Source organism: Synechococcus sp. PCC 7336, assembly GCF_000332275.1.
In the GTDB taxonomy this organism is placed as follows: domain Bacteria; phylum Cyanobacteriota; class Cyanobacteriia; order Thermostichales; family PCC-7336; genus PCC-7336.
Genome location: NZ_CM001776.1, coordinates 4845212 through 4902882, shown reverse-complemented (window position 1 = coordinate 4902882; position 57671 = coordinate 4845212). Strand labels below are relative to the sequence as shown.

11 protein-coding genes (1 of these 11 cut by a window edge) are annotated in these 57671 nt (G+C 58.8%); all 11 read left to right on the top strand.

The genetic code is table 11. The features are described from left to right. The first annotated feature begins 875 nt into the window (after window positions 1-875). Window positions 876-10850, top strand: coding sequence for a type I polyketide synthase (locus tag SYN7336_RS27445; RefSeq protein ID WP_017328303.1), 9975 nt, complete (start codon window positions 876-878; stop codon window positions 10848-10850). Window positions 10851-10864: 14 nt separating this feature from the next. Then, entirely contained in the window at window positions 10865-15601 is a 4737-nt protein-coding gene (locus SYN7336_RS23005; protein ID WP_156820293.1) for a type I polyketide synthase, read from the top strand. Window positions 15602-15615: 14 nt separating this feature from the next. Beyond that, on the top strand, window positions 15616-16686 hold the full coding sequence (locus tag SYN7336_RS23000; RefSeq protein ID WP_017328301.1) for a MupA/Atu3671 family FMN-dependent luciferase-like monooxygenase: 1071 nt from the start codon (window positions 15616-15618) through the stop codon (window positions 16684-16686). Between the two features lie 72 nt (window positions 16687-16758). Beyond that, window positions 16759-26232 carry a non-ribosomal peptide synthetase gene (locus SYN7336_RS28455; RefSeq protein ID WP_017328300.1) on the top strand — a complete coding sequence of 3158 codons (9474 nt, stop codon included), beginning with the start codon at window positions 16759-16761 and terminating at the stop codon, window positions 26230-26232. Beyond that, window positions 26225-30907, top strand: a complete 4683-nt coding sequence (locus SYN7336_RS22990; protein WP_017328299.1) for a type I polyketide synthase — start codon at window positions 26225-26227, stop codon at window positions 30905-30907. The genes SYN7336_RS28455 and SYN7336_RS22990 overlap by 8 nt, the downstream gene beginning before the upstream one ends. Window positions 30908-30980: 73 nt before the next feature. After that, window positions 30981-36515 (top strand): non-ribosomal peptide synthetase, encoded by a 5535-nt coding sequence (locus tag SYN7336_RS28450; RefSeq protein ID WP_051039865.1) that lies wholly within the window; start codon window positions 30981-30983, stop codon window positions 36513-36515. Then, complete coding sequence (locus SYN7336_RS22980) at window positions 36515-37582, top strand: TauD/TfdA family dioxygenase (RefSeq protein ID WP_017328297.1); 1068 nt, start codon at window positions 36515-36517, stop codon at window positions 37580-37582. The genes SYN7336_RS28450 and SYN7336_RS22980 overlap by 1 nt, the downstream gene beginning before the upstream one ends. Continuing rightward, complete coding sequence (locus SYN7336_RS27430; protein WP_017328296.1) at window positions 37582-46374, top strand: non-ribosomal peptide synthetase; 8793 nt, start codon at window positions 37582-37584, stop codon at window positions 46372-46374. Before SYN7336_RS22980 ends, SYN7336_RS27430 begins: the two co-directional genes overlap by 1 nt. Window positions 46375-46448: 74 nt before the next feature. Further along, window positions 46449-49664, top strand: a complete 3216-nt coding sequence (locus SYN7336_RS22970; RefSeq protein WP_017328295.1) for a non-ribosomal peptide synthetase — start codon at window positions 46449-46451, stop codon at window positions 49662-49664. Window positions 49665-49712: 48 nt separating this feature from the next. Next, entirely contained in the window at window positions 49713-54443 is a 4731-nt protein-coding gene (locus SYN7336_RS27425; protein ID WP_083885859.1) for a type I polyketide synthase, read from the top strand. A 35-nt stretch (window positions 54444-54478) separates the two neighbouring features. Further along, window positions 54479-57671: the 5' portion of a non-ribosomal peptide synthetase gene (locus tag SYN7336_RS27415; RefSeq protein ID WP_017328293.1), read on the top strand. It continues 2756 nt past the right edge of the window; the window shows 3193 of its 5949 coding nt (coding positions 1-3193); the start codon lies at window positions 54479-54481; its stop codon lies beyond the right edge, outside the window.

Below are 57671 nucleotides of genomic sequence, written 5' to 3'. Positions count from 1 at the left end.
ATGGCCCGGCCCCTCACCCCCGGCCCCTCTCCCTAGGGAGAGGGGAGCAACAGCCTGAAACCCGCAATCTACCGTTCTGTTTCCCTTCCCCCAGAATTACGGCTGACGCCACGCTTCGCGAGGGGGGGGAAGGGGTTAGGGGATGGGGGCCAGACACCTGTCGAACTGACGTTGTAAAGATGCTTGTAGGGGATAGCTTGCAGATAACCAATACTGTGAATTAACCCTTAAATAAAAGTCAATGTCAAGAAAGGGAGGAAATATTGTCCTTTTTTGCTAACAGTCTCCCCAATGTGACGCAAGGCCGCACCTGCGCGAACAGCTTGCCTACCTGTCTAGCCCTTTCCCTGCTTGACTTTGAGGGTTTTCTCTCTTTTCTGCTTGAAAGCCGCAGCCAATCCGACCAAAAAATTCTGCGATTCTATTGCAACTAATTTCTATTTAGGTGCTAGTATGGCCTACGTTAGGAACTCAAGACCTCACATGAGAGTGTCGAGCGAGCTGTGGCGGCTTGCTCGTGCTTAAAAGGACCGAACAGTAGCAAGCCGGATCTGACGTCTTTGCTGCTTCGGGACGAACGACTCTTTAGCGCGTACCAGCTTCCTTGGCGCGCACCAGCTTCATGTTTAGTTGGCTAGCTAGCGGTTCGACGCTCGCACAGCTCAATCATTGCTGTGTTGGCGCGGGGGAGTGCTGTCTCGAATTGCAGGCATGCCTTTTGTCGGACTGGCCGATATCAGCTCAATGGTCTCAGGCGACTGAGTTCGTTCATCGAGGCAGAGATGTTTCTACACGGATGTAGCTAAGTTTTGTCGGTTAATCATATCGATACTGACAAGCACTCATGGCAATTATGAGGCAAAGGTGGAAGGCACATGGTCGAACCCCAAAACACCCCCCCGCCTGCAACAGCGTTAAATTGTTCGACAGTCACGTCGTTGCTGCGAGAGAGGGCAAATCATCAAGCCGATATCGTGGCTTTTCGATTCCTGCTCGATGGTGAATCGGAATCCGAGCATGTGACTTACGGGGAGCTCGATCGCCGCTCCCGAGCAATTGCCGCACAGCTTCAGGCTAAGAACGTGCGGGGGGAGCGAGTTCTCTTGCTCTATCCCTCCGGCCCGGACTACATCGCAGCGTTTTTTGGCTGCTTGTACGCTGGGGCGATCGCCGTACCCGCCTATCCGCCGCGCAACCGCCGCCACTATCCCAGAATTCAAGCAATTTTGCAGGATTCTCAAGCCAAGCTGGCACTGACGAATTCGGCAACATTGCCGCAGGTGCAGTCATTATTGCGAGCGGAAACCAGGCCCAATTGCTGGCAGTGGATGGTAACGGATGGGCTGCAATTGGGGGCAGAAGAGGGTTGGGTCGACCCTGCATGCGAATCCTCTAGCTTGGCATTTCTGCAATACACATCTGGTTCGACCGGAGCGCCTAAAGGCGTTATGGTCAGCCATGCCAATCTCCTCCACAATGCCGCTGCGATTCAGCACTACTTTGCAAACAATGACCGAGCGGTTATAGCCTCGTGGCTGCCTCCCTATCACGATATGGGGTTGATTGGCGGGATCTTGCAACCCATTTATCTCGGCATCTCAATGGTGCTGATGCCTCCAGAAGTATTCCTACAAAAGCCATTGAGGTGGCTGAAAGCGATTTCAAATTATCGAGTTAGCACGAGCGGCGGCCCTAATTTTGCCTACGATCATTGCATTCGACGGATTTCGGCAGAGCAAGCAGCCGAGCTCGATCTGAGCTGTTGGGAAGTGGCGTTCAACGGTGCCGAACCCATTCGTTCCGACACGATCGATCGCTTCGCTCGCAAGTTTGCTCCGGCAGGCTTTCGGAGGGAAGCTTTTTATCCCTGCTATGGCCTTGCAGAAGCAACCTTGTTTGTGACCGGAAGCCGTCGCATGCAGTCTCCTGCGACGCAAGTCGTCGAGGGCGAAGCGCTCTCGCAGGGGCAAGTGGTTTTTGCGCAGGAGCGAGCTGGCGAAACAAGCTTGCTGAGTTGCGGTCGGCCGGCACTTCGATTGACCGTCAAAATTGTCGATCCCGAAACCAGGACTTGCTGCGAAGTCGATCGGATCGGCGAGATTTGGGTGGCCGGACCGAATGTTGCCGAGGGATATTGGCAACAGTTCGAGCAGACTCAAGCCACCTTTGACGCTCATTTAGCGGATACGGGCGAGGGGCCATTTTTACGCACTGGCGATTTGGGGTTCTTGCATCGGGGAGAGCTGTTTGTCACGGGGCGACTGAAAACCACGATTGTGATTCGAGGTCGGAATTACTATCCCCACGATATTGAATCATTGGTGCAGGCCAGTCATGCAGCATTTCGGTTGGGGTGCGGGGCCGCATTGGGTACGAGTGGCCCGGATGGGGAACAGTTAGTTGTCGTTCAAGAAGTCGAACGGACTGCTTTGCGATCGCTCGATGCGGAGACAGCGATCTCCGCTGCTCGACAGGCGATCGCCGAAACCTTCGACCTTGCTTTAGCTGCCATCGTTCTGCTCAAACCCGGCTCGATCCCCAAAACCTCTAGCGGCAAAATTCAGCATCATCTTTGCCGCGAGTACTTTTTAAGCGATCGACTAGAACCGATTGCGCAGTGGCAATGCTCCAGTAAGGAGGACGTTAATGGCTCAGTTGCAGCCCATCCGGTCGATATAGAGCAACTCTCGAACACTCATGGTTCCCAGTCGAGTCAGGCTCGCTCGAAACAGAGTATCCAAACCTGGATCGTCGAACGGGTGGCTCGACAGGTGGGAGAATCAGCTCGCTCCATTTCAGTCGATACCCCTCTAGCTCACTATGGCTCGAGTTCGGTAGACGCGGTGATGTTGTCGGGGGAACTGAGTGAATGGCTGGATGTGGAGTTATCTCCCACCTTGGCCTATAACTACCCAACGATTGCCAGCTTGTCAGACTATTTGGCGGATATCGTTTGCGGCGGGTCGCCGCAGCAGCAAGTACAGCAGACTTTCAGTTTCGAGGCGGGGGACTCGCATCAAAAGGCGATCGCCATTATTGGTCTGGGCTGCCGCTTTCCCGGTGCCAATAGCCCAGAAGCATTTTGGCAGCTATTGCAAGAGGGGCGATCGGCCATTGCCTCTGCTGCGAACGAACGCTGGAGGATTGGGGATCGCGTCTTGGCAGAGCTCGATCCTAAAACCCGAGAGGCCATTCAGTGGGGTGGTTTTCTCGATAGTGTGGACGAATTCGATCCTCAGTTTTTTGGCATCTCCCCCCGCGAGGCGGCGGCAATGGACCCCCAGCAACGCCTGTTGATGGAGGTGACTTGGGAGGCTTTAGAAAATGCCGGTCGAGTGCCAACTGCGCTGGCGGGCAGCAAAACCGGCGTATTTATCGGCATTAGCAATGGCGATTACGCCCATCTGAACCCAGGCAACTGCGGCCCCTATGTCGGGACTGGCAATGCTTTCAGCATTGCGGCAAACCGCCTGTCCTATCACTTGGATCTACGCGGCCCCAGCTTGGCGATCGATACCGCTTGCTCTTCGTCGCTAGTGGCCGTTCATCAGGCGTCTCAAAGTTTGCGATCGGGGGAAAGCGATCTGGCGATCGCGGGGGGCGTCAGCCTGATGCTGACACCGAACCTCACCATTGCCTTTGCGAGAGCCGGAATGCTGGCAGCGGACGGGCGCTGTAAAACGTTTGATGCCGAGGCGGATGGCTACGTTCGCGGCGAAGGCTGTGGGGTGGTTATCCTCAAGCGCTTGCAGGATGCCGTACGAGATGGCGATCCGATTGTCGCGACGCTGCGGGGCTCGGCGATCGTGCAAGACGGACGCAGTAATGGTTTGACCGCACCGAACGGTCTTTCTCAAGCGGCGACGATCCGCCAAGCTCTCAACAATGCCGCTATCGACCCCAAGCTGATTGACTATGTAGAAGCCCACGGCACCGGCACCTCTCTGGGCGATCCAATTGAGATGGAAGCGCTGCAAGCCGTTTTGGGAACAGGGCGCGAGCAAGCGATCCCCTGTTGGGTGGGGTCGGTCAAGACCAACATCGGCCATCTCGAAGCTGCTGCTGGGGTTGCCGGTTTGATTAAGGTTGCTCTGTCGTTGCAACAAAGCGAAATTCCTGCCAGTCTGCACCTCGAACAGCTCAATCCGGCGATCGCCTCGGGAATTTCATCGCTCGCGATCGCTAGCACTGCCCGACAGTGGCGCAAAAACGGTCGATGTCGGCTAGCAGGGGTGAGTTCCTTTGGTTTTGGGGGCACCAACTGCCACGCGATCTTGGCAGAGGCTCCAGAGCGAGCTGTCCGCAAAGCCGAACGCGATCGCCCCCAACATCTGCTAGCGCTATCGGCGAAGTCCGAAGCAGCGTTGAAACAATTAGCTCGGCATTATGCAGACACTTTAGCGGCACAGAAAAAGCTTCAGATTGCCGATGTTTGCCATACGGCTAATGCTGGCAGAGCGCACTTCGAGTGCAGGTTGGCGCTGATTGTCAACTCAACTAGCCAGTTGCGCGAACAATTGCAAGCCTTCGAACGCGGCGGTGAGTTTAGGGGATGGATTGGGCTAGACGGTACGCGAGACGCGAATCCTGCCAAGATTGCTTTTCTGTTTGGCGGTCAGGGATCTCAGTATGTCGGCATGGGGCGGCAGTTGTACGAGACCCAGCCTGTATTTCGCCAAACCCTCGATCGCTGTGCAGAAATATTAGAGACCGTTCTCGAACGCCCGTTGTTGTCGGTGCTTTATCCTCCTGCAGGCGAGATCTCGGCGATTGACAAGACAGCGAACGCGCAGCCTGCATTATTTGCACTGGAATATTCTTTGGCCCAACTGTGGCGCTCTTGGGGGGTCCAGCCGGATGTCTTGCTGGGGCATAGCGTTGGAGAATATGTCGCAGCCTGTGTGGCGGGGGTGTTTAGTTTAGAAGCTGGGCTGCGGTTGATTGCCGAGCGGGCCTGTTTGATGCAGTCACTGCCATCAGCCGGTGTTATGGCTGCTGTGGCTGCTGCCCCAGATCGAGTCCGCGATGCGATGCAATCGGCGCATTTCGAGGATGATGGCGACACGATCGCGATCGCCACCCTCAACGGACCGACGAATACCGTTGTTTCTGGAACCAAAGGGGCTGTTGCGAAAGTCCTCAAAATTTTGACCGAGGGCGAGATTCGGACGAAGTACCTGAACGTCTCGCATGGGTTTCATTCGCCCTTGATGGAGCCAATGCTATCGGCATTTGAAAGGGTTGCGAGCGAAGTTGAGTTTGCGCCTGCTCAAATCGAGCTGATTTCAAATGTCACGGGAAGGGCGATCGGCGATGAGATTGCCACGCCCGGTTATTGGTGCCGCCACATTCGTCAGCCGGTTCAGTTCGCTAAAGGCATAGAGGCCATCCAGCAGCGTGGCTGCGAAATACTCATCGATCTCAGCCCCAATCCTTTACTGATAGCGATGGGACGCCAGTGTTGGGCGAACCAGCCGGAAAGTCCGGCTTTTCCAACAGCATTGTGGTTACCTAGCCTGCGCCAGGAGCGGGAGGATTGGGAGATGCTCTCGAACAGTGTGGCTCAACTATACGTTCGAGGTCTCGATATCGATTGGCAAGGCTTTGACCGAGGCTACCAGCGGCAGCACCTACAATTACCGACCTATCCATTCCAGCGCCAGCAGTATTGGCTGTCCGCTCTGACAGGCACTCATTTCAGTGGGATTCAAGCCAACGGGATGCTGGCGAGTGGGATGCGAGACCAGCGGAGGGAGACGGGGCATCCGTTACTCGGACAGCAGCTCAATCTAGCTGGCTCGCCTTCGATCCATTTTGAAGCTCAAATGGGTCCGCACGCTCCGGTCTATTTCAACCATCACCGCGTGTTTGAGACCCCTGTGGTCCCGCTTGCTGTCTGGCTAGAAATGGTTCTGGCGGCAGGGCGGCAACAGCTCGGCGATCGCTTGACGATTGCAGCATTGCGAGTTGCTCGACCGCTGCTTTTAGCGAGCGAGGCCCTAACAACAATTCAGGTTGTTCTCACTCCCTCAGATGACCGCGACTGGTTAGTTGAAATATTGAGTTTGAGCGCTAATTCAACCGAACTCGATCGCAATAGCAGTTCTGCGGCAACCTCTCGCTGGAGTCTGCATGCCTCGGGGAAGATTGTGGCTGAAAGCCATTCTGCAGAACGGCCGATACTCGACCCAATTGAGTTGCGAACTCAATGCTCGGACGCTCTCTCGGTAGAGGACTTGTATCGCCAATTTGCAGGGCGGGGTATCGCATACGGTCCCGAGTTCAGAGCTGTCAAAGCGGCGTGGCGCTGCGATGGCGCTGCGTTGGTACAGATCGAACTATCCGAGTCGCTGCTAGGCGATCGCGATCGCTATTCGCTCCATCCTGTTTTGCTAGACGCAGGCTTCCAGGCGGTTGGGGCAGCTTTGGGAGCTAGTTGTTCGGATCTCTATTTACCAATTGCTGTCGAGCAGGTTCGATGTTTCAATTCTGCAGCCACGGATGTGTGGAGCCACGCTCAGTTAGACCGAGATGCTCGAAATCGTGGGGAGCAAATTGTTGCCGATGTCACGTTATTTGATGGAGCGGGAGCGGCGATCGCCCAAATTGTAGGGTTGACGTTAAAGCGAGCCAGCCGCGAGAAACTCTTGGGATTAGAACCTGATGCTTGGCAAGATTGGTTCTACGAAATTGAGTGGCAACTGAAGGGGCGATTGGGGGGCAGGCAACCTACAGACTACATGCCTGCCCCCTCTCAAATTGGCGATCGCCTGCAACGGCAATGGGCAACGATGCTGGCCGAACCAGAGATGCTGCAGTACTTGGCTGCTTGCCCGCAACTGGAAGCACTGTGTACGGCCTACATCCCTCAAGCTTTCCGACAGATGGGGTGGTCTCTAAGCAGCGGTGAAAGATTTAGCGAACGGGAGGCGATCGAGCGGACGGGAACGGTTGCGCAACACCATGCCCTCTTGCGCCGCTTGCTCGACATCTTGACAGAAGAAAACATCTTGCAACGGGAGTCTTCAGGCTGGTCTGTCCTGCGATCGCCCGAGGCGATCGACTGTTCGGCGCTCGCGCAGCAATTGGCCGAGCAGTATCCAGAAATTCAGGCGGAGCTGACTTTGGCGAGCCGCTGCGGGCAGAACCTCGCAGCAGTGTTGCAAGGCAAGTGCGACCCCTTGCAAGAGCTGCTCGCGCCCGATGGCGATCTGTCTTTGTTAACTCAGCTCTACCGCGACTCGCCGGGTGCAATGGCCGTCAATCATTTGGTGTTGCAGGCGGTGACGGAGGCGATCGATCGCCTGCCGAGCGATCGGGCTATTCGGATTTTGGAGGTGGGGGCCGGAACGGGCGCAACAACGGCCAATCTCTTACCCCACTTACCCGAGAGCCAACTGGAGTACACCTTTACTGACATATCCACCGCCTTCCTCACCCAAGCACAAGCCCAGTTCGGCGAGCGCGATTGCATGCACTATCGCCTCCTCGATCTCGAAGCCGCTCCTAGCGAGCAAGGGTTCGAACTCCAGCAATACGACATCGCGATCGCGGCCAATGTCTTGCACGCAACGGCCGATCTGCGACAGAGCCTCGCACATATCCGGCAGCTCTTGGCTCCTGGAGGGCTGTTAATTCTGTTAGAAGGAACTCGCCCCGCCCGCTGGCTCGATCTCGTATTCGGTTTAACCGAAGGTTGGTGGCGATTTAGCGATCGCGATTTGCGTCCCAATTCCCCCTTACTCTCCACTTCTCAATGGCAGTCACTGCTCGACAGTTGTGGGTTTGAGGAGGCCATTGGGGCGACCTCTGCTCTGGGCGAAGACTCTACCTCCTCTCAGCAAGATGCGATCGTGGCCCGAGCGGTCGAGCAATCTGCGGCGGTGGAGGTGGTGGAACAGCAGCGATGGCTGGTGATGGGCGATCGGCGGGGATATGCCCGGGAACTCGTCCGTTGCTGGGTGGCCGACGGTGCGGTTGTGAGCTGGGTGGAGGCGGGAGATGCTTTTGTCGCCCAGGCCGACGGCAATTTCCAGATCGATTGCGCTCAGTCAAGCCACTATCATCAACTGCTTGCCGAAATGCAGCAATTGGGTCAGCCCCTCGCCGGTGTCGTCAATTTGTGGGGCCTCGATACCACTGCTGCGGACGGCCTCGCACCGACTCAGTTGAGTGCTGATTTGGAATTAACCTGCGGCAGTGTCCTCAACCTCGTGCAGGCACTGGTTCGAGCTCAGCTACCCGATCCTCCCAGGTTGTGGCTCGTCACTCGCGGTGCCGTATCGGCTGGAGGGACTGGCGATGGCATCTCTCAATCCTCCCTTTGGGGCATGGCACGGACCCTCGTGCGAGAACACCCCGAGTTGAACTGCTCGCGGGTGGATTTAGATCCGGCACTGGATTTGAAGAGGCCGGATGGCTGGCGATCGCTATTTGAAGAATTGGTGGCTGGCGATCGCGAGCAAGAAATTGCCTTGCGGGCAGGACAGCGGTTGGTGGCGCGCTTGACCCGCTGCAATCGCCCAGAAGAGAGCCGCCAGCGATTGCAATTACCCGACAATCTCCCCTTTCAATTACAGACCGCCCGCCCGGGTCTGTTGGACACACTTGAATTTCAGCCCTGCGAGCGGCGATCGCCGGGGGCAGGCGAAGTGGAACTGCGGGTACGAGCCACCGGCTTGAATTTTCGAGATGTCTTGCAGGCGATGGGGCTCCTCGAAAGTCGCTATGCGGAGCAATTGGGCATCGCAGCAAACCCGTTACCGTTTGGGTTTGAGTGCTCGGGCGAAATTGTCGCCCTCGGTTCTGACGTGAGGGGTTGGTCGCTGGGAGATGCCGCGATCGCTGCAGTCACCCCCGGCAGTTTCAGCCGCTACGTCACCGTTCCCTTCAGCACCGTCGTTCGCAAGCCAACTTCCCTCAGCTTTGAAGCAGCGGCAACGATACCGACAGCGTTTTTGACGGCCTATTACGGCTTGTCCCGTCTGGCCAAAGTTAAGGCAGGCGATCGCGTTCTCATTCACGCCGCCGCAGGCGGTGTCGGTATGGCCGCCGTTCAACTGGCCCGTCATTTGGGGGCCGAGGTGTTCGGCACTGCCAGTCCGGCGAAATGGCAGTCTTTGCGTGCCGCTGGGGTTCGACATATTGCGAACTCGCGCTCGCTGGATTTTGCCGATGAATTTCTGGCTGCCACCGACGGTCGAGGGGTCGATGTCGTACTCAATTGTCTGAGCGGAGCCTTTATCCCGAAAAGCTTGGGGTTGCTGAAGCATGGCGGGCGCTTCGTCGAGCTAGGCAAGCGCGATGTGCTTTCAGCGCAACAGGTGGCGGAGAGCTACAGCCAGATCGACTATGCTGCTTTCGACTTAGGTGAATTGGCGATCGCTTCGCCGCAAACGATTGCTGCAATGCTGGCTGAATTCATGCCGCTGTTTGAAGCCGGAACTCTGACCCCACTGCCCCAAACGACGTTCGCAATCGAAGAGGCGATCGCGGCTTTTCGCTACATGCAGCAGGCGCGTCACGTCGGCAAGATTGTTTTGACGCAAAGCCCAGATCGAAATGGAGCGCGGGTCGATGGAGTGGGGGTAGTTCCAGCCAGCCCCATTCAATTCCGCTCCGACGCCACTTATGCGATCGCTGGCGGCCTGGGAGATTTAGGGCTGCTGACTGCCAAATGGATGGTGGAACGGGGGGCCAAGACTTTGGTGCTGGTGGGTCGCAGCGAGGCTTCCAGTCTCGTTCAACCGCGTTTGGAAGCGTTGCAAGCTGCTGGAGCGACAGTGGTTACTGCCCGAGCGGACGTTGCCCAACGCGACCCCTTAGAAACTGTCTTCCGCAATATCGCAGCCACGCTCCCGCCATTGAAAGGAATCATTCACGCGGCAGGGTTACTTGACGACGGGGTTTTAACTCACTTGTCTTGGGAGCAATTCGATCGCGTTTTGGCCCCGAAAGTTCTCGGTGCTTGGAATCTACACCAGCTCTCGCTGGGGCTTTCGCTGGACATGTTTGTTCTGTTCTCTTCTGCCGCCTCACTGTTGGGTTCGCCCGCCCAAGCCAACCACGCTGCCGCTAACGCATTCTTAGATTCACTGGCTCACTACCGGCGATCGCAGGGGTTGGCGGGTATCAGCATCAATTGGGGTATTTGGTCCGATATTGGGGCGGCGGCCAAACGCAATGCAGGCGATCGCGCTAGTTTTGCCGGGTTGGGAACCCTTTCCCCCGAGGCCGGACTGCAAGCTTTCGAGCAAGCTTTAGTCCGAAATCCCCCTCAAGTGGGTGTCGTGCCCATTGACTGGTCGCAGATGGGCGCTCGGGCGATCGATGCCTCTCCTTTTTTGAGGCGTTTCTCGGGTAAAGCTCGCCCGAGCGGCAATGCAGTCACTGGCAAGTTTCTCAAACAGCTCGACGCCACCCCCGCCAGCGAGCGACGCTCTCTCCTGGCAAATTTCATCCGCACTCAAATTGCCGCAGTTTTGGGGTTCGACTCTGCCGAAGACTTTGATTCCCGTCAGGGGCTGATGGACTTGGGCATGGATTCTCTCACCTCACTAGAACTGAAGCACCGCATCGAAGCGGGTTTGGACTGTCAGTTACGACCGACTGTTGCTTTTGACTACCCCACGATTGCGGAACTCGAAGACTACCTGGCCACGACAGTCTTGCAACTGGATAGGGCATCTCCAGCCCCCGTGGAGCTGGAGGCCGAGATCGATGGCGATCGCGCCGACTCCACGAGTTCCCCGCCGAACGAGAAAGATCTGCTGTCACTGCTGGCTAGCGTTCGAGACATGTCCGACAGTGACATCCGCAATCAATTGGCCGATCGACGGCTGCATCGCTGAATGGGAGTTTGACCTTGACTGATTTTGTACAGCACCTGACAACACTGTCTCCCTTGAAGTTGGCCTTTGCCGCTCGGCAAGCGAAAGCCCAACTGGAACTCTTCAAGGCAGAACCCATTGCAGTGATTGGTCTGAGCTGCCGATTTCCAGGTGCTGAGAATCCCGAGGCATTCTGGAACCTGCTTGAAAGCGGTGTCGATGCGATTTCGGCAATACCTGGCGATCGCTGGGATGTCGATCGCTACTACGATGTCGACCCGGGTGCAGCGGGCAAAACCTACTGTCGCCACGGCGGTTTTCTCGATCGCATCGACACCTTCGACCCAGAGTTTTTCGGCATTTCCCCCCGAGAAGCAATCAGCCTCGATCCGCAGCAGCGACTGCTTTTAGAGGTGAGCTGGGAGGCACTGGAGCGAGCCCACCACGCTCCGGGGGATCTATTCGATAGCCGCACTGGCGTGTTTGTGGGCATGAGTAGCTCGGACTACGCCACTGCCCTCGGCAAAGCCGTCAGCCCCCGCGAGATCGACGGCTATTTCGGCACCGGCACGGCGTTTAGTGTGGCTGCCGGCAGGCTGTCCTATTTATTGGGGCTGACGGGACCGAGTTTGGTGGTGGATACCGCCTGTTCCTCCTCTCTTGTGGCCGTGCATCTGGCTTGCCAAAGTTTGCGCTGGCAAGAATGCGATTTGGCCCTGGCTGGGGGGGTGAATGTCCTGCTGCAGCCGGAGGGGCACATCAACTTCGCCAAAGCAAACATGCTGGCTGCCGACGGTCGCTGCAAAACCTTCGATGCGGCAGCCAATGGGTTCAGCCGCAGTGAAGGATGCGGCACGATTGTGCTCAAACGGCTCTCGGATGCCACAGCGGATGGCGATCGCATTTTGGCCCTGATTCGCGGCTCGGCCATCAATCAGGACGGGCGCAGTAGCAGCTTGACGGCTCCGAACGGTCCTTCCCAGCAAGCGGTGATTCGGCAAGCCTTGCGCAGCGGCGGCGTCAGCCCCGACCAAATTGACTACATTGAAGCCCACGGTACGGGGACGGAGTTAGGCGACCCGATTGAGGTGGACGCACTGGGGGCGGTGTTCGGAACTCAATCCGAGCGCGATCGCCCGTTAGTGCTGGGGTCTGTCAAAACCAATATCGGCCACTTGGAATCTGCAGCGGGTATTGCAGGGACGATCAAAACCATCCTGTCACTGCAGCAGCAGGCCATTCCCCCCCACCTCCATTTCAACACCCCTAACCCTCACATTGCTTGGGACGAACTGCCCTTCGAAGTGACCGCTCGCCCTTGGCCCAGAAACGAGCGGCGGCGCTTGGCAGGCGTGAGCTCATTTGGCTTCAGCGGCACCAATGCCCACCTAGTGTTGGAAGAAGCACCGCTGCTGCCCGAGCGCGAGCCAGCCACTGCAGAACGTCCCCTCCACCTGCTGGCTCTATCGGCAAAAACAGCTGCTGCCCTCGACACCACGGTCGATCGCTATCGGCAGTTGCTCGCAGACTCTCCCGCGCAGTTGGATCTCGCTAATGTTTGTTTTAGTGCCAATGTCGGTCGCTCTCACTTTGGCCATCGTCTGGCTGTGACGGCCAACTCTCTGGAAACGCTGCAAGCGCAACTGAGTGCTTGGCAAAAGAGCGCAGCGACGGGAGGACTGTTTACCGGTCGGGTGGCAGGCGATCGCCCGCCGAAGATTGCCTTCCTGTTTTCCGGGCAAGGGGCACAGTACAGCGGCATGGGCCGCCAGCTCTATGCAACCCAACCGACCTTCCGCGCGGCCCTCGATCGCTGCGACAAGCTGTTGCAGCCTTATTTAGAGCGATCGCTGCTGGCGATTCTCTACCCCGAGGCGGCAGCGGATAAGGCAGCAATTCATCAAACAGCATTGACGCAGCCTGCTCTATTTGCGCTGGAATATGCCCTGGCACAACTGTGGCAATCCTGGGGTATTCAGCCAGATGTAGTCTTGGGTCACAGCATTGGCGAATATGTTGCGGCTTGTCTGGCGGGGGTTTTTAGCTTGGCCGATGGTTTGAAGTTGGTGGCCGAGCGCGGTCGCTTGATGCAGGCCCTACCCAGCAATGGCAAAATGGCGGCGATTCTGACCGATCGCGATCGCGTTGCAGCTGCTCTGGCTGGCCTTGATGGAGTCGAGATTGCGGCGGTGAATGGGCCGCAGAATACGGTCATTTCGGGGGGCGATGCGGCGGTGGATGCGGCGATCGCGGCGATACAAGCAAAACAGTTTGTCGAAGTTCGACAGCTCGATGTTTTGCATGCCTTTCACTCCCCTTTAATGGAGCCGATGCTGGCGGAGTTCGAGCGCGTTGCCCTCGAAGTCACCTATGCAGCCCCCAAACTTGGCTTAATCTCGAATATTACGGGCGATTATGCCGGAAACGAAGTCGCGAATGCGGCCTACTGGTGCCGCCACATTCGCCAGCCCGTCCAATTTGCCCCCAGCCTAGAAACACTCAAGCAACGGAATTACCAAGTTTTTGTCGAAATTGGCCCCAAGCCAACGCTGTGCAATCTCGGTCGCACTTGCCTGCCCGATCGAGGCACGACCTGGCTGCCCAGCCTCCATCCCAAGCGAGAGGATTGGTCGCAATTGCTAGAGAGTTTGGCCCAACTCTACGCCTGCGGTGGAGCGGTGGATTGGCGGGGGTTCGATCGCGATTGTGCTCGTCAGTGGGTCGACCTGCCCACCTATCCATTCGAGCAGCGGCGCTGCTGGTTCGGCACGGAGTCCGAGCGGCAACGGACCCTCGCAAGACAAACCCATTCGAGCCAGTGGTACTATTTACCCTCCTGGCGGCGATCGCCCCTGGCTCGCTCGCGCTCTCCACATCTCTCGCAAACCTATCTCGTCCTGCTGGACGGATGCGGCATTGGGGCAGATTTGTGCGCGCGGCTGGCCGAACGGGGACATACAGCGATCGCCGTTCGACCCGGAGAAGCATTTTCTCGCACTGAAGACGGTACCTATCAGATTTCTCCGACTGCCGATAGCGATTGGCAACAACTTTGGAAGACGCTGGCCGAACGGGGGGAAACCCCTCAGCAGATCGTCCACTTGTGGAGCGTGACACTTCCCCAAAGCCCGCGCGAAGACAGGGCAGCGGAGTTAATCTCCGCCTTCGAGCAGAGTCAGGCTTTGGGATATAGCAGCTTGTTATGTTTGGCGCGATCGCTGGGCAGCCAGTCAGAACCAGCCAGTATCTACGCCATTTCAAACAACCTGCAAGACGTGACGGGGACGGAAACCTTATGCCCCGAAGTCGCAACGCTCCTCGCTCCCTGTAAAGTCCTCCTGCAGGAATATCCGCATCTCAACTGCCGCTCGGTGGATGTGCAGCTAGAGACTGTGGTGCCTCTTCCCAGACTTGCCCAACAACTCTGTGTCGAGGTGACAGCAGAGACTGGCGATCGCACGGTTGCCTATCGGGGACGGCACCGCTGGGTGCAGACCTACGAACCTGCAAGCTGGGAGGCTCCCGATATAGAGTCTTTGCCGTTAAAGCCAGGCGGAACCTATGCCATTATCGGGGACGCCATCGGAGGGTTGGGATTTCCTTGGGGGAGATATCTATCGCTGCGGGCGGGAGCCAAGCTGGCCTTCATCGGTCCCTACATGCGATCGCGCTCCGAGTGGGATAGGGCCTTAGCGGAAGGGGAAGGCGGCGATCGCGTCAGCCAGCACGTTCGCCAACTGCGAGAACTCGAAAGCTCTGGCGTTAACTGTGTGGCGATTCGAGCAGATTTGGCGGATGCTGCGCAGCTCGAAGCAGCGATCGCCGAGGCGGAAGCAGAGCTCGGCCCAATCTCTGCAGTTGCTTATACCTCGCCGTTTGGCAGCGATCGTACCGCCCATCCGATTGCCGCGATCGGGGCGGCGCAGAACGAGATCCATTTCTATTCCAAGGTGAAAGGGCTGTACTGCTTAGCCGAAGCCCTAGAGGATAAGTCACTCGATTTCGTTTTGGTGCAGTCATCTCTCTCGACAGTGGTGGGCGGTTTGGGATTTGCTGCCTACACGGCAGCCCATACGTTTGCCGATACCTTCACCTGCCACCTCAACCGCAGCAGCCCCTACCCCTGGCTCAGCATCAACTGGGAAGCCTGGGCAGAGGAAGGAGAGAGTCTATTGCAAACCAGCACTGTGGGATCTTTATTGGCCGAGCTCGCCCTCAGCACCGAGGATGTTTGGACCGCCACCGATCGCCTGCTGGCCCACCCGGATGCGACCCGAGTGGTTGTCTCCACCGCCGACCTCTCCGCCCGCATCGAACAGTCTTTTACACCTCCACCGCCTCCCGCCAGCCCAGCCGAGGCTGTAGCAGAAGAAGCTCGCACCAGTAAGGGCCACAGCCGTCCCAACCTCGACACCAACTACGTCGCCCCGCGTAACGACATCGAAGCAACGATCGTGGCGGTGTGGGAAGAGTTTTTGCCCGTTTATCCCATTGGCGTGTTCGACAACTTCTTCGAACTCGGAGGCAATTCGCTGCCTGCCATTCAAATCATTTCCCGACTGCGGGAGCACTTCCAGGTAGAAGTGCCGATTCGAGCGCTGTTGGTGGAAGCTCCAACAATTGCTGGAGTGGCCGAGGCGATCGCCGCCGCCAGCGAGCAACAGGCCGGAAATCTCGCAGCCATTACCGATCTGTTGGGAGAGATCGAGACTCTGGCCCCTGCCCGAGCAGAAGCACAACTGCACCAAGACATCACTGCCCCAAACGACTGAGAGGGAAATACCCGATGGATTTCAGCTTGTTTTTCTTTGATGGCGAAGGTTCCATACCGAAGCCGAATCAATATCGCTTGCTGCTCGAAAGCGCCCAATATGCAGATCGCAATGGCTTTGTGGCGGTATGGACTCCCGAGCGTCATTTCCACGCCTTTGGCGGCCTCTATCCCAACCCCGCCCTCACCAGTGCAGCCCTAGCGCCAGTGACCGAACGGATTAAGCTGCGGGCGGGCAGTTTGGTTGCCCCCCTACACCATCCCGTCCGCATTGCTGAAGATTGGTCCGTCATCGACAACCTCTCCCACGGTCGAGCAGAAATCGCCTTTGCCAGTGGCTGGACGATGGATGAATTTGTCCTGTCGCGCAGACCCCACGCCAGCCGTCGCGAGCTGCTGTGGGAAACCCTGGCGACGGCGAGCAAACTGTGGGAGGGGCAAGAGGTGGAGTTCCTGGATGCTACCGGCAAAGCAGTCTCCGTCAAAACCTTGCCGCGTCCGATCCAGCCCCAGCTACCGTTTTGGATTACTGCTCAATCTGAAGACACCTTCATCAAAGCTGCTGAGGCAGGAGCGAATGTTCTCACTTCGCTACTGAACGTCAGCCTCGACGATCTGCACAACAAAGTTGCCCGATACCGCCAAGTGCTAGCCGAGAAGGGGTTCGACCCCAGCCAGCGCAAGGTCGCCGTCATGCTCCATACCTTTTTGGGAGAGAACCCAAAAGCCGTTGCGGAAGAAATTCGCGGTCCCTTTTGCGAATATCTCAGCACCCACTATCACCTGCTGGACAGTTTGGCCAAAAGCATGGGTCTGGCGGTGAGCCTATCCGAGTTCTCGCAGGATGACATCGATACATTGCTTGAATTTGGCTATCGCAGTTTCATCAACGGTCGTTCCCTGATCGGCTCTCCAGAATCCTGTTTGCCTTTGGTGCGGCAGCTCGGGGATGCCGGAGTCTCGGAAATTGCCTGTCTGGTGGATTTCAATCCCAGCTTCGAATCTGCGATGCATGGCCTGCCCTACTTAAAAGCGCTTAAAGATGCCTGCAACGACTGCGCTCCTGCCCTAGCCCCCGTGCCCTAAAGATAAACCTGCCTGCCTAGCTAGCCATTCCAGTTTCTCTGCCACCCTATCGGCCTTAAATTCTCGATCGCCATGACAGCCCCCGTTCCCAACAATCTCAGTCAGCGCATTGCCGCCCTCTCGCCCGAGCAGCGAGCCCTATTCGAGCAGCGCTTGCAGCAGCAGGGGCTGAAGTTGGAGATCTCTCCTGCCCAGCAAACGATTCCACGCCGCCCCCCCTCTGCGGGACCGCTGCCAGTTTCGTTCGCTCAGCAGCGCCTCTGGTTTCTCAACCAATTGGAAACGGATAGCCCCTTCTACAACATTCCGATGGGCTTGCGGATGAAAGGCCCGCTAAAGGTCGAAGCGCTGAGACGCAGTTTTGCCGAGATTGTCCGCCGGCAGGACATTTTGCGCACCACATTTATCAGCGATCGCGGTCAGCCGCTGCAGGTAATTCGCGAGACGATGCCGCTTGCAGTCCCGCTCGTCGATCTGCAAGCTTTGCCCGAGGGCGATCGCCAAGCGGAGGCCGAACGGCTCACAGCCACAGAAATTCGCCTCCCTTACGATTTAGAGCGCGGTCCCTTGCTGCGGGCGACGATTCTGCGAGCGGACATCGAGGATCACACATTGCTGCTGTCTATCCATCACACCGTTGCCGATGGCTGGTCGCGCGGGGTCTTGCTGCGGGAGTTGGCGGATCTCTATGCCGCGTTTGTGGCGGGCAAACCTTCCCCCTTGCCAGAGCTCGCGATTCAGTATGCCGATTTTGCCCTCTGGCAGCGAGATTGGCTCGAACAGGAGCAACAGGCCGCCCAACTCAAGTTTTGGCAAACCCAACTGGAGGGATTGACCGAACTCGCCTTACCGAAAGATCGGCAGCGTCTAGGTCAGCAAACCTATTGCGGGGCCAAGCTACTGCGGGTGTTGTCGCCCGAGCTGCTGGACTCGGTCAAACAATTGAGTCAGAAAGAAGGCACGACATTATTTATGACGCTGCTGTCGGTGTTTGAGGTGCTGTTGCATCGCTACACGGCGCAGACAGATATTGCAGTGGGATCTCCCACTGCCAATCGCAACTGGAAGGAAGTCGAGCCGCTGATTGGCTTTTTCGTCAATGCCCTCGTATTGAGGACCGACCTATCGGGAGATCCGACGTTTCGGGATGTGTTGCACGCCGTACAGACGGTCACTCTAGATGCGTTTTCCCATCGCGATATCCCGTTCGAACAGCTAGTCGAGCAGCTCCAGCCCGATCGCAGCCTCAGCTACAATCCCCTCTTCCAGGTGGCCTTCCAGTTCCAAGACGCCACCTACGAAGCACAAAACTCGCTGCTCCCTTCCCTGAATTTTCCCCACCTCAGCCTGGAGCGCTTGGAGATCGATCAAGGCACGTCCATTTTCGATCTGACCGTCAACATGGGCGAGATTGCTGAAGGTTTGGGGGTGCTGATCGAGTACAGCACCGACTTGTTCGATCGCTGGCGGATCGAGCAGATGCTGGAGCATTTCCAGGTGTTGCTGCAGGGGGCGATCGCGGCACCCGACACCCGCATTTCCCGGCTCCCGCTCGTGACTGAGGCGGACTATCAACAGGTGGCGATCGCTTGGAACGAGACGGCCTGCCCCATTCCCACCCCTCAATGTCTCCACGAGCTAGTGGCCGACCGCGCCCGCACTCAACCGGCTGCACTGGCGATCGCCGACGGCAGCCAGCAGCTCACTTACCGAGAACTCGACGAACGCGCCAACCAACTCGCCCACTTTCTACAACAGCGGGGGGTCGGTCCCGACATTCCGGTAGGAGTTTGTCTCAATCGCTCTGTAAACATGGCGATCGCCCTGCTGGGGGTGCTGAAAGCGGGGGGGGCTTATCTGCCGCTCGATCCGGCCTATCCCGCACAGCGGCTCGCCTACATGCTTGAAGATGCGCGCGTCGGTCTGGTTCTGACCCAAATGCCGCTGTTGCAGCAATTCGATCGACCCGGTCTGGAGCGGATTGACCTCGATCGCGACGGGGCCGAGATATTTCACTATCCCGTTGAGGCCCCCTCAACCCCTGTCACGAGCCAAAATCTGGCCTATGTCATTTATACTTCGGGCTCGACTGGCTACCCCAAAGGGGTGGCGGTTTCCCATGGCAGCCTCTCGAATTTAGTGCATTGGCACCTGCGCGTTTATGATGTCACTCCGCAAGATCGCGCTTCGCAAATTGCCAGTCTTGCCTTTGACGCCTCCGTTTGGGAAATTTGGCCCTACTTGGCGGCGGGAGCCAGCTTGCACTTGCCTGCTGACGATATCCGTCTATCCCCGCTCCAATTGGTGAAGTGGCTCGATCGGGAGCGCATTACGCTGGCCTTTCTGCCCACTCCATTGGCTGAGGCAGCTTTAGTTGAGGCTTGGCCGCAGACGATGCAGTTGCGGGCTCTGCTGACGGGGGGCGATAAGCTAACCCGCCGTCCCTGCGAGGAGATGTCTTGTCTGCTGACCAACCACTACGGTCCCACCGAAAACACTGTGGTGACCACTTGGACCCGCATTGCCCCCAGTGCAAATGCAATGGTGCCCCCCTCCATCGGTCGGCCCATCGATAATGTCCGAGTTTACGTACTCGATGCCTGGATGCAGCCCGTGCCGATTGGCGTGCCGGGGGAATTGTTCGTGGGGGGCGCTAGCTTGGCGAGGGGATATCTCCATCAACCGGCTAAAACTGCCGAGCGCTTTATCCCCGATCCGTTTAGTGACGTTCCGGGTCAACGACTGTATCGCAGTGGCGATCGCGTCCGTGCGCGCCCCGATGGCAAGCTCGAATTCCTCGGGCGGGTGGATGCTCAGGTGAAATTACGGGGCTTTCGGATCGAGCCGGGTGAAATTGAAGCGATGCTCGATCGCCACCCTGCTGTCGGCGAAGCGATCGTTCTAGCGAAAGTGCGGCAGACTGGCGATGCCCGCTTGGTGGCTTACATCAAACCCAGCGATGGCTCTGCATGGCCCTCACCCCCAGCCCCTCTCCCCGGGGAGAGGGGGGCAAGAGGGTCAGTTGAAGCCTCAATTTCGGTTCCCCTTTCCCCAGAATTACGGCTGACGCCACGCTTCGCGAGGGGGGAAGGGGTTAGGGGATGGGGGCCAGACACCTGTACTGACGTGGAGCAAGTGAGTTCCTGGCAGCAGCTATACGACGAAACCTACGCCCAGAAGACTGACGGACAGGTAGGCACGTTTAATATTGCGGGTTGGAACAGCAGCTATACAGGATTGCCGCTGCCTGCAGAGGCGATGCGGGAATGGGTGGACAACACGGTCGATCGCATTCTTGCTCTGAAGCCACAGCGAGTTTTGGAGCTGGGCTGCGGTACCGGTTTGCTGCTGTTCCAAATTGCCCCCCAATGCGAGCAATATTGGGCGACAGATTTTTCTGAAGTGGCTCTTAACTCTATCCGCACTCAACTGGGGCAGCCCGATCGCCATCTGCCGCAAGTCACTCTAGAGCAACGGCAAGCCAATCACTTCGAAGGCATCCCCGCAGCCAGCTTCGATACGGCGATCCTCAATTCCGTCATCCAGTATTTCCCGAGTGCCGATTACTTGCTGGAGACGATCGCCGGCGCTTTACACGCACTTGCTCCGGGGGGCTCGATTTTCATCGGGGATGTGCGCAACCTGGCTCTGCTCAACTCCTTCCACACGGCGATCGCCTTGCACCGGGCTGAGGCTGACTTGGCGATCGCGCAGCTACAAACCCGCATTCGCGACGACATGATGCGGGAAAACGAACTGCTCGTGCAGCCTACGTTCTTTCGCGCCCTCCAGCAAACATTCCCCCAAATTACCCAGATTCGCGTCCAGCCCAAACTGGGCCAGCATGCGAACGAACTGACTCAGTACCGCTACGACGTTGTCCTGCAGGTGGGAACGGCACCGGCAGGGGATGGTTCTGCCGATCGCCTCACTTGGCAGGACTGGCGCTCGGCCTCGCTGGATTTAGCCACTCTCGGCCAAACACTGGAGCGATCGCAGCCAGAAATCGTTACTCTGAGCAATATTCCCAACAGCCGCACCAGCGCGATTCAGTGGGCGATCGAGGCGTTGGCAGGAGAAGAACCCCCTGCCACTGCGGGGGAACTGCGATCGCGCCTGCAGCAACTCCCCGTCACGGGCATCGATCCGCAGCAGTTGTGGGATGTGGGCGCGAATCTGGGTTACACCGTCGAATTCAGTTGGCTCGGCGATCGCCCCGACGGCAGTTTTGACGCGATTTTGCGACATCGTCAGGCCCGCAGCCAGCATCGCTTCTCGCTCGAATTCCCGGTTGCTGAAGGGGCAGAGCTGTCCTTGCAGCCATTGACCAACAATCCGTTGCAAGCCAGACATTCTGCCGAGCTGGTGCCGCAATTACGGGGCTATTTGCAGGAGCGCTTGCCGGACTACATGGTGCCGACAGCGTTTGTGGTCATGGAGGAGATGCCCCTCAGCCCCAATGGCAAAGTCGATCGCCGCGCCCTGACCGATCCCGATAGCCTCAGGGGGCCAGCGGGGGCGGAGTTCGTCGCTCCGAGGACGCCTTCGGAGGTGGCGATCGCTGCGATTTGGAGCCAACTGCTGGGGGTCGAGAGAATTGGCTGCGAAGATAATTTCTTCGATCTGGGCGGCCATTCTCTTCTGGTGACGCAAGTCATGTCCCGCTTGCAGCAGGATCTGCAAGTGGAGTTGCCCCTGCGATCGCTGTTTGAAGCCACTACGGTGGCGGAGTTGGCCGCGATCGTGGATCGAGCTAAAGGTCGCCCGCCGCAAACAACGCTCCCCGCCATCGCCCCAACCCCTCGACCCCCTGCGATTCCCCTTTCGTTTGCTCAGCAGCGGCTCTGGTTTGTCAGCCAGCTATTGCCGGATAGCCCTGCCTACAACATGCCCGCCTTTGTCACCCTCAAAGGCTCGCTAGATCTGACAGCACTGCGGCGCAGTTTGAACGAAATTGTCCGCCGCCACGAAACCCTAAGAACGAATATTCGCGCAGAGAACGGCACGCCATCGCAGGCGATCGCCTGCGAGCTGACCGTTGAGGTCCCGATTGTCGATTTACAAGCTGTCGCGGCTGAGGAACGCGGCGATCGGGCCGAGCAATGGCTGCTTGCAGAAGCCAAACAACCCTTCAACATCGCCACCGATCCGCTCCTGCGGGTGACGTTAGTGAAATTGGCGGCGCAGGACCACATTCTGGCGGCCACCATGCACCACATTGTCTCGGATGGGTGGTCGGCAGGTGTTTTGGTGCGGGAGCTGGTCGCCCTCTATCGCGCCTATGCCGCCGGACAGCCCTCGCCTTTGCCGGAGCTCCCAATTCAGTACGCAGACTTTGCCATTTGGCAGCGGCAGTGGCTGCAGGGCACTGTGCTGGAGGAGCTGCTGTCCTACTGGAAAGCGCAACTGGCGGATATGCCGGACATCCTGGAGCTTCCCACCGATCGCCCCCGTCCGCCCCTCCAAACGTTTAACGGGGCTAAAGCAGCGATTGCGCTCGAAGCCGAGTTGACGCGATCGCTGCTAGGGCTGGCTCGCCAGACCGATGCCACTCTGTTCATGGCATTGCTGGCAGGCTTTCAACTGACGATTTATGCCTACGCTCGGCAGGAGAAATTCCTCTTGGGATCTCCCATTGCCAACCGCAATCGCCCGGAAATCGAAGGGCTAGTCGGTTTTTTTGTCAATACTTTAGTGCTACCCGCCGATCTCTCGGGAGACCCCACTTTCGAGCAGTTGCTGGAACGAGTACGGGGTTGCTGTTTGGGGGCATATATCCATCAGGATTTACCGTTTGAAAAGCTGGTGGAGACGCTGCCCTTCCAGCGGGATTTAAGTCGCGCCCCCCTCGTGCAGGTGGCCTTTGCTCTGCAGAACGCTCCATCCGCTCCTTTAGAATTACCAGGTTTGACAGTCAGTCTCGCTAATCTGGAGACAGCCACCGCCAAGGTGGACTTGACAGTTCTGTTAAACGACCGCGATGCAGGGGCAGGCGACGACAGTGGCCTTGCTGGCGTGGTGGAATACAACACCGATCTGTTCGATGCCCCGACGGTGGACCGCATTGTCGAGCTCTATCAAACGCTGCTCGAACTGGCGGTTCGACAGAGCGATCGCCCGATTTCTCAACTTCTGGATGCATTCGATCTGTCGCAGTTCCGCCCCGCCCCGAGCGAGCTGGAAGTGGCAACTGCACGAGAGCAGATCGCGGCGAGCGATGCTCGATCGCAGTTCGAACAACTGTTAGGCCAGACCAACCTGACAGCCAACCAGCTACTGGTTTGGTTGGGCCAACAATTGCATCCCCACAGCCCTCTCTACAACAACGCGCTGGCTTTTGAGATCGCTGGCAAAGTCTCCCCGGCTCACCTGCAAGCAGCATTGCAAACTCTACTGCGCTCTCGCGATGCTTTGCGCCTGACGATCTCCGCCGCCGCCGCCCTCCCCCAGCAACAGATTTTAGAGACCTCACCTTGCGAACTAGAGCTGTTGGACTTTACGAGCAATGACGACCCCGACTCGATCGCCGCTTGGATCGAGCAGCGCACCCGTCAGCCGCTCGACCTCAGTCACAGCCCGATCGACTGTGCTTTGCTGAAGCGATCGGAAACGGACTTTATTCTTTACGTCAACGTTCATCAGATTGCCGCCGACGGGGTTTCTCTGTCGATGTTCTTGGAACAGTTGTCGGAGCTTTACGAGCTGGCTTTGCAAGCGCAACTGCCCGCAGCGATCGCCTCCCCCCAATTCGAGCATTATCGGCAAAAAGAACAGATTTATCGTCAATCGGCTCGCTACGAAAAGGCCAAACAATACTGGACGCAAACTCTCGCAACGGCCACCGACACAGCATCCTACTTCGGTCGGTCCGCCTACAAAACCGGTGTCCGCAGCGTTCGAACCACCCGCCTGCTCGATCGCCAGCAAACAGCAGCGTTAAAGTCACTCGCAGCCGCAGCCCTATCCTCCAACCAAACCGAGGACGCCGCATTATTGCATTTGTTCTTGGCAATTTATGCAGCTTACCTCTATCGCATCGGCGACAGCGATCGCGTCACCATTGGCATTCCCCTGCACAACCGCCGCTCGCGATCGCTCAAGCGTGCCATCGGTCCCTTTATGCAGGTGGTACCGCTGCAGGTGGAGATCGACCCGAGCGAATCCATTATTGACCTGGCCCAACGCATTGCAGGGCTTGTTTTCGAGGCAATGCGCCACGGCCAATTCCCCCTACGCAACCCAGCGCAGCAGCCGGTTTACGACGCCATTTTGAACTTCCATACCGAGCGTTTTCTGAAGCTGGGACCGCTGCCGTTGCAGCCCAACTGGATTCATGCTGGCAGCGGCACCGACAGCATCGCAGTGCAGATTCGCGATTTCACCAACTCCGGCGAATTCGCAGTTGATTTTGACCTACACGCAGACCTGTTCGATCGAGCTCTGGGAGAAGTGGCAATTCGTCAATTTTTCCAGGTTGTCGAGGCTGTTCTGCGCGATCGCGATCGCGCCATCGCCCAACTGGATCTGCTTTTGCCTGAAGAGCGCCAGCGCTTGCTAGTCGAGTTCAACCCCGCTACTCAGCCTTCCCCTGCCAGTGCTTCGGCGATCGCGCTGTTCGAGGCTCGCGTTGCCGAAACACCTTTGGCGATCGCGGCGCTCGCGGGCCAGCAATCCCTCACCTATGCCCAACTCAATGCCAAAGCCAACCAGTTAGCGCGGCACTTGAGAGGGCGGGGAGTGGGAGCGGAGGTCCGAGTGGGTATTTGCTGTCAGCGCTCCCTAGATTTGCTGGTGGGGCTGCTCGGCATTCTCAAAGCGGGCGGGGCTTACGTCCCCCTCGATCCCACCTATCCCGATCGCCGTCTCAACGACATTGCTGAGGATGCTGCTTTGGGGCTAATTCTCACCCAAACGCAACTCTCGCAGCGATTTGCAAAGCGAGAGACCCAACTCCTGGGTTTGGATTCTGCTTGGGAGACGATCGCTGGCGAACGGGACAATAATCTCGATCTCCCCCTTCACCCCGACAGTCTGGCCTACATCATTTACACCTCGGGGTCGAGCGGTCGTCCCAAGGGGGTGGGCATTCCGCATCGCGCGCTGGCGAGCTTCACCGAAACCGCGATCGACCGCTATGAATTTTGTGCCAGCGATCGCATCTTGCAATTTGCTTCTGTCAGTTTCGACGCGGCGGTGGAGGAGATCTTTCCCTGCTTGGCAGTGGGGGCAACGCTGTGCTTGCGATCGGACGAGATGCTGGTCAGTCCAACGGCATTCTTGCAAGCTTGCCTGGATTGGCAGCTCACGGTGTTGGACTTACCCACCGCCTACTGGCAGCAGATGGTGCAGTCTTTAGCGGACAGTAATCTAATGCTGCCGCCCTCCCTGCGTTTGGCCATCATCGGTGGCGAACGAGCCACATTGGCCGGTTTCACCCATTGGCAAGCCCTCTGCGATCGCCAGCCTTCGCCAGCTCGCCCTTGCTCGATCAATACTTACGGGCCAACGGAAGCCACGGTGGTTGCCACCGCCTACACCTATTCCGCAGACACTGCTGCCGCTTCCGATCTGAAAACTGCTCCTGAAACCGAGGTGGGGATTCCGATTGGCTCGCCTTTGGAAAACGCTAGGGTATACCTGCTCGATCGCCACCGCCAGCCCGTGCCGGTCGGCGTTCCCGGCGAGCTCTATATAGGCGGCTGCGGTCTGGCACGAGGCTATCTCAACCGACCGGATCTGACTGCAGCTGCCTTTGTGCCCAACCCATTTGGCTCAATTCCTGGAGAGCGGCTCTACCGCACTGGCGATATCGGTCGCTACCGCGCCGATGGGGAGATCGAGTATCTGGGACGGCGCGATCGCCAGGTCAAATGGCGGGGCTTCCGCCTGGAATTGGAAGAGATCGAAACGGCTTTGGCTTCGCTGCCAGAGGTGAAAGATGCCGCCGTCCTCCTGCGACAGGATCGGCCGCAGCCGCCGCGCCTAGTGGCTTACTACACTGCTGCCCGCCAAACTGCGCCCAAACCCAGCCACTTGCGCAGCCTCCTAGAGGCCAAGCTGCCGCAGTATATGCTGCCCAGTCATTTCCTGGCGATGGAGGCCATGCCCCTCACCCCCAGCGGCAAGCTCGATCGCCGCTCCCTGCCGGCACCCGGCAGCGATCGCTCGCAACTGGAAACCGCCTACGTCCAGCCGACAACAGCATTGGAGCGAACCATTGCCGACATCTGGCAGCAGGTGCTCGGAGTCGAGCGCGTCGGCTTGCACGACAATTTCTTCGACCTCGGCGGTCATTCTCTCCTGTTGGTGCAAGTACACAGCCAATTACAGCAGCGGCTCGGAGAAAGCAGTGCCCTCGAAGGCAATGGCGAGCTCGTGCTGGTGGATTTATTCCAATACCCGACGGTGCAGCGTTTGGCCGAGCGGATCGCTCGGGGACATCGCTCGGAGGATTTGGCCGCTCGGGCTGACGATCGCGCCCGCAAACAGAAACAAGCACTTTCCCAGAGACGACGCCAGCAAGCTAGGAGGCAGACCCATGCATAACTCGACAGCGATCGCCCCAGACGGTATTGCAATCGTCGGCATGGCTGGACGGTTTCCGGGCGCGCCCACCCTGGAGCAGTTCTGGCAGAATCTGCGCGATGGCGCGGAATGCGTCACGTTCTTTAGCGATCGCGAACTGCTCGATGCTGGCCTGGGTCCCGACTTGCTCGCCAACCCCAACTACGTCAAAGCTCGCGCCATTCTAGATAACATCGATGGCTTCGATGCTAACTTTTTCGACTTTACCCCCCGAGAAGCCGCGATCGCCGATCCGCAGCACCGCCTGTTCCTCGAATGTGCCTGGGAGGCCCTGGAGCGGGCGGGCTGCGACCCCAATACCTTTCCCGGTCGGATTGGCCTGTTCGCCGGGGTCAGCACCAGTAGCTATGCCCTGAACAACCTCTATCTCAATCCGAACTTCATTCAATCGGCTGGCAGCATTCAAGATGGCGTTCGACTGGCCGGACTGGGCAGCGAGAAGGACTTTCTCACCACGCGGGTGTCCTACAAGCTCAATTTGAGGGGGCCGAGCGTTGATGTCCAGACCGCCTGTTCCACCTCGCTGGTGGCGATTCACTTGGCTTGTCAGAGTTTGCTGTCATACCAGAGCGACGTGGTGTTGGCCGGAGGCGCTTCCATTCAAGTGCCGCACAAAGCTGGCTATCTCCACCAAGATGGCGGCGTGCTTTCCCCTGACGGCCATTGCCGCGTCTTTGACGCTCGCGCTCGCGGCACTGTGCCCGGTAGCGGTGTCGGTGTGGTGGTGCTGAAACGACTGGAAGAGGCCCTGAAGGAGGGCAATCGCGTTCTGGCGGTAATTCGAGCCTCGGCGATGAACAATGATGGCGCAGTCAAAGTGGGCTTTACGGCTCCCAGTGTTGACGGACAAGCTGAGGCGATTGCCGAAGCCCTCTCGCTCGCAGAGGTGTCTCCCGAAACCATTGGTTACGTGGAAACCCACGGTACGGGGACCGCTTTAGGAGATCCCATTGAAGTCGCTGCTCTGACGCAGGCATTTCGGACGGGAACCCCTCGCACTGGCTGCTGCGCTCTTGGTTCGGTGAAAGCGAGCATCGGCCATCTCGATGCGGCTGCAGGTGTCGCCGGACTCATCAAAGCAGTTCTCGCCCTGCAACACCAACAGATTCCCGCCAGCCTGAATTTCGAGCAGCCCAATCCCCAGATTAACTTTGCCAATAGCCCCTTCTTTGTGGCCGATCGCCTGTCCGCTTGGTCGCGTCAAGACTCGCCCCGACGAGCGGGAGTCAGTTCTTTTGGCATTGGCGGCACCAACGTCCATGCCGTGCTGGAAGAAGCCCCCGAACGCGAACCGTCCGGTCCCTCTCGCCCTTGGCAGTTGCTACTGCTGTCTGCCCAAACCTCCACTGCCCTCCACAAGGCCAGCCAAAACCTCAGCCAACATCTGGCAGAGAATCCTTCCCTGCCTCTGGCCGATGTAGCCTACACCCTCCAGGTGGGACGACGGGATTGGAACCATCGCCGCGTGCTGCTGTGCCAAACCTCAGCAGAGGCGATCGCCTCGTTCGAGCAACCGACACCTCAACGGGATTGGGAGGATGTCTGCGAGCGGGACACCCCCTCAATTGCCTTCCTGTTTCCGGGCCAAGGTAGCCAGTATGTCAATATGGGCCGCCAACTGTACGAGCAGGAAGTTGGATTTCAGGAACCGTTCGATCGCTGTTGCGATCTCCTCGAACCCTTATTAGGCTTCGATCTGACCACCCTGCTCTTCTCGGCCCGCGAGGCGGAAGTGGCCGATGCAGAAAAATTGCAGCAAACGGCGATCGTCCAACCGGCCTTGTTTGCAATTGAATACGCTCTGGCCCAGCTATGGATGAGCTGGGGTATTCAGCCTCAAGCGCTGTTGGGTCACAGCATTGGGGAATATGTCGCTGCCTGTCTGGCCGGGGTCTGGAGTCTGGAAGATGCACTCCAACTGGTGGCAGCGCGAGGTCGATTGATGCAGCAGCAGCCCGCCGGAACGATGTTGGCAATTCCCCTGCCGGAAGATAAAGTCCTGTCAATTTTGCCGGAAGCACTCGAACTGGCTGCCATCAATGCCCCCAATGCCTGTGTGGTGGCAGGGGCCGCGCAGGCGATCGAGGCGTTCGCACAGTCTTTACAGCAGCAAGGAATTGCAGCCCGCCGCCTCCACACATCTCACGCCTTTCACACTACTGCCGTGGCGGAGGCTGTACCCGCCTTGGTGGAATTAGTCTCTGCTATTAAACTCCATCCCCCTAGCATTCCCTTTCTCTCCAATCTCACGGGCACCTGGATTCTGCCTGAAGAGGCTACGAACCCAACTTATTGGGGGCAGCAGCTCCGCCAAACTGTAAGGTTTGCGGATGGAGTGGCCCAATTGCTGGCAGAAGGCGATCGCGTCTTGCTGGAGGTGGGACCCGGTCGGACATTGAGCACCCTTGCCAGACAGCAGGCCAAAGCACAAACGCGGCTGCTCGCGTCTATGCGCCATCCCGCCAGCGAGGGAAGCGACGATCTAGAATGCCTGCTGGCAGCACTGGCCCAGTTGTGGCTGGCAGGGGCCAGTGTGGATTGGCCCGCCTTTTATGCCCGCGAGCACCGCCACTGCGTGCTGCTTCCCACTTATCCTTTCGAGCGACAGCGCCATTGGATTGATGTCGGCGATCGCATTACCGCCCAGACAGCATCAGATGTCGTGCAAACGGATGTCGCGAGTGCTTCTACTCCTACGCCAGCCAGTTTGAAACGCGCCGATATCGCCGAGTGGTTTTACTTACCTGTCTGGAAACGCTCGATACCGCCGTTAGAGCCTGCCTCTACATCCGAGTCAGATTGCTGGCTGATATTTGTGGATGGAATCGGTTTTGCTCGCCAACTACAGCAGCGAATTGCCGCAACGGGCAGCCCTGTTATGACAGTCAGTGTGGGGCAAGCCTTTGCGATCGCAAACGACGAGACCGACGCTCTCTCGTTTGTCGTCAACCCCAGCCAAAAAGCCGACTACGAGGCTCTCGTTGCCGCCCTCAAAGAACGACAGCTGACTCCCAATAAAGTCCTCCATGCCTGGGGAGTGACAGCCATTGAAGCGGTGACTTCGGAGCTGGAAGCCTTTACTCAAGAGCAAGAAAACGGATTTATCGGCCTCAGCTTATTGTTACAAGTTCTCGTTCCAGCCGCTGGCGATCGCTCCCTAGAGGTCTCGGTCGTCGCCAACGGCAGCCAAAAAGTCTCGGGGGACGAGTCTTTAATGCCGGCGAAAGCAACTGCGATCGGCCTCTGTCGCGTGATGGGCCAAGAGTACGCGCAGGTGAAAGCCCGCCACGTCGATATTGTTTGCCCTCCCCGCGACAGTCGGCAGATGGACAACCTCGTCAACGCACTATTGGCGGAGCTAGCGATATCTCCTGCCGAACCCGCGATCGCCTATCGAGGGAGCCACCGCTGGGTTCCCACCTTCGAGCCAGTGCGGATAGAACCCGTCGAGTCGCCGCGATTGCGCCAAGGGGGAACTTACCTGCTAATTGGCGGCCTGGGCAAAGTCGGCCTGCACCTAGCCGAGCATTTGGCCCAGACAGTACAGGCCAATTTGGTCTTTGTCGGACGCTCCGCCTTTCCGCCTCAAGCAGAATGGTCGCAATGGCTGCAGGAACGCGACGAGGACGACCCCACCAGCAGTAAAATTCGCCAACTGCAGGCATGTCAGCAGATGGGGGCTGCCGTTCTGGTGGTGCCTGCCGATGTGACCGATCGCGAGCAAATGGCTGCGGCGATCGCCGCAGCAAACGAGCAATTGGGTCCCATCCACGGTGCCATTCACGCTGCCCAATCCTCCCAAAAGTTCAGCATTCAAGCGCTGGAGGCCGAATCTGCCCTGGCGGCACTTGCCCCCAAAGCGATGGGAGCCCTCCTGCTCGACAGCCTCTTACCGAAAGACGATCTGGACTTCCTGCTGCTGTTTTCGTCCCACGCCTCCTATCTGGGCGGCTGGGAACTGGCCAACTATACGGCTGCCAATGCGGTCCTCAATACTCTGGCGAGCGATCGCAGCACTGGGGGCAAGTGCCTCGTGCAAGCGGTCAATTGGGATATCTGGAATCTGGAGGGAACGCAGGTGGAGGCTTTGGCCTCAGCAGGCTCGGTGTTAGAGCGCTTGCAAGCAGGGATGACGGCGACGGAAGGGCTCGATGCGTTCGATCGCGTTCTGGCGGCGGGACTACCCCAGACAATCGTTTCGACCCAAGATTTTCCTCGCTTAGTCGAGCGGACTGCGGCGGCGATCGCCGCCCAGCAGGCAAAGTCACAGGGGGTAACGCAATTGCGACCGAGCTCTCTCGGTCCCTACGTTGCGCCCCGCAACGATGTCGAAATAACGCTGGTGGAGTTGTGGGAGCAAGCCTTGGGTGTCGCTCCGATCGGCATTCACGATGGCTTCTTCGAGTTGGGCGGCGATTCCCTCATCGCCACGATGCTGGTATCGCAGGTGTGCAAGACTTTCCAACTGGATCTGTCTTACCAGAGCTTCTTTAATGCCCCCACGGTGGCTGCATCGGCAGAGACGATCCTGGCGGCGATCGCCCAGCAAGCCGATGAGGCAAGCCTCGCGGCTGCCCTGACCGAGATTGAAAGACTGACAGATGAGGAGGTGGAAGCTTTGTTGGCCCAGCCTTAAATCTTGTCACACTCCAAATCTTGAAATCCTTCGAGTTCCCAGACCTAGCTCCCATTGCCCTGGAGATTGCCCCATGAGCCTTTCGGCCCGACTTGCAAACTTATCGCCAGAAAAGCGTCAGCTCCTGATGCAACGGCTGCAACTGGGCCAACAATCGGAGCGATCGCCCCAACGCCAGATTCAGCCCCAGCATCCCAGACCCGATTTTATTCCCCTGTCCTTCAACCAGCAGCGGCTCTGGTTCCTGGACGAGCTCCAACCGGGGAGCGCCTCCTACAACAGCCCCATTGCCATCGAAATTGTCGGCAATTTGGATGTTCCTATAGTGCAGCGGAGTGTTGCCGCAATCCTCCGCCGCCACGAAGTCCTGCGCACTTACTTTGTCGAGACTGCAGAGGGCAAGCCCACGCAGGCGATCGCCCCCGAGCTCGCAATGCCATGTGTGGCGATCGACTTGGCTGACTTATCTGAAGGGCAGCAAGAGGTAGCACTCGAACGGCTGACCGCCGAGTTTGCGCAACATCCCTTCCAGCTCGATCGCCAGCCACCGCTCCGCACTGCCATTCTCCTGCTGGGGTCGCAGCGATATATCTTGCTGGCCACCGTCCACCACATCCTGGCCGATGGCTGGTCGGTGGGCATTCTCTTGCAAGAGTTCCACGCTTTTTACACGGCATTTTCGACAGGTCGCCCTGCTCCGCTGCCCGAGTTACCGATTCAATCTGCCGACTATGCCATCTGGCAGCGGCAATGGTTGCAGGGAGAGCGTTTTGCCCATCAACTGGAATTCTGGAAGCAACAGATGGCCGGGGAACGCCCCGCCCTACAACTGCCGACCGATCGCCCGCGTCCTGCCGTGCAATCGTTTGCGGGTGCCAAATACAGATTGGCTTTGCCAGACGCGCTCTACGAGGAACTCAAAAATCTGAGCAAAGCCGAAAACTGCACGTTATTTGTCACGCTACTGGCCGCCTTCAAGACCCTGCTCTATCGCTACACGGGGCAGGGGGACATCACCATCGGCACGGCAATGGTCAACCGCGATCGCCCCCAACTGAAATCGGCGATCGGGTTTTTCGCCAATACGGTCTTGCTGCGATCGACCCTGCAAGATAATCCCCCTTTCAAAACACTGCTCCAACGCGTCAGTCAGACAACAGTTGCCGCCCTCTCCCACCAAGAACTCCCCTTCGATGTCTTAGTCAAAACTCTCCAGCCCGATCGCGATCTGAGTCGCAATCCTCTGTTCCAAGTGTGGTTTGCCTTGCACCAGACCCCCATGCAAAAGTCGCTAGAGCTGTCTGGACTGCAACTGTGCCCTCTCCCCGTCAGCCACAGCACCTGCCGCGTCGATCTCAGCCTAGATATGGCCGAAATTGACGCACAGCTCACCTGTGTCTTGGAATACAGCACCGATTTATTTGACACTGCCACGATCGCCGACTTTGCCAAGCATTTCCAGACGATCCTGACCGATATCGTGGCTCATCCCACTCGCCGCCTCTCAGAGCTGGTCTTGCTGGCCGAGTCGGACATCGACCCCATTCTCCAAACCAGCCGCGCCCCTGCCCTGCCAGTTCACCCCGATGTCTGCCTGCACCAGCTCTTCGAGCAGCAGGTGCAGCAAACCCCCGATGCGATCGCGATTGTGGATGCCGAGGGATCGCTGACCTATCGAGAACTGGACAAGCGAGCCAACCGAGTGGCCCGACAATTGCGCCGCTTGGGCGCGGGCAGCGATCGCCTCATTGCCCTCTGCACCGATCGCTCCGCTGCCATGCCCGTCGGCATGTTGGCCATTCTCAAAGCGGGCGCGGCCTATGTTCCCATCGATCCGGCCTATCCCTCCCAGCGAATGGCCCTGATGCTGCAGGACTCTGGTGCGGCAGTGGCGATCGCCCAAAGCCACCTGCAAGGCGCTCTGCCGGAACACGAGGCCCAGGTGGTGTTGCTGGATCGAGATTTTGAAGGTTTGGACGCTGGGGCAACAGCAGGGGACGACCTTTTGCCCATGGTCTATCCGCAGCAATTGGCCTACCAGATCTACACCTCCGGCTCCACCGCTACGCCAAAAGGCGTGCAGATTTCCCACGCTGCGGTCGTCAATTTCTTGGCGGCAATGCGGCAGGCACCGGGGTTGGAGCCCAGCGATATCCTGCTGGCGGTGACAACCTCGTCGTTCGATATCGCCGTTTTGGAAATCTTCCTGCCGCTCATTGTGGGGGCTCGGGTGGCGATCGCCAGTCGAGAGGCGGCAGCAGATGCGCTGCAACTCGCCCAGCTAATGCGATCGAGTGGGGCAACGGCGATGCAGGCCACTCCAGTGACGTGGCAAATGCTTCTGGACTCGGGCTGGACTGGAGACGCTCAACTTAAAGTGCTGTGCGGCGGCGAGGCGCTGCCCTTGCCGCTGGCACAAGCCCTGAGCCGCTCTTGCGGCGAAGTGTGGAACCTGTACGGACCGACCGAGGCTACGGTTTGGACGGCGGTCGATCGCGTTGCACCCGATGCTGCTGCTGTCTCCCTCGGTCGGGCGATCGGCAACACCCAACTCTACGTGCTCGATTGCTATTCCCACTTGGTGCCTGCGAATGTCCCCGGCGAATTGCACGTTGGCGGTGCCGGATTGGCGCGGGGGTATTTCAAGCGACCGGATCTCACTGCCGAGCGCTTCTGTCCCGATCCGTTTAGCTCGCAAGCGGGGGCGAGGCTTTACAAAACCGGCGATCTGGTCCGATATCGGCGCGATGGCAGCCTAGAATTCCTCGGGCGCATCGACAACCAGATCAAATTGCGCGGCTTCCGAATCGAGTTGGGGGAAATCGAGTCCTGCTTATTGGAGGCATCGGCTGTGCGGGCCGCAGTTGCCATCGTCCGCGAGGATCGCGCAGGGGATAAACGACTGGTGGCCTACGTGATTCCCCAGGACGAACCCCCTGCCAATGCGGTCGATCGCAGCAAGGTCTGGCGTCAGCTCCTCCAGGCCAAGCTACCCGCCTATATGGTTCCCCACGCCTTCGTTGTACTGGAAACCTTCCCCCTCACCCCCAACGGCAAGATCGATCGCAAGGCGCTACCTGCCCCAGAGGGCAGCCCAGAAAGTGCGATCGCCTTCGAGCCGCCGCAAACTCCGGTACAAGAGCGGCTCTGCGGTATCTGGGCAGATGTACTCGATCGCGATCGCGTTGGTATTGGCGACAATTTCTTCGAGCTGGGGGGAGATTCCATCCTGGCGATGCAGGCGATCGCCAAAGCCAAACAAGCGGGTTTGCCCCTCACCCCCAAAGACTTATTCCAGAATCAAACCATTGCTGAGTTGGCAGCTACGGCATCGGCTAAGGCTGGACGAGAACGATTGCAGCAGGAAGCTCAGTCAACTCATTTACAGGCGGAGTGGGAGACCTATTGGCAGGCGATCGCAACGGCGGACCTCACCCACTTACCCACAGATTGCTCCACCACGGCCTCTACCATCGCCAAGCCCGAGACGGTCTCTGTTAGCCTCAGCAACGCAGAAACCCGCAGCCTGCTCGAAGCCTTACCCGCCCTCTATAACGCCAGCCTCACTGATGCCGTCCTCAGTGCCCTCGCCACCGCTTGCTGCGACCCCAAACAGTCTTTATTGCTGCAGGTGGATGGCAATGGGGGAGATTTCACTAGCTCATTTCCCTTGTTGCTACCTAACGGCGATCGCCAGTCCCCCGGAACCACCCTCAAACGCATTAAAGAGGCTGTGCGACAGGTGCCCAATGGCGGTGTGGGTTGCGATCTCCTGCAAGGCAGCAGCGACAGTGAGGGGCGATCGCACTGGCCCGCAGCCGCCATTGCCTTCAGTTATTGCGAGCCCTTGTCGGGGGGCACATCCCACGGGAGTCCCGCCCTCAAGCAATCTCTCAGTCCCGACTCTATGCAGACCGATCGCCCCGAAAAACTAGCCGTCACCGCCCACCTCGACAACAGTAGCCTCTGCCTCCACTGGCATTACAGCCCGGACCTGCACCGACAGGGCACCGTCACCCAACTGGCCCAACAAACCCTTCAAGCCCTGCAAGACTTGGCCGACCACTGCCAAGCTCCCAACGCAGGTGGCTACACCCCCTCGGACTTCCCCCTCGCGCAATTAGACACCCCCACCCTCCACAAACTCTTCGGTCGCAGTCGGGCGATCGCCGATCTCTATCCCCTCTCCCCCATTCAAGCGGGCCTGCTCTTCCACACCCTTTACTCCCCCGAAGCCGGTCTCTACTTCGACCAAATGAGCTGCAAAATTACCGGAGCTCTCAATATCCACAACTTCCAACAAGCTTGGGCAGCGGCGATCGAGCGGCACGGTGTTCTCCGTACAGCTTTCCTCTGGCAGGAGTTGGATCGACCCCTACAGGCGGTCCATCACGAGGTGCCGCTGCCCTGGATAGAGCTGGATTGGCGAGATTTTGAGACAGAAGTGCAGGCCGAACGGCTCGAAGCTTTCTTGCTCGCCGAGCGCGAACGGGGTTTCGACCTCGGTCGGCCCCCCCTGATGCGGCTGACTCTGATTCATCTCGACCCGGAAACCTACTACTTTGTCTGGAGCCGCCACCATCTCTTGCTCGATGGTTGGTCGCTGCCGTTGGTCGTGCAAGCGGTGCTATCCGCCTACGGGAGCTTGTCTGCGGGCAAAGCAGAGATACCTTTACCAGCGTCTCCTCCCTATCGGGATTACATTGTCTGGCTGCAGTCCCAGAGCTTGGATGAGGCCAAAACCTTCTGGCAGGAGTATCTGGCGGGCTGGACGCAGCCGCTAGCGATCGATCGCTTGGGCCATCAGGCCGGTCTTGCCTCTAGCTCCAAATCTGAATCCCACTATGCCGAGTGCAATATTCCCTTCACCGTCGAAAGTAGCGCGCAACTGGATGCCTGGGTGCGTCAGCATCGCCTCACCCTCAACACCCTGATTCAAGGGTTGTGGTCGCTGCTGCTGGCCCATTACAGTGGCGAACTAGATATCGTTTTTGGCGCAACGGTGGCGGGCCGACCCACCGATTTAGAAGGGGTAGAGGCCACAGTTGGCCTGTTTATCAACACGCTACCGGTGCGGGTACGGGTTGATGGTCGAGCGGATTTGCTGACCTGGTTGCAGCAGTTGCAGGCGGCCCAAGTTGAGGTCAACCGCTATGCTTACAGTCCCCTGACAGAAGTTCAGTCTTGGAGCAATGTGCCGCGCGGTCGGGCGCTGTTCGAGAGCATCGTTGTCTTCGAAAACTATCCCATCGACGCTGCCTTAGAGCAGCAGGTGGCCAACCTCTCCCTGCAGGGGTTGGGCAACGAAATCGACAACGGCTATCCCCTCACCCTGCGGGGAGTACCCAAACAAGAATTGCTTTTGCAGTTGATTTACGATCGCGATCGCCTCGACCTCGCCAGCGTGGAGCCGATGGGGGAACACCTCAGGGCATTGCTCAAACGCGCTGTCGAACAGCCAGAGATACAGGTGGGCGAGCTACAGAAACTGTTGCAAACCTCCAGCCAGCAGAGCTTCAAACAGGTCCGCCGCCAAAAGTTGGGCCAAATTCGCCGTCAGGCGATCCGTCGCAGTGCCGCAGCTTATTTGGGAGGTGAAGACCGCTAATGCATAACGCCAGCACCCAACCAAAATTGGGACTGCGATCGCGCCGCCAGCGCGGGAGCGGCATCCAAGTGTCTGCCACTCAGTTGGTGACGACTGCCCCCCTGCAGCCCGATACTCTCTTGCCTTTAGTCGTCAGTCCGGCAGTGGAAGGACTGAATTTAACGAGCTGGGCCGCCGAGCAACGGCAATGGATTCAAGCGCAACTGTGGCTTCACGGCGGTCTCCTCTGCCGCAATTTCACTAACGTTGGGGCCGAAACTCTAGAAAGCTTGTTTGCGGCTCTCGGTGGCGAGTTGATGGAATATGCCTATCGCTCCACACCGCGATCGCCGGTTCGAGGCCGCATTTACACCTCCACTGCCTATCCCGCTTCCGAATCTATTCCCCTCCACAACGAGATGTCCTACTCTCGCAACTGGCCGATGCGCATCGGTTTCAGTTGCCTGCAATCTGCCGCCACGGGAGGAGAAACCCCGATCGCCGACAGCCACAAAGTGTGGGCCAGCCTCGACCCCGAAATCCGAGATACCTTCGCCCGCAAACAGGTGCTCTACGTGCGCAACTACAGCCGCGAACTGGATTTGCCCTGGCAGACGGTGTTTCAAACGGAGGATCGGGCCGCAGTGGAGCAGTATTGTCGGGCTGCGGGCATCGAATGGGAATGGCGCTCGGGCGATCGCCTGCGCACGCGCCAGGTGTGTCAGGCGGTGGCACAGCATCCCCAGACCCAAGCTTGGGTGTGGTTCAACCAAGCTCATCTCTTCCACGTTGCGAATTTGCCGCCGGAAACGCGGCAATCTCTGCTGGCAGTGGTAGATGAAGCAGATTTGCCCCGCAATACCTATTACGGCGACGGTACTCCCATTGCAGATCGGATCCTCGCGATCGTTCGCGCTGCCTACGCCGAACATACCGTTGCCTTCCGCTGGCAAACGGGGGACATTTTGCTGCTCGACAACATGCTTGTGGCTCACGGTCGGAGGCCCTTCACTGGCGAACGACAGGTGGTGGTCGGTATGGACGAGCCCTACGACCGGACGGTGCTGCAAGGGGAGGGAACAGTTTGATGCAAACCCAAGCAACCACGATTCAAGGCTTTAGACTCTCCCCCCAGCAAAAACATCTCTGGTTGCAGCAAGGGGAGGGAGATGGAGCAGCTTATACGGCGATCGCCTCCGTAAGAGTTGGCGGCCCTCTCGATCGCCAGAAGCTGACAGCGGCTTTGCAAGAGTTGGTAGAACGGCACGAAATCCTGCGAACCACATTTGAGGCGCTGCCGGGGATGGATATTCCCTTACAGGTGGTCCACGAGACAGTCGATCGGCCGGTTGCCTTGAGGGCGATCGATCTCGGTCACCTGGCAGAGGTAGAACGGCAGCAGGCACTGGCTACCCAACAGCAGGCACTGGCAGAGGCCCCTTTGAGGCTAGATCGTTTGCCCATTGTAGATTTCACCGTTATTCAATGGGCCGAACAACAGCATCAGTGGCTGATTCGCCTGCCCGCTCTGTGCTGCGATCGCCTCTCCCTCGAACGATTCGTCCGAGAACTCGGCCAGCTCTATAGTGCTAGCCTCGGTCCCTCAGCCTTAACGGACGAGCCTTTCCAGTACATTGATTTTTCCGAATGGCAGCACGAGCTTTTTGACAGCGATGAAGCTGCGATCGGGAGACGGTTCTGGCAGCAACAGGATCGCTCCGCCTTGGCCGTCTGCCCCCCGTTGCTGCGGCTACCGCAGGGTCAGCCATTTCAGCCTCGCGCTATTCCGCTGGACCTGGAACCCGCCGATGTCGCAGCCCTAGAGGCGATCGCCCAAGCGGAGGAAGCAACTGTCTCTGATGTTCTATTAGCCATTTGGCGCATCCTTTTCTGGCGAACCACTGGCGTTGCTGCCGCCATCGGTGTGAGTACCGACGGACGCAATTACGAAGAACTGGAAGACGCCCTCGGCCTGTTTGCCAAAGTGCTTCCTGTCTCTTGTCCGCTGACGGCTACCGATAGCCTCCGCGATGTCGTGCGGCGATCGCTGCAAGCCAGCCGCGAAACGGCTCAATGGCAGGAATCCTTCACTTGGGAAGAGGCGGCTGGAGGCGGTGCTGACATTGGCGAGTCTTTCTATCCGCTCAGCTTCACTGCGAGCGAGCTACCCGCCCCTCGATCGGCGGGGCCGCTGTCTTTGGAGATCGAGGCTCAATCCAGCTACAGCGATCGCTTCTGTTTGCAGTTGCAATGCCTTCGTTCGACCGGATCGCTCCATCCCGAGATTCACTACGACACTGCTGCCTGCACGCCGGAGGCGATCGCCTCCCTAGTCGAGCAGTTCCAAAGCCTCTTGCAAGGGGCGATCGCAGAACCAGATCGTGCCATTGCCAGCTTGTCTCTCCTCAGCGAGCGCCAGCGCCAGCAAGTATTGGTACGCTTCAACGACACAACGATCGCCTATTCAGAAAACGACTGCATTCACCACCTCTTCGAGCAGCAAGTGGCCCGCACGCCGGACGCACCAGCCCTGATGTGCGAAGGGGACAGTCTGACGTTTGCTCAGTTAAATGCTAGAGCCAACCAACTGGCCCGTTACTTACAAGGTCGGGAGGTAGGACCGGAGATACCCGTCGGTCTTTGGCTGCCGCGATCGCTCGATTGCATCGTTGCCATGCTCGGCATTCTCAAAGCCGGTGGCGCTTACGTTCCCTTCGATCCCGGCTTGCCCGCCGCTGCTTTGAGCGTGCGCCTCCAGGCCGTGCGCCCTGCCTTGCTACTGACCCATAGCAGCCTCGTCGAATCGGTTTCAGAGATCGAGATCCCGGTTCTCTGTCTCGATCGCGATTGGGATATTGCCAGCATCCCCAAGGACGATCTCGACCCCACTGCTAGCCCCGACAATCTCGCCTACATCCTGTTCACCTCGGGCTCTACTGGAGTGCCGAAAGGGGTGGAAGTTACCCACCGGAATTTGTGCAACTACCTACAGGGCATCGCCCCTAAGCTCGACATCACCCCGCAGGACCGCTTCGCTACTGTCTCTACCTTCGCTGCCGACTTGGGCAACACCGTCATCTTCCCCGCCCTCTGTCGTGGTGGTTGCCTGCACGTCATCACCCAAGAGCGACTGGCCGACCCCGATGCCCTAGCGGATTACTGTCGCCAAGAGGCGATCGACTATCTCAAGATTGTCCCCTCCCACTTGGCCGCACTATTGGAGGCCACCAATGCCGCCAGCATTCTGCCCAAGAAATGTCTCGTGCTGGGAGGCGAAGCGTCCCATTGGTCGGATATCGATCGCCTTCGCGAACTAGCTCCCAGTTGCCGCATTCTCAATCACTACGGTCCCACTGAAAGTACCGTCGGAGTCCTCACTTACCCCGTACCGGAAGTTAGCTCCGGCAAAGCCTCGGACACCGTACCGTTGGGTAGGCCGTTGGGCAACATTCAGCTCTACGTTCTCGACGAGCACTTCGAGCCCGTCCCAACCGGGATAGCTGGGGAACTGTATATCGCTGGAGCAGGCTTGGCGCGTGGCTATTTCAACCGCCCGGAGTTAACGGCAGCCGCCTTCTTGCCCAATCCTTGGAGCGATCGTCCTGGCGATCGCCTCTACAAAACGGGAGATCGAGTTTGCTATCTGCCCGATGGCACGCTGGTGTTCTTGGGTCGCAGCGATCGCCAGGTGAAGATACGCGGATTCCGGATCGAATTGGGGGAAATCGAAACCACTCTGTCGCACTCTGCCGATATTCGAGACTGCATTGCCAGGGTTACCGAAGAAACACCCGGCTTGCCACAGCTAGTGGCTTACCTGAGGTGCGATCGCCCCGAGTCCGTTTCGATTGCTGACTTGAAGCAGTTCGCCCAGCAGCAGCTACCCGATGTCATGGTGCCCGCTGCGTTCGTCTTGCTAGAGCAATTCCCTCGGACGCCGAACGGCAAAGTAGATCTGCAAGCATTACCCGCTCCCAGCTCCCTCGCCTCCGCCAGCACCTACGTCCAGCCCCGCACCGATGTCGAACAGTCGATCGCCCAAATCCTGTCCCAGCTACTGAAGGTCGAACGAGTCGGTCTGGAGGACAACTTCTTTGCCCTTGGCGGTCATTCTCTCCTCGCCACGCAGGCTATCTCTCGGCTGCGCCGCGCCTTCGAGGTCGAGCTGCCCCTAGCCGCACTCTTCGAACAGCCCTCCGTAGCAGGATTGGCCCAGGCGATTGAAACCCTGATGCGTCAAGATCGAGCCCTCGACGCCCCGCCCCTCGTTGCCGTCAAGCGTCAGTCAACGATGCCCCTGTCGTATGCCCAGCAGCGGCTGTGGCTCCTCGATCGCCTCGAACCCAATCGCAGCACCTACAGCATTCCCTTCACCCTGCGCCTCAGTGGGAAACTAGACCTTTCTGCCCTGGAACGCAGCTTTAACGCCATCGCCCGACGGCACGAAGTCTGGCGGACCACGTTTGCAGAAGTGGAGGGCAAACCCGTCCAGACGATCGCTCCTTATCAACCGCGATCGCTGCCCGTGGTTGACTTACAACCCTTACCGGCAGCCCAACGCAACGATGAAGTGGAGCGACTGGTGGCACAAGCGGCGCGCATGCCCTTCGATCTCGCCACAGGTCCCTTGGTGCGGGTGACGATCTTCAAGCTTTCGGCGACAGAATCCATCGCCCTGTTCAACACCCATCACATCATTTTCGATGCCTGGTCCCGCGCGATCGTCCTGCGGGAACTGGCGGCCTTCTACACTGCCTTCACCACCGGACGAGAGGTGCCCCTGCCGGAGTTGCCCATTCAGTATGCTGACTTCGCCGTGTGGCAGCGGCAGTGGCTGCAGGGGGAAGGGCTAGAGCAATTGCTCAAATACTGGCACCAACAGCTTGCCGGAGCCCCCAGCCTGCTGGAGTTACCCACCGATCGCCCCCGCCCCGCCCTCCAGACCTATCGGGGCGATCGCCATGTCGATCTACTGCCCATCCAACTGCGGGACGAGTTGCTGGAGTTGGGCCGATCGGAAGGGGCCACCCTGTTCGGGGTGCTGATGGCGGCTTACCAGGTCTTGCTCTGTCGCTATGCCAACTGCAGCGATATTGTCGTCGGTATTCCGATCGCCAATCGCAGCCGCGCCGAGCTGGAAGGAACCATTGGCTTTTTCACCAACACGTTGGCAATCCGCACGGATTTGACGGCATTGGCTAGCTTCCGCGCCGTTCTGCAACGGGTTCGCCAGGTGGCGCTCGAAGCCTATACCCACCAAGATTTACCCTTCGAGCAATTGCTGGAAACGCTGCCGATCGAACGCCAGTTGAGCCACAGTCCGGTTTTTCAGGTGGCCATTTCCTTGCAAAACACCCCCAAAGCAGAGCTGCAGTTGCCGGGGCTCATCCTCTCGCCAGTGGAAACGGAAGTCAAAACCGCTAAGTTCGATCTCAGCCTTCTGATGGAGGAGACCGAAGCGGGCATCTTTGCGGCTTGGGAATACAACACCGATTTGTTCGATGGCGAAACCATCGCCCAGATGGCCAGCCATTACCGGACTGTGCTGGCAGCGGCAGTGCGCACCCCCGATCGCAACTGGTTGGAGTTGCCCCTTTACGAACGTGAAGAAGGCGATCGCCTGCGGTGCTGGGGGCAAGGGCAGGACTTCACTGACGTTCCCAGCTTCGGCTTGCACGAATGGTTTGCAACTCAGGCGGTACGATCGCCCGACGCAATCGCCGTTACAGACGAGCGGCGATCGCTGAGCTACGGCGAACTCAATATCCTGGCCCATCGCGTCGCCAGCCACCTCCACCCCCTGGGTGTGGGCACCGACACGCTCGTGGCCCTCTGCATCGATCGCTCCGTCGAAATGCTGGTGGGAATGCTGGCCATTCTCAAAGCGGGCGGAGCCTACGTCCCTCTCGACCCCACCTATCCCGCCGAGCGACTGAGCTACATGCTGCGAGACAGTGGGGCAGCGATTGTGGTGACGCAGGCGCACCTACTGGAGAGCTTGCCCGTTGGCGAGGCTCGCGTGGTGCTTCTAGACGAGGGCTCCGAGGCGATCGCCTCCGGCCACGATGCCCCACTGCCGACGACAACCCATCCGCAGCAGTTGGCCTACCAGATCTATACCTCCGGCTCCACCGGCAGGCCGAAAGGGGTACAGATTTCCCACGCTGCCGTCGTCAATTTCCTGAGGGCGATGCAGCAGGAGTTGAGTCTGAGTCCGAAAGATGTGCTGCTGTCGGTCACAACTTTATCGTTCGATATTGCGGCACTGGAATTGTTTTTGCCTCTGACGGTTGGGGCGCGGGTGGCGATCGCCACCCGCGCCGTAGCGGCGGATGGAGTACGGCTAGGCCAGCTCGTTGCCTCCAGTGGCGCAACGGCGATGCAGGCTACCCCCGCCACCTGGCAAATGCTTCTGGATTCGGGCTGGTCGGGTGACAAGCAGTTGCAAGTTCTCTGCGGCGGCGAGGCGTTACCGTTGCCGCTGGCACGAGCCCTGAGCCGCTCCTGCCGGGAATTGTGGAATCTCTACGGTCCCACCGAAGCGACCATTTGGACGGCGTTCCAGCGCATCGCACCAGCAGTGGAAGCGATCTCCCTCGGTTGTGCCCTCGGCAATACGCAGCTCTACGTCCTCGATCTCTGCGGCCAACTGGCCCCTCTAGGCGTACCGGGGGAATTGCATGTGGGGGGTGCGGGACTGGCGCGGGGATATTGCAAGCAACCGGTTCGCACCGCCGCTCGCTTCTGCCCCGATCCCTTCAGCGAACGACCGGGGGCAAGGCTGTACAAGACTGGCGATCGCGTGCGATACCGTCGCGACGGCAGCTTGGAATTCCTCGGGCGCATCGACAACCAGGTCAAACTGCGCGGCTTTCGCATCGAGTTGGGGGAAATTGAATCCTGCTTGCTGGAAGCCCCCGATATTCGAGCGGCTGTTGCCGTCGTGCGCGAAGATCGCGAGGGCGATCGACGACTGGTGGCTTATGTCATTCCCGCACTCGCAGCTTCCCGAGCGAGTGATGGCCCAATTACTGCTGGGCGGAATCTCCTCCGCTCGAAGCTGCCCGCTTACATGGTGCCGACTGCCTTCGTCATCCTGGAAGACTTCCCCCTCACCCCCAATGGCAAGGTCAATCGCAAGGCATTCCCCGCCCCCCCAGCGATCGCCCCTCAGTTGGCGGACGCAGCTGTGCTGCCCCAAACCCCAACACAAGCAAAACTCTGCCAAATCTGGACTCCCATCCTCGCTCGCGATGGCATCGGCATTGACGACAACTTCTTCGATCTGGGCGGCCATTCCCTCCTCGCCACCCAAATCATCTCCCGCATCCGCACGGAGTTCGGGGTGGAGCTACCGCTGCGATCGCTGTTTGCCACCCCCACCATTGCGGCGATCGCCGAGCAGATCGAGCGACTCTTGCAAGTGGAGCGGCAGGAGGTCGCGATCGCCATTCCGACTGTGCCCCGCGATCGGCCTCTGCCCCTGTCGCTAGCCCAGCAGCGCTTGTGGATTGAGGATCGCCTCTATCCCAACAACCCCGCCTACACGATTCCGATAGCCGTGCGCCTTGAGGGGGATCTCGATCGCGATATCCTGCAACGCTGCCTCGACGAAGTCGTGAGTCGCCACGAGTCACTGCGCACCACCTTCAGTTTGGAGAATGGCGAGCCCGTGCAGGCGATCGCCCCGCCCGCATCACTGGCAATTGCCCACAAGGATTTACGCCACCTCGACCCCAGCGATCGAGAGGCAGCGCTGGCACGACAGATGCAGGGGGAAAGCTCGCGCTGCTTCAACTTGGAGCGCGGTCCCCTGCTCCAGCTTCAACTCCTGCAAATGGACGAGCGCGAGTACGCTGCCATCCTCACCACCCATCACATCATTTCCGATGTTTGGTCGATGGGGGTTTTAGTGCGGGAGCTGTCGGCCCTCTATACTGCCTACGCTGCCAGCCAGCCCTCCCCCTTACCCGCCCTACCGATTCAATACGGCGATTTTGCCGTTTGGCAGCGGCAGCAATTGGATGGTGCCGTTCTACAAGCGCAATTGCAGTACTGGCAGCAGCAGTTGGCCGGGAGTTCGCCGCTGGTGTTAAAGGGCGATCGCCCTCGCCCAGTTCGGCGCAGCTATCGCGGCGGTAGCGAGTCCTTCCAGCTCTCGGCGGCAGACACCGCTGCCCTCAACCAACTGTGCCAGCAAACCGACACAACCCCCTTCATGCAGGTGATGGCGGCCTTGGCCCTGCTGCTCTCTCGCCACGGCCAGACGCAAGATGTTGTCATCGGCACGGACGTTGCCAACCGCAACCGCACCGAACTGGAAAGTGCCATTGGCTTTTTCGTCAACTTGCTGACGATTCGCACCGACCTCTCTGGCAATCCCAGCGTCGAGGAACTGGTACAGCGGGTGCGCCGCACCTGCTTGGATGCCTATGCCAACCAAGATATTCCCTTCTCACAACTGGTGGAGGAACTGCAACCGAACCGTCAGGCCAATAGTACGCCGCTGTTCCAAGTGTTGCTGGTGTTCCAAAATGTGCCGTTTACCCCGATCGAACTCCCCGGCTTGACCCTGAGCCCGATGGAGATCTCCAACGAAAGAGCCAAGTTCGACATCGCTCTTTTCGTCAGCGAAACCAGCGCGGGTTTGCAGGGCATGTGGCGCTACAGTGCCGACCTTTTCGATGCAGCCACCATCCGCCAACTATCGCAACATCTCACCCTCCTTCTGAGCAGCTTTGCCCACAGCCCCACTAGCCGCATTGACAGCCTCGATATGTTGACCCCAGAAGAACAAAAGACGCAGGCAGCCCGCAAAGCCAAGCGATCGCAGCGTAAGTTCTCCAAGTTCGCCCAGATCGAGCCCAAGGCGATCGCCGATCGTCCACTCGTAACAGCGCGGCCCTTGAGCGATACCAGCCCGCTACCGCTACTCGTGGAACCCGCCAGTGACGATACAGACTTAGTGGATTGGGCTGCCAGCCATCGCAGTTGGATTGAAGAGAACCTGATTGCGCGCGGCGGTTTACTCTTCCGCAGCCAGCAACTGCAATCCATCGAGAAGTTTGAAGCTTTTGCCCGAGCCATCTGTCCGCAACTGTTTGCCAATTATGGCGACCTACCTCGGGCCAGCATCGGCGGCAAGGTCTACGGCTCTACCCCCTACCCAGCCGACAAAGCAATCCTGTTCCATCACGAGAGCTCCCACCTGCAGCAATGGCCGATGAAAATTTGCTTTTACTGCTCTATTGCCCCCGCAGAAGGTGGCGAAACGCCGATTGCCGACGGACGCGAAATCTACCGCCTGCTCGATCCCGATCTGCTCGATCGCTTCGAGCAACGCCAAATCGCCTACACGCGGCATTTTATTCCCGGCTTCGATGTCAGTTGGCAGCAGTTTTTCAATACAGAAGACCGCGCCGAGGTGGAGGCGAGGTGCCAGCGCGATCGGGTGCAGTGGGAATGGACGGCAGCAGCAGGACTCAAAACCCGCCAAATTCGCCCCGCGATCGCCCAACACCCTAAAACCGGCGATCGCATCTGGTTCAATCAACTGCTGCTCCACCACGTCGCCTGCCTCGATGCCCACCTCCAAAAGTCGCTACTGGATACGTGGGGTGAGGAGAATCTGCCCCGTCACGCTTACTACGGCGACGGCTCGGCGATCGCACCGGAAGAGATCGCTGCCATTCAAGCCGCCTACGATCGCGCTCAAACGGTATTCCCCTGGCAACAGGGGGACGTGCTAGCGATCGACAACATGCTTGCCGCCCACAGCCGCAATCCCTTCCGAGGCCCCCGCAAAATCTTTGTGGCAATGGGAGATATGCATACCGCTGCCATCCCAGAAGAACCGCTGGAGTCTCTGCCGTCTCCATAGCGCGTGCAGTTTCAGTCGCCCAACCTCGATTCGCTCAACCTCGATTCGCTCAACCATTGCTAACGGCCAATTCCATGACCACCGCTCCATCGACACCCCTGCCAGCACCCCAACCCCTGCAAGGGTTTCGCTTATCTCCGCAGCAACAGCATCTCTGGACTCTGCAACAGCAGAACTCCACCTATGCTTGCCAGATGGTCTGGCGCTGGACCGGCAGCCTCCAGAGCGATCGGCTCCAGAGGGCACTGCAGCAAGTCATCGATCGCTACGATATTCTGCGCACTAGCTTTCCCCGTCGCCCCGGCACCAAGCTGCCCCTCCAAGCGATCGCTGCGACTGTGCCCCCGACCTGGAAAGAGTGCGATTGGAGTGAATTGCCCCAAGCGGAACAAATCGCTCGCCAACAAGCTTGCTTGCAAGCGGAACAGCAGCAGCTGGTGGAAGGAGGCCAGAGCCTGAGAGCAGTTCGAGCGAGCTTGTCCGAGCGCGAAAGCTGGCTAATCTTGACACTTTCGGGGCTCTGCGGCGATCGCCTTTCGCTTCAACTGCTATCGCGCGCGATCGCCAGCGCCTACGAGCTGGATGGCAGAGCGATCGAGGAGGATAAAGATCCGGTCCAGTACCTCCAGGTTTCCGAATGGCAAAATGAATTGCTCGCAACTGAGGAAGACGACTACTGGCCAAAACAATCGGCCCCAACACCTCCATTCCCATTGCCTTTGGAGCGATCGGCAACGCCTACATTCGTCCCTAGCGCTCTGGTCGAGCAACTGTCTGCCGAAACCGTGACTCGACTGACGGTTCTAGCCCGACAGCAAGAGGTCGAAGTCGCTGATGTTTTACTCGCTTGCTGGCAAGTTTTGCTGTGGAAGCTGACGGGAGAAACGGAGGGAAAACTGCATCTACTGGCCGACGGTCGGGATGAGGAGGAATTAGCGTCGGTCATTGGCCCACTGGCAAAATGGCTCCCCCTGCGCTACCCACTGCAACCGTCTTACCGATTTGCAGAAGTCCTCGCCCAATCCCAGAGCAGTTCCACGACGGCGAAAGAGTACCGAGATAGCTTCGGCTATGCATCTGACAAGAATGAAGCTGCAACCCATGGCGAAGGGATTGGCTTTGAATGGGCAAGTAGCTCGGCCCCTATTCGCAACGGCTCCACCGCCCTCGCCCTAGAACGACAACGGGTTTACAGTCACCGCCTCAAGCTCGCCCTCACCTGTCTCCACAGCGATCGCGGTCTTACCCTCGAATTCCATTACGACACTCAGCGCTTGCTGCTGTCAGATATCCAGCGGCTGAAACAGCAGTTTCTCGCTCTCGTAGAGGATGCCCTGGCCCATCCCGATCGCCCGATCGATCGCCTAGAAATTCTCGACGACCGCGATCGCCACCAACTTCTGCAAGCGTTCAACCAAACCGAACAATCGTTTGCCGCGATCGATGGCCTCCACACCCTCTTTGAAGCGCAAGTCGAGCAATATCCCGATCGCGTTGCCGTGGCGGGGGGCGGGCAACAGCTCACCTACAGCCAACTGAACCCAAAGGCCAATCAACTGGCTCGACACTTGCAAAGCTTGGGGGTCGGTCCCGAAACAATCGTCGGTATTTCTCTGTTGCGCTCTCCTAATGCCATCGTCGCGCTACTAGCAGTACTCAAAGCAGGCGGTGCCTACCTGCCCCTCGACCCCACATTGCCTGTTGAAGCGGCAGCTCAGCGCCTTCAGGATGCTAAGGCGATCGCCCTGATTAGCCAAACCCGCCTCGCCGCTAGGGTTCCCGATTCGGTATCGGCGGTGGTTTATATCGATGGCAGCGACGCCAATACGATCGCCACCTATCCTGACGACAATCTTCCCTGCCAGAACTGCGCTACCAATCTGGCCTACGCGCTCTACACGTCAGGTTCGACGGGAACCCCCAAGGGGGTGGCGATCGAGCATCGTCAAATGCTCAATTACCTACAAGCAATTTCGACCCAGTTGGACCTGCCCGCAGCCGCCCATTTTGCCTTGGTCTCCACCTTGGCCGCCGATCTCGGCAACACCGTTCTCTTCCCCGCCCTCACCTCCGGCGGCTGCTTGCACGTCATTCCCGAAGCGCAAGTGGCCGATGCCGCTGCCCTAACCGCCTACTTCCAGCAGCATCCGATTGATTGTCTCAAGATCGTTCCTTCTCACTTGGCCGCACTGCTACTCTCCGGTACCCCGGAAGCGCTACTCCCCAAACGTCAATTGGTCTTGGGGGGCGAATCCTTGAGTCGAGATCTGCTCGAAGTGCTGCAATCGAATCACTGTGCCGTCCTCAACCATTACGGTCCCACTGAAACAACCGTAGGTGTCCTGACTCATGCAACAAGTTCAGCGGATACCCGAGATACCGTCCCACTCGGACGACCCCTCGCCAACTGCCGAGCCTACGTACTGGATAGCCAGCTTCGACCCGTGCCGATTGGGGTGGTGGGAGACCTCTATATCGGCGGGGCGCAAGTGGCTCGCGGTTACCTCAATCGCCCCAGCCTCACGGCAGAGCGATTCCTGCCAGATCCTTTCAGCCGAGAAGAGGGAGCCAGACTCTACAAAACCGGCGATCGGGCTCGCTATCTTGCCGACGGCAAGCTGGAGTTTGTCGGTCGCAGCGATCGCCAAGTGAAACTGCGTGGCTATCGCATCGAACTGGGGGAAATTGAAGCAGCTCTGGTTCAGCATCCAGCCATTCAACAAGCCGCTGTTACCGTCTGGACCAAGAGCGCCACCGATCGCCGCTTGGCCGCCTACTTCGTCGCCGCCAAGGGGCAAGCGTCCCCCAGCACCAGCGACCTGCGAGACTTTTTGCGGCAGAAGCTGCCCCCCTTCATGCGCCCCTCCAGCTTCACCCTGCTGAAAACCTTGCCCCTCACCGCAAACGGCAAGGTGGACTGGAAAGCTTTACCCGACCCCGACTTCAACCGCCCCGATCTGGAAGCGACCTACGTCCCCCCCCGCACGGAGGCCGAGCGCCAGATTGCCAGCCTCTGGCAGGAGATTCTCGGCCTTGAAACCGTCGGCATTCAGGATAATTTCTTCGATTTAGGCGGCCACTCCCTCTCCGTCATCGCCATGCACGCCAAACTGCGCGAGCTATTCGATCGCAACATTGCCATCACCGACCTCTTCCAATACACCACCGTCAGCGCCCTCGCTGCCCATTTGACGCAAACCCAAACCCAATCTACAGCCGCCGATCGCAGCCGCGATCGCGCCGCCAGCCGCCTAGCTTCCCGCCAGCGCCGCCCCTCGCGAATGCGCTAGCGCCGTTTTCACTATCCCCACTCCGAAACCGTCAAACTCAGCCCACCTATGCTCGACTCCGCTTCTACTTCTATCTCGCCTAACGCGATCGCCATCATCGGTATGGCGAACCGCTTTCCCGCTGCTGCCACCCCCGCCCAGTTCTGGCAGAACTTGAGCCGGGGGGTGGAGTCCGTCACCTTTTTCTCGGACGAGCAGCTACAGGCCAACGGCGTCAGCCCGCAAATGCGCGATCGCCCCAACTTCGTCAATGCGGGCGTTGTGCTTGAAGATGTGGACCTGTTCGATGCCGACTTTTTCGGCTATCCCCCCCGCCAAGCCCAGATCGTGGACCCCCAGCAGCGCCTCTTTTTGGAGCTGGCTTGGGAAGCGTTGGAAACGGCAGGCTACAACCCCAATCTCTGTCCCTATCCCATCAGTCTGTTTGGCGGCGTCGGCGTCGGCAGCTATTTTCTCTACAACCTGTTTTCCAACCCAGAGCTAATCGGCACTGTTGGCGTCGGTCAAATCCGCCACAGTAACCGCCCCGACAACCTCGCCACCCGCGTCGCCTACAAACTCAACCTCAAAGGCCCAGCACTGACGGTCCAAACGGGGTGTTCTTCCTCCCTCGTCGCAGTTCACCTCGCCTGCCAAAGCCTGCTCGATCGCGAGTCCGATCTCGCCCTCGCTGGCGGTGCCTGCATTCAGCTCCCGCAGGGAATTGGCTACCTGCACCAAACCGGCGGCATTAATTCCCCCGACGGCCACTGCCGTGCCTTCGACGCAGGTGCGGCGGGCACGATTTTCGGCAGCGGTGCTGGCATTGTTGTCCTCAAGCGTTTGGAAGAAGCGATCGAAGCTGGCGATACCCTCTACGCCACCATCCGGGGTTCCGCCATCAATAACGATGGGTCGGCCAAAATTGGCTATACGGCTCCCAGCATTGAAGGACAAGCAGCCGTCATTGCCGAAGCGATGGCAGTGGCCGAAGTAGACCCCAGCGAAATTTCCTATATCGAAGCCCACGGCACCGGCACCGCCTTGGGAGACCCGATCGAAGTGGCAGCTCTCACGCAAGCATTTCGGGCGGGAACCCATGCATCGACAGCTCCTAAAACTGGCTACTGCGGTCTAGGCTCCGTCAAAACCAACATCGGTCATTTAGATGTTGCTGCGGGTATCGCCGGAACGATCAAAACGGTATTGGCACTACAACACCGACAACTGCCCCCCAGCCTGCACTACCAATCCCCCAATCCTGCCATTGACTTCGCCCGCAGCCCCTTCTACGTCAACGCCACCTTGCAAGACTGGGACTGCGGCGATCGCCCCCGTTTGGCAGGTGTCAGTTCCTTCGGCATCGGCGGCACCAACGCCCACGTCATCCTCGAAGAAGCCCCAGTTCCCCAACCTTCAGGCCCCTCGCGGCCCTGGCAACTGCTACCGCTGTCTGCTAAAACCGCCACCGCCCTCGATGCCGCGATCGCGCAACTGGTCGAGCACCTCCAGCAATACCCCGATATATCCCTTGCCGATCTGGCCTACACTCTGCAGTTAGGCCGCGTCCCCTTCGCCCACAAACAGGTCGTCCTCTGCCAGAGCGTACCGGAGGCGATCGCCGCCCTCGCCCCACCTGACCGAAGCTCGATTCAACCTCGGGAAACTGGCGACAGTAGCGTGGCTTTCTTATTTCCCGGCCAAGGCTCGCAGCACGTCAATATGGGCCGCGATCTCTACGACGGCGAGCCCGTCTTCCGTCAGGAGGTCGATCGCTGCTGCCAACTGCTCCAGCCACTTCTGGATCTAGACCTGCGCACCATTCTTTACCCCGATCCCGCGCAGCAAGCCCAGGCAGAGCAGCGACTCAAGCAAACTGACTTAGCCCAGCCAGCACTTTTTGTTCTGGAATATGCCTGGGCGCAGTGGTGGGCCTGTTGGGGCGTTCAGCCCCAGATGGCAATCGGCCACAGCATCGGTGAATACGTGGCGGCTTGCTTGGCAGGAGTGTTTTCCCTCGAAGATGCGCTTAGTCTGGTGGCCGTTCGCGGCAGACTAATGTCTCAAATGCCGTCGGGAGCAATGGTAGCGGTGCCGCGCTCTGCTAGAGAGATCGAGCCCCTGTTGGTACCCGGCACGGCGATTGCCGCTGACAACGCGCCGGAACTGTGTGCGGTCGCGGGACCTCCGGAGGCGATCGCTGCCTTCCAAACCAAGCTGGAGCAACAAGACATCAGCTATCGACCGCTACACACCAGCCACGCCTTCCACACCGCCGCCGTCGAGAGCATTGCCCCAACCTTTGCTGCCGAACTCGAAAAAATTCCCCTGGCTGCCCCACAATTCCCCTTTATCTCCAACCTGACGGGCACTTGGATCGACCCCGACACCGCCACCAAGCCCGACTACTGGGTGCAACAGATGCGTCAGCCCGTCCGCTTTGCCGCTGGCGTCCAATGTCTGCTCGACACTCCCAATACGGTTCTTTTGGAGGTGGGACCGGGGCAAGCCCTGACGACGTTGGCTCGCAAACAAGCCTCTCCCGAACACCCTCTAGTGACCTCTGCCCGCCATGCCAAACAGGAACGAGCCGATCTAGCCGCTGCTCTAGAAGCCCTCGGTCAACTGTGGCGACATGGGGTTGAGGTGGATTGGCAGGGGGGATCTGCCCGCGAGCAACGCCACCGCCTTCCCCTCCCCACCTATCCCTTCCAACGCCAGCGCCATTGGGTCGAGATGTCGCCGCAGTTTTTACGTGCCCTCGCTGGCAACGTCATACCCGCAGAGCCCCTTGCAGGGCCAGCCTCTCATGACAGCGCCAGCTCGCCACTTGCCACATCGGCAACAGCATCAACGCTGCCAACCCCAACCAGTCAAGACCCTCTTCAGCCCAACTCGATCGCCCCTGAAGATCTGCCTGCGAGCGCAGCGGAAAACGCGATCGCCACAGCCTGGGAAAAGGTACTGGGCATCTCTCCTATTGGCATCCACGCAAACTTTTTCGAACTGGGGGGCGATTCCGTTCAAGGTATCCAAATTCTGTCGTTGGTCAGTCAAGCGGGTTGGCAACTGGACCCCGCGCAACTATTTCAGCACCAAACCATTGCGGCTCTGGCGGCGATCGCCGTTCCCACACAATCCAGCGAGGCCGAACAGGGCATCGTTGCGGGTGCCGTTCCCCTCGTCCCCAAACAGCAGCGTTTCTTTGGGCGGCAACCCCTCAATCCCCATTACTGGGCTCGTTCGTTGGTGCTCGATTGCGGTGTTGCCCTCGACGCCGACTGCTTGCAAGAGGCCGTACGCCTCTGTTTGCTGCGCCACGATGCTCTGCGTTTATCCTTTACCCGCACGGCAGCTGGCTGGGAATCGGTCCAAGCTGAGTTCGATGGCTCTGTATTGCCCTCACCCCCGGCCCCTCTCCCAAGTTTGGGAGAGGGGAGCAACAGCCTCAAACCCGCAATTTACCGTTCTGTTCCCCTTCCCCCAAGTTTGGGGGAAGGGGTTAGGGGATGGGGGCCTGACACCTGTCGAACTGACCTGGCCCAAGCTGACACCGTTGTTGCCGTGCCATTGACTTGCCTCGACGTTACCGATCCGAAGGAAACAGCAGAGGAATTCGCCATGAAGGCGGCGGTGGCAGAGATTCAGGCTGGATTCAACTTAGAGACAGGACCTTTGCTGCATGTGGCTCTGTTCGAGCGCGGCGACGATCGCCCCAATCGCTTGTGGATTGTGGCACACGAATTAGCGATCGATCGTCAATCGCTGCTGATTCTGCTGGAAGATTTGCTGCTGGCTTACCAACTGCTACAGCGGGGGATGGCGGTGGAATTTAGACCCAAAACTTGCTCGTTCAAACAATGGGCCGAACATCTGCCTGAAATCGCCAGCTCACCCAGCGTCAAAGCCGAACGGAGCTATTGGCAACCCCTCTGGCAAGCCCTACCCCTTCTACCGCTGGATCGCCCCAGAGGCAGCAATCTCGCAGTCTCAGCCGCAACCGTCAAAATCGCCATTTCCAAGCGCTATACCCAACAGTTGCAGGACAAAGTCACCAGAACGGGGATCGAGATAGAGGTGTTTCTATTGGCTGCCCTCCTCATTGCTGTGGGGGATTGGACGGGGGCGCGATCGCTGGTGGCGGATCTCGAAGTCTCGGGGCGCGAGCTGCTGGAGAACACTGACTTTAGCGAAACCGTCGGCCCCTTCAGTAGCCGCTTCCCCCTCAAACTGGCGGCAGATTTCGACGACTCGCACCAGGCGATTGTACGTAAGGTTTCCGAAACCTTACAAGCGGTGCCCAACAGCGGCGTTCATTTCGGCCTGCTGCACGATCTCGACGACCCAGCTTCGGACGGCAGCCAAACAGGGTCGAGATCGTCCTCCCCCATCTGCTTCGACCATCTCGGCATGCTTGTGGGGACTGACTCGACTAGCGAGGCTTCAACTGAGGAGGCGTCTATGCAGAGAGCGCCAACTGCGCAGGCAGGGTTGCCCCTAGAGCTAGTGCCGGAACTTTGCACCTCCAGCCGCAGCCCGGAGGCTCAACGTCCTTACGTGCTCGAACTCCAAAGCTACATTGCCAACGACTCCCTGAGCTTCCTCTGGCACTACAGCTCCACCCTCCACAACCGCAAAACCATTGTCAGACTCGCCGAGGCTATGGCCAAGACAGTGCAATCCTTGGCCACTTCGGAAAGCCAACTGGCAGAAGCGACCCTTTCCCCCAATTTCGCCAGATCGCAAATTGACCCCAAAGATCGCGATCGCCTCCTCGATGCCCTGCGATCGTCCCATTAACCCCTCACCCTCTCGTCAAGTTCGAGGTAGACCCCGTGCCAGACCGCACCGTTGAAAACATTTACGAACTCTCCCCCATGCAACAGGGGATGTTGTTCCATACCCTGGCCTCACCTCAGTCGGGGGTATACGTGCAGCAGTATTCCTGGACGCTACAGGGAGAACTGCGTTTGTCCGTCCTGCAGCAGGCTTGGCAGCAGGTCGTGGATCGCCACGCTATCCTGCGCACCTCCTTCCATTGGGACAACCTAGAAAAGCCCTATCAAGTGGTCTACGAGCAGGTAGAGCTACCGTTCGAGCATCGCGATTTGAGCCAGATGCCCGCAGGAGAGCAGGCGGAGGCCCGCCAGGAAATCCTCGCAGCCGATCGCTCCAGGGGATTCGAGCTGACGGCAGCCCCCCTCATGCGGGTGACGATTCTTCAGCTCGATCGCGATCGCTTTCAAGTGGTGTGGTGCTACCATCACATCCTCCTAGACGGCTGGTCCCTGGCCACCCTCTACAAAGAGGTGATGCTGTGCTACGAAGCGCAACTGCGCCAGAAAACTCTGCAGTTGCCACCTCCTCCTCGCTTTCGCGACTACATCAATTGGCTGCAACAGCAGGATCTCGACAAGGCCGAAACCTATTGGCGACAGACTCTAGCTGGCTTTAGGGAAGCGATTGCCCTAGATCTCGATCGCCGCGCGACCCTGACATCAGCTAACTCCCACAGTGCTGAGAAGAATCGAGCCGAGAGTGCCAAATTTAGGGCAGTTTTGGACTCGGCCCCGAGCGACAAGCTCGTTCAGCTTTCCCGCCAGTACCAACTCACCCTCAATACGATCGCTCAAGGGGCTTGGGCGCTATTGCTGAGTTGCTACACGGGCGAAACCGATATTGTCTACGGGACGGCCTCATCCGGTCGCCCTCCCGAAATTCCCAACGTTAATGCGATCGTCGGTCTTTTTCTCAGCACCCTACCCGTCAGGGTTCGCATCGACCCCGACGCCCCTCTAGTGGACTGGTTGCAAAGTCTACAAATCCAGCAGGCTGAATCGCGACAGTACGAATACACTCCCCTCAGCCGCATCCAAAGCTATAGCGAACTCCCTCCCTCTACCCCTCTATTCGATTCCTTGCTTGTTTTCAGCAATACTCCCTCCGAGTCTGCCAGCAGCAGTCCGACGGGCAGTCTCGCCTTAGTCGAGCGGGATGAATTTGAGAAAACCAATTACCCCATCACCGTCCTGATTTCTCCCGGGACTAACCTGACGGTGGAACTGCTGTACGATCGCGAACGCGTCAATGGCGACAGCGCCAAACAACTACTAGAGCACTACCGCACCCTTTTAGCTGAAATCGCGATCGCCCCCCATTGCCCCCTGTCGGAGATAACGCCAGCGGCTCCAGATCGAGCGCAGCAGACCCTCTGGAATCAAACCGCCGCCGACTATCCCGATCGCCTCTGCCTCCCAGATTTATTCGCAGATCGGGCCCAACGAACACCGGAGGCGATCGCCGTATCCTACAAAGACGAACGGATAACCTATGCCGAACTAGAGCGGCGATCGGGGCAGCTAGCCAGTTATTTGCAACAGTTAGGTGTCGGTCCAGATGTTTCAGTGGGTCTCTGTGTCGATCGATCGTTGGACCTACCGATTGGCCTCCTCGCCATTCTCAAAGCCGGTGGCACTTGCGTTCCCCTCGACCCCAGTTATCCGCTCGAACGCCTGCGCATCATTTGCTCGGATGCTCGCCTGTCAGCGATTGTCAGTCAAGAGCACCTCCGCGATCGCCTCCCCGAAACCTCAGCACAGATTCTCTGCCTAGACCGCTGGGAGCCGTTCGACACTGACTCCAGCGATCGCCCTGCAGCCCCGCAGTTGTACCCCGATAACCTGGCCTACCTGCTTTACACCTCCGGCTCCACCGGACGGCCCAAAGGGGTGGCGATGACCCACCGAGCGATCGTCAATCTCGTTCACTGGCAGCGATCGCAATCCACCTCCGAAGCCGCTAGTCGCACCCTGCAATTTACCTCCCTCAACTTCGACGTCTCTTTCCAAGAAATTTTCTCCACCTGGTATGCCGGCGGCACCCTCATCCTCGTCTCCGATAGTATCCGCCGAGACATCCCCCAGCTATTGCGCCACCTGGATGACTGGCAAGTTACACGCCTATTTCTGCCCTTCGTCGCCCTCCGCCAATTGGCAGAGGTGGCGATCGAGCAAGCTGCCTTCCCCGCTCACCTGCGCCAAGTGATTGCAGCAGGCGAGCAATTGCAGGCGATTCCGCAGCTAGAAACCTTCTTCAGCTCACTGAATGACTGCAGCTTGCACAACCAGTACGGCCCTTCCGAAACCCACGTTGCCACTGCAGAAGCCCTTTCTGACGCCCCCTCCGAATGGCCGATCTTGCCGCCCATCGGTCGCCCCATTGCCAATACCAGCATTGATTTACTCGACGCCAAACTGCAGCCCGTCGCCACTGGCTTGCCGGGAGAAATTTACATCGGCGGCGTTCAACTCGCGCGAGGCTATCTCAATCGCCCCGATCTGACTGCCGCTAGTTTTATCCCCAACCCATTCAGCGATCGCCCCGGCGATCGCCTCTACAAAACCGGCGATCTCGCCCGCTACCTTCCCGACGGTCGCATCGAATATCTGGGCCGCATCGACACTTGCGTCAAGCTGAGGGGCTACCGTATCGAACTGGGGGAAATCGAAGTCGTCTTAGCCCAAGCGCCTTCTGTCAAAGCGGCGATCGTTGCGGTCCACACCAACGCAGCGGGCGATCGCCGTCTCGTCGCCTACATCATCCCCACCGAGCCAGAAGTCGCTTCTGCCGCCACCCTGAAGCAGTTTCTCCAAGAGCGGCTGCCGGACTACATGCTGCCCAGCGCCTTCGTTATCCAAGACAGCTTCCCCCTCACCCCCAGCGGCAAAGTCGATCGGCGCGCCCTCCAGCCCCCATCCAGCGATCGCCTCGACCTAGCTACGACCTACACTGCCCCCCGCACTCCCACCGAAGAACTCCTTGCCAGCCTTTGGGCCGAGGTGTTGGCCGTGGAACGGGTGGGCATTCACGATAATTTCTTCGATCTAGGCGGCCACTCGCTCCTAGCGATTCGCCTCGTCTCCCGCATCCAAACGGCGCTCGGCAGACCCCTGCCCCTGCTCAAACTCTTCGAATTCTCCACCATTGCCGAACTCGCAGCCTTCATCGATCGCGATCGCCAAACTGCCT

Excerpts from the sequence above, each read along its gene's own strand:
- SYN7336_RS27445 (WP_017328303.1), top strand. The coding sequence starts at position 876 with ATGGTCGAACCCCAAAACACCCCCCCGCCTGCAACAGCGTTAAATTGT.
- SYN7336_RS23000 (WP_017328301.1), top strand. The coding sequence starts at position 15,616 with ATGGATTTCAGCTTGTTTTTCTTTGATGGCGAAGGTTCCATACCGAAG.
- SYN7336_RS28455 (WP_017328300.1), top strand. The coding sequence starts at position 16,759 with ATGACAGCCCCCGTTCCCAACAATCTCAGTCAGCGCATTGCCGCCCTC.
- SYN7336_RS22990 (WP_017328299.1), top strand. The coding sequence starts at position 26,225 with ATGCATAACTCGACAGCGATCGCCCCAGACGGTATTGCAATCGTCGGC.
- SYN7336_RS28450 (WP_051039865.1), top strand. The coding sequence starts at position 30,981 with ATGAGCCTTTCGGCCCGACTTGCAAACTTATCGCCAGAAAAGCGTCAG.
- SYN7336_RS22980 (WP_017328297.1), top strand. The coding sequence starts at position 36,515 with ATGCATAACGCCAGCACCCAACCAAAATTGGGACTGCGATCGCGCCGC.
- SYN7336_RS27430 (WP_017328296.1), top strand. The coding sequence starts at position 37,582 with ATGCAAACCCAAGCAACCACGATTCAAGGCTTTAGACTCTCCCCCCAG.
- SYN7336_RS22970 (WP_017328295.1), top strand. The coding sequence starts at position 46,449 with ATGACCACCGCTCCATCGACACCCCTGCCAGCACCCCAACCCCTGCAA.
- SYN7336_RS27425 (WP_083885859.1), top strand. The coding sequence starts at position 49,713 with ATGCTCGACTCCGCTTCTACTTCTATCTCGCCTAACGCGATCGCCATC.